Genomic DNA, 57,671 nt, shown 5'->3' with positions numbered 1-57,671 from the left:
ATCAACCCCGGCAACGCAGTTCAGGTCAGGATTGTCTACGACATGCCGGCCGGCGCCGCCCCGGCGACCGTCGAACTGCACGACTCGATGTTCTCGGGCGGCGAGAAGGTTTCGCTGAAGTAGCGCCGTGACGTTCCGCGGAACGCGGTGGCCCTGCGGGTCGTTGCGTTCCGCGGAACGTTCCTTTGTCCTTCGTCGATGGCCCTTCGGGTAGTTGCATTCGACCTGCGGGGGCTTGTCGTGAAAGTCACTTCTGCCGATCCGCCGACCACCATCTCTCCGAGCGATGCGCAGTCGGTGACCTGACAGATGCGTAGCTCCGAGAGCGCGTCGTCGGCTTGCTGGCCAGATCGCTGCGCTCACCTCACGATTTCTGGAAATCCTCGCCGAGTTCGACGGCGGCACAGGTGGAATCACTGTTCCGGGCGATGCGGCGCGTCGATCGGCGCTCGCAGGAAGATTCGTCCGGTCTGTTCGAGTCGTCTGGTCGCCGGCGCTGGAACGACGATGGCACACCGGCGGAGCGGGTCAGAGAACCCCGGCATCGCCACCGACGCGACGGTACCGGTCGGCGGAAATCGGCTCGATCTTCAGTACACGACCGAAGTGCTCAACCGGTGTGGGAGTGGAAGGCCCGCCAAGAACCGGAATCGAAGGCAGGCGAGATAGACCCCACCACGAGATGACGGCCGGTGTCGACACTCGACACCGGCCGTCATGTCGCCGACGCATCGGCGAATGGATCAGCTGTGGTACGGCTCGGCGCTGACGAGGGTCACCTTGACCACCGCGCCGCTCGGCACGGAGTATTCGCGGGTCTCGCCGACCTTGGCGTCGATCAGTGCCGCGCCGAGGGGCGAGCTCGGCGAGTAGGTCTCGATCGACCCACCCTTGGCGCTCTCCTCGCGGGTCGCGATCAGGAAGGTCTCGGTGTCGCTCTCGTCGCCGTCGTAATAGACCTTGACAACCGATCCCGGCAGCGCGACACCCGACTGCGTCGGTGCTTCGCCGACCTTCGCATTGTTCAGCAACTCCTGGAGCTGACGGATGCGCGCCTCCTGCTGGCCCTGCTCTTCGCGGGCCGCGTGGTAGCCGCCGTTCTCCTTGAGGTCGCCTTCTTCACGACGCTCGTTGATCTCCGCAGCAATGACCGGTCGATTGGCGATCAGTGAATCCAGTTCGCCCTTGAGGCGGTCATGCGACTCCTGGGTCAGCCACGTCACCTGTGTGTCGGTCATCGGTCACTCCTTTGTGTTGTCCGCGCCCGGGCGGTTTCTCCAACCGGACATATGGACTGCTCAAAATGCAGCAACACGACCCCTCGCGGAGCCGTGTATCAGTTGAGGATACCAGTCACTGAGAGCTAAAGCACATCAGAACCGTCTGAGCGCGCCTGTCGGAGTGCTTCTGCGTAGCTGGGCTCAACCCTCTTGAGCCACCCGACGACCAGGTACGTCACCGGCATGATCACTATCTCCACCAACGTCTTCCAGACGAATCCGACGACCGTGTAATTGATGAAATCGCCCCAGCTGGAAATCCCCAGAGCGGTCGCCGCAATCGAACAGAAAACGAGGGTGTCGGCGAACTCGCCGACCACCGTCGAGCCGATCAGGCGCGCCCACAGGTGACGTTCGCCCGCGCGTTCCTTCATCTTCACGAGCACGAACGAGTTCAGGAACTCACCGGCGAGATAGCCGGCCAGTCCGGCGAGCAGGAACTGGGGGACCACGCCCGCGACCGTCCGGAATGCTTCCTGGCCTTCGTAGAAGTCCGCGGCCGGCAGCTCGATGGTCAGCCAAAAGCAGATCGAGGCGATCAACAACACGGCGAAACCGGCGAGGATCGCCCGACGCATCGCGCGGAACCCGTAGACCTCGCTGATCACGTCGCCGAGTACGTACGCCAGAGGAAACAGGTAGAACGCGCCGTCGGTGACCAGGCCGTTCATCTGGATGGGTCCGAGCGAGACGTTCAGCCAGTCGTCGAACAGGACGACACCCTTGGTGCCCGTGATGTTGCTGACGAGCATCACGCCGACGAACAGCGCCATCAGGTACGCGTAGTACGGGGTCGCCACGGTCGCGAAGACCGCGCGCTCGCGCGTCGACGTGGTCACGGTTCAGAGGGGGCGGTCAGATACGCGGGCACATCGGTGGTGCAACCGAAGACCTCGCCGATAACGGGAGGCTTGGACGTGCTCACCTCGGTGTGCACCCCCACCTGGGTCTGCGTGCCCGGCGGGATGAGGATCTCCCGCCGACCCGTCTCGTCGCCGTCTGCCGAGCGTCCGCGCACCACGCAGGCGGCCGGCTGCCCCGGATCGCGCCGTGTGATGGTGATCTGCACCGCAACCGTGGAGGGATTCAGGATCTGATATCCGGACGCCTCGCCGGAGACCTCCGGGTTGGCGAATTTCGAATAGCCCAGAGCGGCGAGCGCGAGACCCACGACCACCACCAGCGCAGACAGCGCGATGAACCACCGGCGCCTACTGGTCGGCGACTGCTGCGTCGGGTAGGTCGCCCGAGGGCCACTGCGCGGCGTGTTCTCCCCGGCGCCGGTGCCCCCGTCTGAACTGTTCACGCGTCAATACCTACCATGGGAGCAGTACCTATCCGAAGGTGAGGAAGCGTGACCGAATCTCACACAGGTGGACCGCATGCAGGTCTCCGTCTGATGGCGGTGCATGCTCACCCGGATGACGAGTCCAGCAAGGGCGCCGCGACGACCGCGAAGTATGCGGCCGAGGGCCACGACGTGCTCGTGGTCACGCTCACCGGTGGTGAGCGTGGCGACATCCTGAACCCGGCCATGGACCGCCCGGGCGTGAAAGAGCGGATGAGTGAGGTCCGCAAAGAGGAGATGGCGAACGCGGCCGCGGCGCTCGGGGTCGAGCAGATGTGGCTCGGTTTCGTCGACTCCGGTCTTCCCGAGGGCGATCCGCTGCCTCCCGTGCCCGAGGGGTCATTCGCCGCCATCCCCATCGAGGAGGCCATCGAAGCGCTCGTCCGCGTGGTCCGGGAGTTCCGGCCGCACGTGATGGTCACTTACGACGAGCGGGGCGGTTATCCGCATCCGGATCACATCCGGGATCACGAGGTGTCGCTCGCCGCGTTCGAGCGAGCCGGCGACCCGGAGGCGTACCCCGGAACCGGCGAACCGTGGACCGTGTCGAAGATCTATTACACGCATGGGTTCATCCGGGATCGAATGGTTCTGTTCTCCGACGAGTTCGAACGGCACGGTCAGGAGAGTCCGTTCACGGAATGGCTCAGCAAGTGGGAGCCCGGTCGTGGAGACCTGATGGGTCGGGTGACGACCCAGGTCGAATGCGGCAAGTACTTCCCACAGCGTGACGACGCGCTGCGGGCACATGCGACCCAGATCGATCCGAACGGGGTCTTCTTCGCGGTGCCGCTCGAGTGGCAGCAGCGGCTGTGGCCGACCGAGGAGTTCGAGCTCGCGCAGACACGAGTCAAGACCTCGATCCCGGAAACCGATCTGTTCGCGGGAATCGAGGAGCCATGAGCCCGCTGAACCCGATGCACGTGGCCAGCTACCAGATCCTGGCGGCTCAGCAGCCCGAGGGGCCCGAGTTCGGCAAGGCCTCGCCCCTCGGCCTGCTCATCATCGTCGTCCTGCTCGTGGCCACGGCGCTCCTGATCAGGTCGATGAACTCGCAGTTGAAGAAGCTGCCGAAGACCTTTGACGCCGACCATCCGGAACCGGATCAGGCATTCGACGACGGCACCGATTCGGTTGTCGACGGTGAGGGAAGTCCGGCCACCGCCGATGCCGACACCACAGACCCCGACACCACAGACCCCGACACCAGAGACAGGGTGCAGCCCGATGAACGGAAGTCAGCCGGGACCTGAATCGACCGAGGTGGGTCGTGACGGGGACCTGCAGCGCAATGCCCTGGGACGATCCACGAGCCCGTATCTCCGCCAACACGCCGACAACCCGGTGCACTGGCAGGAGTGGGGGAGCGAGGCCTTGGCCGAGGCCGCCCGCCGCGACGTGCCGATCCTGCTCTCCGTCGGCTACGCCGCCTGTCACTGGTGCCATGTCATGGCACACGAATCATTCGAAGACGCCGCCACCGCTGCGGTGATGAACCGTGATTTCGTGTGCATCAAGGTCGATCGGGAAGAACGTCCCGACATCGACACGATCTACATGAACGCGACCGTGGCGATGACCGGGCAGGGCGGGTGGCCGATGACGTGCTTCCTCACCCCCTCCGGCGACCCGTTCTATTGCGGTACCTATTTCCCGTCGTCCCCCCGTGGCGGGATGCCGTCCTTCGTCCAGATCATGGGTGCAGTCGTCGAGGCGTGGACACAGCGACGCGACGAGATCGATGCCATGGGCAGTCGGGTCCGTGATCATCTGCGGGCCAACGCCGAGGCCCTGCCGCTCGCCGACGTCGGTGTCGATGATCGATTGCTCGCCCACGCGGTCACCACGATCCTCGACGACGAGGACGTCGAGTCCGGCGGATTCGGAGGGGCCCCGAAATTCCCGCCGTCAGCGTTGCTGGAGGGGCTGATCCGCGCGACCGAGCGGACCGCCGATCCGCGGCCGATGGACGCGGCGATCCGGACCACGTCCGCGATGGCACGAGGCGGCATCTACGACCAACTGGCCGGCGGGTTCGCTCGCTACTCGGTCGACAACGACTGGGTGGTACCGCATTTCGAGAAGATGCTCTACGACAACGCGCAATTGTTGCGTGCCTACGCGCATCTGGCACGTCGTACAGGTGACCCGCTTGCGATGCGGGTTGTCGAGGAGACCATCGAGTTCCTCGAGCGGGACCTGCGTGTGACGGACGGGTTCGCATCGTCGCTCGACGCCGATGCCGACGGCGTGGAGGGTTCGACGTATGTGTGGTCGCCCGCTGAGTTGGTCGAAGCCCTCGGCGAGAGCGATGGACGTTGGGCGGCAGAGGTTCTCGAGGTGACCTCGGACGGCACCTTCGAACACGGTCGGTCGACGCTGCAACTGCCGCACGACCCCGACGACCCGGTCCGGTTCGCGGAGATCCGGCGGCGACTTCTGGCGGTTCGCAGCGGGCGGGTGCAGCCCGCGCGCGACGACAAGGTGGTCACCGGTTGGAACGCCATGGCCGTCACGGCTTTGGTCGAGGCGGGCGCCGGTCTCGGGCGTCCGGACTGGATCGATCTTGGTGCCTGGTGCGCTCGCGCGATGCTCGATCGTCATGTCGTCGGCGGGCAGTTGCGGCGTTCGTCGCTGGGTGGCGTCGTCGGCCAGCCTGCGGCGGCGCTCGACGATCACGCCGCCCTCGTCACCTCTCTGCTGACCCTTCATCAGGTTACCGGCGAAACGCATTGGCGCGAAGACGGACTGGCTGTTCTCGATGCGACCATCGAGCAGTTCGCAGATCCGGATGCGCCAGGGACCTGGTTCGACGCCGTCGGCGACGGACTGATCACGCGACCCCGTGATCCGGTCGACGGGGCCACCCCGGCCGGCGCGTCACTGATGGCCGAGGCGCTGCTGGCGGCGTCGGCCCTGGCGGATTTCGGGCCGGCCACGCGCTATGCGGAATTGCTCGATCAGACGTTGGCGCGCGCGGTGGTTCTGCTGGCGAAGGTGCCTCGGTCGGCGGGCCACTGGCTGGCGGTGGCGCAGGCCCGTGTCTCCGGACCGCTGCAGATCGCGATCGCTCAAGGCCCGGACAGCATGGGCGATCTCGCCGCGCACGCTCGTCTGGTTGCGCCCGGCGGAACGATCGTCGTTGCCGGGGAACGAGATTCGATGCCCCTGTTGGACGGGCGGGGGACGGTGGACGGAGCCGATGCCGCCTATGTCTGCCGTGGCACGGTCTGCGGGCTACCGGTGACGGAGGGCCGAGCGCTCGAGGGAGCTTTGGCGACAGGCTGATCCCGGACAGCCATCTCCCTGAGGACAGGTGGATGGCCTGCCCGATCGGCGACAAGCTGCGCCCGGTCGGCGGGAACTGTCGCGTCTTTCGGGTAGAACGGCGGTATGCGCATTTCCACCCTGACCGGGACCACGTTGGCTTCGGCCGCTGCCGCAGTCGTCGGCAGCGTGGTCACCAAGCCTGCCGTCGAATCGTGGTATCCGACCTTGCGTAAGCCGCGCTTTGTGCCGCCGAACTGGGTCTTCCCCGTCGCCTGGACAGCGTTGTACGCCGACCTCGCGGTCACCTCAGCCGCCACGATCGATGGGTTGAGAGATGTCGGAGACGACGCAGCGCGTCGCGCGTACATCGGCGCGCTCGGAGCGAATCTCGCGCTCAACGCGGGGTGGACCTGGGTGTATTTCGGGCAGCACCGATTGGGCGGTGCATCGATTCTTGCCGCGGTACTCACCGCGAGCAGCGCCGACCTGGCTCTCCGCAGCGCGCGCGTCGACCGGCGTGCGGGCGTGGCGCTCGCGTCGTATCCCGCCTGGTGCGCGTTCGCGACCGCGCTGTCGACGAGCACCTGGTGGCTGAATCGGGACGGGTGAGCCGTTCCGACGGTCAGAGCGCCAGGTGAGTGGCGGCGGCTCCTTCCGGTCCGACCAGTGCGCACAGCCGTCGATCACTCCCCAGCTGCATGAGCAGCGCCGCACCTGCGGGCCGCAGGTCGATCGCGGCGCCCTGGCCGATCGGCCAGTCCAGAAAACGGCAGACAAACGACCGGGAGAAGTGTCCGTGGGACACGATGATCACATCGGACCGTGTCAGGCGCTCCTCGACGAGGTCGACCGCGCGGTCGACTCGGGTGGTCATGTCGTCGACGGATTCACCGTGCGGTCCGCCGTGAGTCCAGATCGTCCAGTCGGGATCGCCGTCGGCGTGGATCTCTGCGCGGGTGCGGCCTTCGTAATCCCCGTAATCCCATTCGGCGAAGCGGTCATCGACCTCGTCCACGGCGAGGCCGGCGAGTTCGGCGGTGCGCTGGGCACGCAGCCTCGGCGAGGCGAAGACGTATGGTGTCGCGAGGCCGAGGCGGTCGGCGATGCCGACAAGTGCGCGAGCGTCCTCCGCTCCCCGCGCGGTGAGGTCGATGTCGGTGCGGCCGGTGTGCCGGTCGCTCAACGACCATTCGGTCTGCCCGTGCCGGATGAGCAGTACTCGGCGGTTCGTCGGGATGCCTGCGGCGAGTCGATCGTCGGTCACCCTGCCGAGCCTACGACCTCCGCGAGCTGATCGACCGCCCAGTCGATCTCCGCCTCGGTGATCACGAGGGGCGGAGCGAGCCGAAGCGTCGAGCCGTGGGTGTCCTTCGCCAGGATTCCGCGACCGGCCAGGCGCACACAGATGTCCTTTCCGCTGCCGAGCGACGGTTCCACGTCGATCCCGGCCCACAGGCCCAGACCACGGACCGCGACCACGCCGTGCCCGATGAGATCGCGCAACCGGGTGTGTAGGCGGTCGCCGAGTTCGGCGGCACGGGCCTGCCATGTGCCCTCGGCCAGCATGTCGACCACGGTGTGCCCGACCGCGGCGGCCAGTGGATTACCGCCGAACGTGGATCCGTGTTCGCCGGGGTGCAACACCCCGAGGACCTCCCGGTCGGCCACCACGGCCGAGACGGGCAGGATGCCCCCGCCCAGCGCCTTGCCCAGGGTGTAGATGTCGGGCTCCACGTCCCAGTGCTGCACGGCGAGGGTCGTTCCCGTCCGGCCGAGCCCGGACTGGATCTCATCGGCGATCATCAGGACGTCGTGCTCGGTGCAGAGCGAACGGACGCGACGTAGGTAGTCGTCCGGTGGCACGATGATCCCGGCTTCGCCCTGGATCGGCTCGAGGAGAACGGCGACCGTGTTCTCGTCGACAGCGGATGCGATGGCTGTCGCGTCCCCATACGGCACGCGCACGAATCCGGGAGTGTACGGGCCGAAGCCGTCTCGTGCGACGGGGTCGTCGCTGAAACTCACGATGGTGACGGTGCGGCCATGAAAGTTGCCGTCGGCGACCACGATCTTCGCCTGACCCGCAGGCACACCCTTGACGTCGTAACCCCATTTGCGGGCCACCTTGATCGCCGATTCGACTGCCTCGGCGCCGGTGTTCATCGGCAGCACCATGTCTTTGTCACACAGCGCTGAGAGCGCGGCGCAGAACGGTTCGAGTCGGTCGGATCGAAAAGCGCGGCTGGTCAACGTGATCCGGTCGAGTTGGGCGGTCGCCGCGGCGACGATCCGGGGATTGCGGTGGCCGAAGTTGACGGCCGAGTACGCGCCGAGGCAGTCGAGAAAACGTCGCCCGTCGACGTCGGTGATCCAGCAGCCCTCGGCAGTCGCGGCGGTGACCGGTAGTGGCGAATAGTTTTGTGCGACATGAGGTTCAGCCGGAGGTGAGGCGGCGGGAACGGTCGCAGGAGACGACATGACGACCTCCTTGTCGGTGCCCCTCAATTCTAGGGTGCAGCACTTGATGCCACCGCCGCCTTTGAGGAGTTCGGAGAGATCGATCTCGACGGGTTGGTACCCGGCGGTGCGGAGTGACCGGGCGAGGCGCGGGGCCGCATCGGTCATCACGACGTGCCGACCGTCGGAGACGAGATTCAGGCCCAGGACTGCGGCGTCGGAATCTGTGGCGACGATGGCTTCGGGGTACAGCTCGGCGAGCAGCGTTTGCGACGCAGGGGAGAACGCAGGTGGGTAGTACGCGATGTTCTCGTCGTCGAGCACACCGAGCGCGGTGTCGAGGTGATAGAAGCGCGGATCGATCAGTTCGAGGGTCACCACAGGCATTCCGGTGATCGACGCGATCTCGGCGTGGGTGTCACGGTGGCTGCGAAATCCGGTACCGGCGAGGATGCGCTCTCCGACGACCAGGAAGTCACCTTCGCCTTCCTGGATGCCGACAGTCCGATGGACCGGACCGAGCCCGTTGGCCTCGAGCCAGGCCGCATAGAGGTCGCCCTCCGGGCCGCGTTCGGGAAATGCGAAGCGAGCCGCGACCGTGTGTCCGCTGATGCTGAGACCGCCGTTGGCTGCGTAGACCATGTCTGGAAGGTCAGGGTGCGGATCGACCACTCGGACGGTGTGGCCGAGGGTTTGGTAGGCCGCACGCAGACGGCGCCATTGAGCGATCGCGAGGTCGGAGTCCACCGGCGTCGAGGGGTCCATCCAGGGATTGATCGTGTAGGCGACCGTGAAGTGGACCGGCGGGGTCATGGCATAGGTCCGCAACCGCGACGTGCGCACCGGGAGGGCGAGAGCAGGGCTCGTCAGCGTCATGAATCGACGCTATCCTCGGTCCTGTGTGCAATCAATCGACGTGTGTTGCGCATGCCCGCAACAAAGCGGTCAGATGTACTCAACAGATGGAGATGCATTGCGTCAGCTCGATGATCTGGATGAGAAGGTGCTCGCCTGCTTGACCAAGGACGCCCGGGCCACGTTCGCGCAGATCGGTGACCAGGTGGGCCTATCGGCTCCGGCGGTGAAGCGGCGGGTCGACCGATTGGTCGAGGACGGCGTGATCAAGGGATTCACGGCGATCGTCGATCCGCACGCGATGCAGTGGACCACCGAGGCCTATGTCCAGGTCTCCTGCCGGGGCAACATCTCGCCCGATTCGCTGAAGGCGGCGTGGGAACCGATTCCGGAAGTCGTCAGCGCCGCGACCATCACCGGTCAGGCGGACGCCATCCTCCGGGTCCGCGCTCGCGACGTGCGCCACCTGGAACAGGCGCTGGAACGGATTCGAAGCGCAGGTCCGGTCGACCACTCGGAGTCCATCATCGTGCTGAGTCAGCTCATCGACCGGGGGCACCCGTGAGCGACGCCGGATCAACGCGATTGGACGCGGTGCGGGGTCGTGCTAGCCTGGTCGCCGTGATGACCACCGCACGCGCCTATTGGCGCTTTATCGAGGCTCCGGGTGGGGCCGCGATAAGGCGCTGATCGTCGCGCGCACCACACCCGGAGCCCGAGCAGCAACCACGAGGTTGCTGCTTTCGTCATTTCAAGGGCCTCCGGTGATCTGTGAGCAACCAGGGGCACCCGACATCGACCGGGCCAGACCCCGAAAGGCATGACGTGACCACCATTCCCGACTTGACTGCCGAATCGACCTCCGATCGCCGGGTCAAGTCCTTCCGTTCCATCCCGTCGCCCGACACGATTCGCAGTGAACTGCCGCTGACCGCCCGTCGCGCGGTGGCGGTGCGCAACGATCGCGACGAGATCGCCGACATCCTCGCCGGTAGAGACGACCGCCTGCTCGTCGTCGTGGGTCCGTGTTCGGTACACGACCCCGTGGCGGCGCTGGACTACGCACGACGGCTGGCACCGCTGGCCAAGGACTACGCCGATCGTCTGAAGATCGTGATGCGCGTCTACTTCGAGAAGCCGCGCACCACAGTCGGGTGGAAGGGCCTCATCAACGATCCCGGGATGGACGGGACCTTCGACGTGGAGCGCGGGTTGCGGACCGCTCGTTCGCTGCTGCTCGACATCATCGACCTCGGATTGCCTGTCGGGTGCGAGTTCCTGGAACCGACCAGCCCGCAATACATCGCCGACACCGTCGCCTGGGGTGCCATCGGGGCGCGCACCACGGAGTCGCAGGTCCACCGCCAGCTCGCATCGGGACTGTCGATGCCCATCGGTTTCAAGAACGGTACCGACGGAAACGTCCAGGTCGCGATCGACGGTGTGAAAGCGGCGGCGGCGCAACATGTGTTCTTCGGCGTCGACGACTTCGGCCACGGATCCGTGGTGGAGACCGCAGGTAACGACGATTGTCACGTGATCCTGCGTGGCGGCACCGCCGGACCGAACCATGACGGGGAGTCGGTCGCGGAAGCGGTCGACGCGCTCGCGAAAGCTGCTCTGCCGCAACGAGTGATGATCGATTGCTCGCACGCGAACTCCGGCAAGGACCACGTTCGGCAGGCCGAGGTCGCCAATGAACTCGCCGCGACGATCGGGTCGGTACGTCGTGCGGGCCAGAAGGTGGCGATCAGCGGCGTCATGCTCGAGAGTTTCCTCGAGCCGGGCGCACAGTCGCCGGACGCCCGTCCGCTGACCTACGGCCAGTCGGTCACCGACAAATGCATGGGCTGGGAGGCCAGCGCGGCAGTGCTGGCAACGCTGGCCCAGAGTTGACGCGCGGCGGCGGGGGCGGACATGCCGCTGTCGCCCCCGGCCGCCGCGACCGACATCTCGGGTCAGTTGTGCTTGTGCCGCAACCGTTCCGCGTGGCCGACGATGATGTCGACGAGGATGAATCCGGCAAGGCTGATACCGAGGAGCGGGATGAGCCAACCGACTGCGACGGCGATCGCCGCCACCGCCACAAGCGTCGGGACCGGTAGTCGCCGCCAGGCCCCTCGTTGCGGCGGCCGTCCGACCGAGATCGTGCGGCCGGTACGACGGGGGCGACGCTGCCACCACATCTGGTAGCCGCGGACGATCACGGCGAGCAGGCCGATCGCCAACACGAGCAGTGCCACCTGGTTGACGAGGCCGAACAACAGTCCCATGTGCAGCGAGATGCCCCATGTGCTCAGTTTCGCGGCGACCGGCCAGTCGGCGAACCAGGAGACGTCGACGACCTGTCCGGTCGCTCCGTCGACGGAGACCGTGTTCGGTGAGAACTGCCATGGCTGTCGTGTCTCGGCGACCGTGAACGCGGTTGTCTCGTCGGTCGGTAAAGTGACCTCGACGTGATCGGTCACCCCGACGCGACGCGCATCGGACAGAACCGAGTCCACTTGCGCCACAGTGTCATCGGTCGCGTTGCTCCCGACGGGATCGTGCCCGCCCGCGTGGCCCTCGTGCCCGCTGTGTGCGGAGGGCGACATGTCGGATCGGTCGAGGGACGTGGAGACACTCGGAGTGGTCCAGCTCAGCGCCGAACGCAACTCGCCGATGTTCTCGCCGGCGAATCGTGACCAGGTCAGGCCGGTCGCCGAGAGGAACAGCACGCCGACGACGATCCAGACGCCCACGGCACCATGCCAGTTCAGCGTGCGGGCCCGCCCGGTCGTGGAACGGTCGACGGTGATCAGCCGGGCCTTGCGGTCGCGCCTCGTGCGGCGGTGGCGGGCGACCCACAGTGTGAGACCCGCCAATGCGATCACCCACAGCCATGACGCAGCGAGCTCGCTGTACACACGGCCCGGTTCGCCCAGATGCAGGTGACGATGCAGCTGGCTGAACCAGGTTCGCAGTGGGAGCGCCGCGGAGCTGCCGTAGCTCACCAGCTCCCCGACCGGCCGCGTGGTGACGGGATCGACGAAGACCGCCAGCCGCTCGGACTCGCCCAATGACGGGTCGTCGAACAGCACGCGCGTGGTGTCGCCGGGTGCCGCCGCCGGGCGCACCGCGGAGAGGGTGAGATCCGGTCGCTCGGCCATGGCGGCGCGGATCTGATCGGCGACGGGGCGAGTCGGACCCGTGCTGTCGGTGTGTAGTTGCCCGCGATAGACGACTTTCTCGAGACTCGGTGCCAGCGCGTACAACCCGCCGCTGACGACCGCGACGATCAGAAATGGTGCCACCAGAATGCCTGCGTAGAAGTGCAATCGCCGCACCAGCGGTTCCCAGGCGGTGCGGCGACTGCCCGGCCGGTCGCGAGGAGGGCCGGACGGTGTCGACGAATCCGGGAGGTCTACCGGTGTCGACGAGGGGAGGGGACGTGGGGGTGGTGGTTCCTGGGTGAGGGACACAGCGGTCCGCCTTTCACAGCTGAATGCGGCGCGCGGCGTCGTCATGCCGCGCGCATACGCAAGGAGCCGACCGGCGCGTGCTTTTGTCGCGGGCAGGTCAGCGAGGATGAGGAATGGTCAGATCGCGGCTGCGGGCGGGCCGCGGGTGCCGACCGGCCGGACATGCCGGCGGCCGGGGCGCAGACGGTCGTCGTCCGCGGGCAGCACGCTCCAGGCAGTCGAGTCGTCCACCGGCGATGAGATGAGGGTGAGAACTGTCCGGATCACCACCGACAGAGTCGCGCTCAGGGCGGACTCCAGGCCGAGAGCCGATGCGGCCGCCACGACGGTCGCGGCCACGTGGAACGTCGCCATCGACGGGGTGAACAGGGTGGCGTGGTGATGCGACAGGGCGACGAGTGAGAGGTGTCCCACGACCTGTCCGGCGACGAGCATGCCGACCAGACCGGGCCGCCCGGCCTTCGACGTAGCTGTGACCGCCGCCGTCCAGCCCAGTCCGGCGCAGACCGCGACGAGGAGGGTGAGCGCCGTGGTGTCCGGCAACCCGCCGCCGGCCGCCGAGTGCGCGAGGATCGCGGTGACCCCCGACGACGCACCGACGACGCAACCTCGAACGTTCTCGAGGGTGTGGGCCTGCGGGTCCATGGCTCGCATCCTATGACGGTGTTGCAACGCCGATCGAGTCGGCTGCTAGGTTCGGTGTTGCGTCGGTCTCGCGTCCGGTTCGTCCGGATCGAGCGCAAGAGGGAATCTGGTGAGAATCCAGAGCTGCCCCGCAGCGGTGACCGGAAACGACAGCGACCAGGAGCACTGGGTCAGCGATGACCTGGGAAGCGGCCGTCACTAGGTGGCACGAACAGTGCCGTGTCCGGGAGTCCGAAGACCTGCCGACGTGACCGCAGCGGTGTGCCGCGGTCGACATCGACTCCGTGGGACATGGTCGGTGCCGCCGGTCGGTCGGCGTCGTCGTGTGCCCTCGGTATGTGACGAGGTGCGATGACCAGGCAGTGGCTGCGCGTGAGCGTGCTGAGTGCGCTCTGCGTATCGGGGCTTCTGGCCGTCTCCGTGCTCGGACTCATCTTCGGCACAGCCGACATCCCGTGGCGTGATGCCTTCGGATACCTGTGGGCCGACCTGGTCGGTGGCGTCGTCACCGCGGCCGACGCCGCCGATTACCGGATCGTGGTCGATTCGCGACTCCCTCGTGTTCTCTCCGGTGCACTGGTCGGGGCAGGCTTGAGCACTGTCGGCCTCGTGGTTCAGGCGATGGTCCGCAACGCGCTGGCCGATCCGTATGTGCTGGGCATCTCGTCGGGAGCATCGGTGGGCGCAACCGCGGTGCTGCTGTTCGGAGTCTTCGCCGGGGCCGGTGTCTACGCGCTCCCGAGCGCCGCATTCGTGGGCGCGTTGGCCGCCACTGCGATCGTCTTCGCGATCGCGAGATCGCCCGGCGGTCTCACGCCGTTGCGGCTGGTGCTCACCGGAACTGCTCTGGGGTACGGGTTTTCGGCTTTGACCACGGTGCTGGTCTTCCTCGCGCCTGCGGGCGATGCCGCTCGCAGTGTGATGTTCTGGTTACTGGGGAGTCTCGCAGCGACGAGCTGGCGCACCGCGGGGCTCATGGCGGCCGTGGTGCTGATGGGCCTCGTGGTCGTCGCCGGACTCGCCCGCCAGCTCAACGCGCTGGCAATGGGCGATGAGGTGTCGGCATCACTCGGCCTGCGCGCCTCGCGATTCCGCATGCTGCTGTTCGTCGTGGCAGCGCTCATGACCGGCGTCATGGTCTCGGTGTGCGGGGCCATCGGGTTCGTCGGACTGGTGGTGCCACACGTGGCACGGCTTCTGGTGGGCGCCGACCATCGCCGCCTGGTGGTGGTCACACCGCTCATCGGCGCCGTGTTTCTCGTCACCGCCGATCTGCTGGCCCGAACCGTCATACCGCCGCAAGAGCTCCCGCTCGGTGCGATCACGGCCGCGGTCGGTGTGCCCGTCTTTCTGCTCCTGATGCGCCGCCGCGGCACGGAGGCGGGGTGATGCGGGCGGTGGACTACGACGAGGTCGGCGTCGCAATCGGACATGCGACGATCTTGCGCGACGTGACGGTCCACGCGCCGCGGGGCAGTTTCCTGGGCATCGTCGGCCCCAACGGCAGCGGGAAGTCGACGATGCTGCGTTGCCTATACCGCGCTCTCGACCCGACCCGGGGGCGTGTGCGGGTGGGAGACCGTGACGTCACGTCGATCAGCATGCGGGACAACGCTCGTCAGGTTGCCGCCCTCACTCAACGGATCGCCCTCGACTTCGACTTCACGGCGGCGGAGGTGGTCGCGACCGGTCGTCTGCCGCATCGTTCCCTGACGAGCTCCACCGGCCATCGCGACCGGGAGCTCTGCGCGCAGGCGATGAGCGACGCCGGCGTGGCACATCTGGTCGACCGAGCATTCACCTCGCTCTCCGGTGGTGAGGCACAACGGGTTCTGATCGCCCGTGCGTTCGCGCAGGAGCCGGCAGTCCTGGTTCTCGACGAGCCGACGAACCATCTCGATGTCCGGCACCAGTACGCAGTGCTGCGTGCGGCGCGCGATCGCGAGGTCACTGTGGTCGCGGCGTTGCACGACCTGAACATCGCCGCACAGTTCTGCGACCGGCTTGTGGTGCTCGCGCACGGTCAGGTGGTTGCGACCGGAACACCACGCGAGGTCCTCACACCCGCAGCCATCCGCCGGTTCTTCGGCATCGGCGCCCATGTCTTCGATCATCCACGCCTGAACGTTCCCCAGGTCATCTTCGACGAGAAAGAAGCAGAATGACGACGAGATCGGTGATCATGGGCCTCTCGGCACTGCTGGTGTTGTCCGGCTGTGGTGCGCAGGTTGAGGGTGCGGCGCCGAGCACGGGCGGCGGAGAGGTCAGCGTGGAGAACTGCGGTGCACCGCTGACCGTACCCGGACGTCCCGACCGGGTCGTCACGAACGACACCGGCATCACCGAGATCATGTTTGCGCTCGGTCTGTCCGACCGGATGGCCGGATACACCACGTATGCAGGGAAGGAGCGGGACATCGAATCTTCTCCGTGGCGTGCCGATTTCGAGCGGACCACCTCGCTGGGGGACGGATTCACCCGCGAGGTCATCCAGTCTGCGGATCCCGACTTCGTCTTCGCAGGGTGGAATTATGGGTTCAAGGAATCGACCGGGGTCACACCGGAATGGATTCGCGGTCTGGGTGCAACGCCGTACCAGCTGACCGAGGCCTGCCGACAGCCGGGAAGCGCCGAGCGCGGCATCATGCCGCCCCTCGATGCGTTGTACGCCGACCTGACGAACATCGGCGACATCTTCGGTGTCCGCGACCGGGCGGATGCGCTGGTCACCGACTATCGCGTCACGGTGACCAAGGCCAACGCGACCGCGCCGGCTGCCAACCGGCGGTCTCGTGTGTTCCTTTTCGACAGTGCCGATCCCAACCCGTTCACGGCGGGGAGATACGCCGCGCCGGAACAGATCATCTCGGAGGCCGGCGGTACCAACATCTTCGGCGACCTCGCGGATTCGTGGGCATCGACGTCATGGGAAGCGGCCGCCCAACGTGACCCGCAGGTGATCCTGATCGTGGACTACGGCGCGGGGCCCGAGAACACTGTCGAGGCCAAGATCCGGCAACTGCGAGCCCATCCGCTGATGTCGCAGACCGACGCCGTACGCCATGGGCGGTTCCTCGCGCTGCCGTATGCGGCGTTGGTGGAAGGCCCCCGCAATCCTGCCGCGATCACGACGGTCGCCCGTTACCTCCGGTCGGTGGGATTCTGATGGCCACGACGCGGGTTCTGCTGACAGCAGAACCCGCGGTCGGGTCGCGTCTGCGCGACCTACCATCGGCCCATGGACACCCGACTGCAGCCTGCCGAACCCTTGTGGCGTGAGGTGACCGGACGGGTTCTCCGTCGTCATCGCCACGACCGCGGCGAACGTCTGGTGGAGACCGCGCAACGCGCGGGGGTCTCGAGTCAATACCTCTCCGAGATCGAACGTGGCCGCAAGGACGCCTCGTCCGAGCTGCTGGCCGCAGTGGCGGGAGCCCTCGGACTGACGCTTCTCGACCTCACGCGCGAGGCGTCGATCGAGCTGTCCCGGACGACCGCGACGCCCGTGTTGCGGGCCGTCACGGTCCGGTCACCGGCGATGGCGCCGGTGCGGACCTTCCGCGGGCCGGTTGCGTTGGCGGCCTGAGTCACCCGGCTCCGTTACCGGTGAGTCGCGGTCTACCCGCGGGTGTCGATTATCCGGTCGGCCAGTCCGTACGACACGATCTCCTCGGCTCGCAGCACACGGTCCCGATCGGTGTCGCGTCGGAGCGTCTCGACCTCCTGACCGGTATGGCGGCTCATCGCCTTCTCGATCTCCTCGCGGACACGCAGGATCTCCTCGGCCGCCAGGATCAGATCGGGAATGGTGCCGCGCCCTTGACCCGACGGTTGATGGAGCAACACCCGGGCGTGCGGGAGAACCGATCGTCGTCCGGGGCTCCCTGCGGCGAGGAGCAGCGCCGTCGACGAGAGTGCCTGCCCGACACATGTGGTGGCGATCGGGGCGTGGCAGTACTGCATGGTGTCGTACAGGGCGAAGGTCGCCATCACCGAACCGCCGGTCGAGTTGATGTACAGGTCGATCGGCGCGTCGGGGTTGTCGGAATCGAGGTGGAGTATCTGCGCGATCAACGCGTTCGCCACGCCGTCGTCGATCTCGGTGCCGAGATAGATGATCCGCTCGTCGAGGAGGTGGCTGTAGACGTCCATCACCCGCTCGCCGTTCGGCGTCCGGCTGATCACGTTGGGGATCGTGTATGTGCTCATCGCGCGACCCCGAAGCCGGTGACTGCCGGCGTGAGCGGACGGATCTGCGTCAGGTCGTCGACGATGTGGTCGACGAACCCGTACTCGACCGACTCCTCGGCGGTGAAGACGTGGTCGCGCAGTGAATCCGCGAAGATCTTCTCCACCGGGCGGCCGGTCTGCTCGGCGATGATCGTCAGAACCGTGTCGCGGACATGGCGTAGGTCGTCGGCCTGTAGTTCGATGTCCGGAGCGTATCCGCCGATGCCCGCGGAACCCTGATGCAGCAGGACCTTGGCATGTCGGAGCGCATACCGCTTGCCGCGCGTGCCGCAACAGAGCAGGAACTGTCCTGCGCTGTAGGCCATCCCCAGGTTCACTGTGCTCACATCGTTGGGGATCAGGCGCATCGTGTCCATGATGGCGAGCATGGCCGGGACGGAACCGCCTGGCGAGTTGATCCACAATGCGATGTCGGACACCGGGTCCTCGGATGCCAGCATGACGAGCTGGGCGCACATCTGACTGCCGATCTCGTCGTCGAGAGCGGAGTCGAGCATCAGGACACGTTGCGTCAGAAGACTTTCTGCGGTCCTTCGGCGAAGGGGGAGGAATCGTTGTTCATCACTCATGTCTCGATCCTGCGCCGGCGCCTCCGGATTGGGCGCGACGCGCTGCCACGCGCAGAACGACGCTGCCACGAGCAGTGTGTGCCCCTGGCCGTCAGATCACGTCGATGGTGGGCCGGGCGTCCGGAATCGTGATCAGGGCGCGGCGATGCAGCCGAGCCGACGACTCCGCGATCGAGTCGGCGACCCGGTATTCGGCCTCCCACCGGTCCGCCCGCAGGCGGTTGAGGACATAGCCGCGTTGCGCGTTCCCGAAACGTACGTGCGGCGACGCGGCCTTGATCGCGCGGTCGGTGGCATCGCTGTCTTCGCCGTCGCCGCCGGACGAGATCGACGTACCGGCCAATTCGACTCCGACGGTGGGTGACTCGCGACGGTAGGTCGAGCGGAGGTCGGATACCGCGTTGCGGTGGATGTCGCCGACGATCGACACGAGATTGGTCACGCCCCGGCGTCGCGCGCCATCGAGCACCCGGGCACGGTTGGCCTCGTAGCCACTCCAGCCGTCCATGCTGACCTCGCGGACGCCGTTCTCCCGGTGGGCGAGGTCGGCCATGGTGGTCTGATGTACCAGCACATTCCATCGATGCCCGCTGCGGGCGAATCCGTCGAGCAGCCATCGTTCCTGCGCTGCGCCGATGATCGTCCGGCGGGGATCGGCGGTCACGCTGTTCTGTCCGGTGTCGTCGTCGCCGTTCGCCTGATCACTGCGGAAGGTCCGCGTGTCGAGGACGTTGAACTCCACGAGATCGCCGAAGGCGAAACGGCGGTAGGCGCGGATGCCGGACCCGTGCGGCTGTTGAGCGTTGCGCACCGGGGTGTTCTCCCACCAGGCCTTGAGGCCGCACGCACGGCGGAGCAGGAACTCCGAGATGGGCTGTCCGTCCTCGGGAATCGTTGCCGCCCAGTTGTTGTCCACCTCGTGGTCGTCGAAGACGGTGATGAACGGGCTGGTGCGATGGATTTCACGCAGGTGCGGGTCGGTCTTGTAGAGCGCATAGCGGTCGCGGTAGTCGTCGAGGGCGGTCGCCTCGCGATGGGCGGATTCTGGCATCGCGCTGGTCCGACGGCGCCCGCCGTTGCCGGGTATCGGCTTTTCGTAGATGTAGTCGCCGAGGTGGAAGACCACGTCGGGGCGTGGGACGCCATGTCGGCATAGGCCGCGTAGTGGCCGTCGGCCCATGACTGGCAGGACGCGAATGCGAATGTCAGACCGTCTGCCCGCCCGTCCGGCGCGGTGCATGTACGACCTACGTCGGAGATGTCACCCGCGGCCCGGAACCGGTAGAAGTACTCCCGCGCCGGCGCGAGCCCGCGGACGTCGACGTGGACGCTGTGCCCGTTGTCGGAGGTCGCCAGGGCCCACCCGGCTCGAAGCACGCGGCGCATCTTCTCGTCGGCGGCGATCTGCCATTCGACGGGCACCGGGGCCGCGCCCATGCCGCCGCCGCGTGCCAGCGGATTGCGGGCCAGGCGGGTCCACAGCACCACCCCGTCCGGGAGTGGATCACCGGAGGCGACGCCGAGGGTGAACAGATCCTCGCCGCTTCGCGGTGCGCCCGACCACGCCGGTGCGTCACCGAGGAGGCCGGGGATGACGGCAAGTCCTCCGGCGACACCGGTCCAGGTGAGGAATCGGCGACGTGTCATGCCGACGCGCAGGGTCTTGCCGGAGCCGATCGAGACGACTGGTGAGTCGGTGCTGGGCATGGCCCAAGCCGACCAAGGCTGCCTGACCACATGCCGTCGAACGGTTTGATGTCGGGTGATGCTCGGGTGAAGACGGGGTCGTCGCGGTGAGCGCGCCCGACCCGCGCGGCGGGGTCAGGCGGTGAGCACGAGCCACACGGCGACGTAGTGCATCAGTGCGGCCACCGCGGTGCATGCGTGGAAGACCTCGTGGTGGCCGAACGTCGCCGGCCACGGATTCGGCCATCGGGCCGCGTACAGGATGCCGCCGACGGTGTAGAACACGCCGCCCACGGCGAGCAGCACGATGACCATCCAGCCGACGTGACTGATCAGGGCTGGGGCGACGGCGACGATCACCCAGCCGAGGAGGATGTAGAGCGCCACGCCCAGCCAGCGTGGCGCCGCAGGCCACACGAGTTTGAGGGCGACGCCGGCGATCGCGCCCACCCAGACGACGCCGAGTACCCACCACCGGACCTCCGCGGGCAGGGCCAGCGCGCAGAAAGGGGTATACGTCCCGGCGATGAACACGAAGATCATCGAATGGTCGGCGCGTTTCATCCGGACCTGCGCGCGCGGTGTCTTCCACGGGATGCGGTGGTAACTCGCGCTCACGGTGAACACACCGACGACCGTGATCGCATAGATCGCACACGCGATCGCCGCGCCCGGCCCACGCAGCACCCCCGCCCCGATCACCACCGCGAGTCCGGCGCATACGGCCACCCACGCGGAGTATTGATGGATGACACCACGCAGGCGGGGTTTGATGGCCGCGATGGGGTCGTCCGTCAGGGAGCTCACGCAACCTACGGTACGGTAACTTTCGAGCCGTTAGGATCAGGCAGCGATGAAACTACTTCCCGATCGGCTCCGGCGACCGATGCTGAGCGTCTACGAGCGCCGGCTGGTCCAACTCATGGACACCTCGCGGCTACCGCGTCACGTCGCCATCATCTGCGACGGCAATCGGCGATGGGCTCGCGATGCCGGTTTCGAAGATGTGAGCCACGGCCACCGTGTGGGAGCGCAGCGGATCGCGGAGATGCTGTCCTGGTGTGCCGAGCTGGGGATCTCGACGGTGACGATCTATCTGCTCTCCACCGAGAATCTGCAGCGCGCCTCCGACGAACTCGACGCCTTGATGGAGATCGTGCCCGACATCGTCGAGGAGATCTCCGGACCGGAGGGGGATTGGCGTGTCCGCATCGTCGGCTCGCTGGCGCAACTCCCGGATGAGGTGGCTGCGCGGCTGCAGTCGGCGTCGGACCGGACACACGAGCGCGACGGGATGAACGTCAATGTCGCGGTCGGCTACGGGGGACGGCAGGAGATCGTCGATGCGGTGCAGTCGCTGTTGCGCGAGAGCCTCGCAGCGGGCGATGATCCGGAACAGATGGTCGGTGCGGTCACCGTGGAGGCCATCGATCGCAATCTCTACACGCGCGGACAGCCGGATCCGGATCTGGTGATCCGGACCTCCGGCGAACAGCGTCTGTCCGGGTTCTTGCTGTGGCAGAGCGCGTACTCCGAGATCTGGTTCACCGATGCATACTGGCCGGAGTTCCGGCGCGTGGACTTCTTGCGCGCTTTGCGTGACTATTCGGCACGCAGCCGCCGCTTCGGCAAGTGATCCGATGTGACCAGATGGTCGGTGATCAAGGTGATGAGCGCATCGACATCGGTCGCGAAAGTGGATGCCGCCGGAGTGCCGAAGCCGACGACGATGCCACCGGTGCGGGATCTGCCGGGGTCCTCGCCCGGCGCGGCCGGGTGACGGAACATCGACAGTGACGCCAGTGCGAATCCCCGTCGCGCGGCGGCGTCGACGATGATCGGTTCGATCTCGGCGGGGACGGGGATCACCGCGTGCAGCCCGGCGGCGATCCCGGGTAGTTCGAGCCCGGCGTCGGCGAGGCGCTGTGTCAGGCGATCGCGACGTCGCCGATAGTGCTGCCTGCTGCGCCGGATATGGCGGTCGTAGGCGCCCGAATCGATCAGGTCGGCGAGGATGAGTTGGTCCACCACGCTGGCGTCGGGTTCGCGAATGCCTTTGGACCACACCACCGTCTCGACCAGGTGCGGCGGCAGGACCAGCCAGGCGACGCGCACGGCAGGGGAGAGGCTCTTGCTGACCGAGCCGGTATAGATCACCACGTCGGGGCCGAGCGACTGGAGGGCGCCGATCGGCTCCCGGTCGTATCGGAGTTCGCCGTCGTAGTCGTCCTCCACGATCAGCCTCCCACCGGCCCGTGCCCAGTCGACCACGTCGGATCGCCGGGGCGGCGACAGCGGGACACCGGTCGGGAACTGATGGCTCGGCGTGAGAAGCACCGCCGAGGCATGCTGGGGCAGACCACCGACCATTGCGCCGCCGGCGTCGATCGAGATCGGCGTCGTCGCCGTGCCGCCGCGCTCGATGACCTGCCGATGGAACGGGAGACCGTGCTCCTCCACCGCGACGACGTCGCCGAAGACAGTGCGGGACAGCAACTCCAGGGCATGCATGACCGACGTGGTCAGTACGACCTGATCCGGGTCGACACGTACACCACGGGCCCGCGCCAGGTAGGCGGCCAAGGATCGGCGCAGCGGCGCGCTGCCCTGTGGGTGACCGGGACCGAAAGCGTTGTCGGGGCTGCGGTGATGGCCCGACGGGTGGAGGCGATCCAATCCGCGCGCGGAAACAGGGCCGAGCTCGGTTGCCCGAGTCCGAAGTCGTGTTGTGGGGCGGGCAGGTGGACGGCAGGCGCGGTGGCGGCGTGCAACGATCCCGGCCGATGGGTGGTGTCGGAGACCCGGGTGCCCGACCCCTGCCGGGCCACCAACCGGCCTTCGGCGATCAGCTCCTGGTAGACGGCGGCAACGGTCCCGCGTGCCAATCCGACGTCGGCGGCCAGTGAGCGGTAGGGCGGGAGCCGGGTGCCCGCGGGGAGACGTCCGTCGTCGATGGCCGAACGCAGGGCGGTGGCGAGGGAACGTCGCCTGCGCGCCCCACGACCGCGCGGGCTCGCCGTGGGATCGGGTTGCAGCTCGAGGAACAGGTCGGTGCCGAGCCGCTGCGCGACCTGCGTCCAGGGGTCCGAATTGGCCTGCATATCCACGACACAATTGAACCAGTTTTGTGATGCAATCTTCTCCTACCCTGGACAGCGGCACCCACGAGAGTTCGACGGATGGAGAGGGCAGAGCACATGAGAGTGGTCGTATTGGGCGCAACGGGCGAGATCGGCAGGGCGCTGAGCGAACGGCTCCGGGAACGCGGTGTCGAGGTGATCGCGGCACAACGGTCCAGCGGTGTCGACGCCTACGCCGGCACCGGACTGGCGGAGAGCTTCACCGGCGCCGACGCGGTGGTCGACTGCATGAACATCGTCACCACCAAGGCGCAGAAGGCGATCGACTTCTTCGGTACGGTTGCCGCCAACGTCGCCGCGGCTGCCGTCGAGGCGGGCGTCGGCCGCGTCATCTGTCTGTCGATCATCAACGCCGCGGACCCCACCGTCAATGCGAAGTTCGGCTATTACCAGGGCAAGGCCGCTCAAGAGAAGGTCTATCGCGACGCGTTGGGCCCGGAACGGTTGACGGTGGTGCGGTCGGCACAATTCTACGAACTGGCCCGCCAGATGATGGACACCCTGCACCTCGGCCCGGTGGCTGCGGTGCCGCACATGCGTTGCCGCCCGCTGCCGTCGGCGGACGCCGCAGCTGCGCTGGCCGACGTGGTCACCGCGCCCGTGTCCGGCGACGTCGAGGTCGCGGGTCCGGCGGTCTGCGACCTCGCTGAGGTCGGCAAGGCCATCGCGCACCGGACCGGATCCCCGAGATGGGTGTTCGGCATCAACTTCGGTGGAGCGGCGGTCCGCAACGGTGCGTTGGTGCCCGACGATCCGACCGTGGTGGTGCACACCACCGTGGACCAATGGCTGGACAAGGAGTACCCGGCATGACGACCCTGCCAGACAATGTGCCCGACACCCGTCGGATGTGGTTGCCGGGCAACAATCCCGGTGCCTACAAGGCGCTCGTGGCTCTTCAACGAGCCTCATCGGAAGGGCTGGAGACGACTCTCGCCGAACTCATCAGGATTCGAGCATCGCAGCTCAACGGGTGCGCCTACTGCCTGCACATGCACCTCTCCGACGCGCTCTCGGCGGGGATGGAACCGATCACGCTCGGGATGGTGTCGGCGTGGGCCGAGGCGCCGCACCTGTTCTCGGCGCGCGAGCGGGCGGCGCTGGCACTGACCGAGGCGGTGACCCGGCTCGGTGAGCAGGGTGTCCCGGATGCGGTGTTCGACGGCGCGCAGGCCGTTTTCGACGACTTCGAGCTCGGCCAGGTGGTGGCCTCGATCGTGATGATCAACGCCTGGAACAGGATCGCGGTGGCGGGGAGGTATCCGGCGGGTCTCGACGAGCGTCAGATGAGGTGAGACTACAACTTGCGCAAACGAACCCGATTGATCGAGTGATCGGCGTCCTTGCGGAGCACGAGGGTTGCCCGGGGTCTGGTGGGCAGGATGTTCTCGATCAGATTGGGTCGGTTGATCGATGTCCAGAGGTCCCGGGCGGCGATCGTGGCCTGCTCGTCGGTCAGCGACGAGTAGTAGTGGAAGTGTGATTCGGGGTCGGCGAACGACGTGGTTCGCATCTGCAGGAATCGCGAGACGTACCACTGCTCGATGTCGGCTGTCTTCGCGTCCACGTAGATCGAGAAGTCGAAGAGGTCCGAGACCATCAGCGTCGGGCCGGTCTGCAATACGTTGAGGCCCTCGAGGATGAGGATGTCCGGTTGGCGGACATAGTGTTTCACGTCCGGGACGATGTCGTAGGCGATGTGGGAGTAGACCGGGGCGGTCACCTCGCGGGCGCCCGACTTGACCTCGGTGACAAACCTGAGCAGTGAGCGACGGTCGTAGGACTCGGGGAAACCTTTGCGGTGCATGATCCCTCGGCGTTCCAGTTCCGCGGTCGGCAGCAGGAACCCGTCCGTGGTCACCAGATCGACCTTGGGATGCGACTCCCAGCGTGCGAGGAGCGCCGCGAGGACGCGCGCCGTGGTCGACTTGCCGACCGCCACGCTGCCGGCGATCCCGATGACGAACGGCACCTGGCGGTTGGTCTGGCGTTCACCGAGGAAGGTCGACGTCGCCGCGAAGAGTCGCTGCCGTGCCGCGATCTGCAGATGGATCAGGCGCGACAGCGGCAGGTAGACATCGGCGACCTCGTCGAGGTCGACCTGTTCGCCGAGTCCCACGAGCTGCTGGAGTTCGTTGTCGTTGAGGACCAGCGGCATCGATTCGCGCAGTTCACGCCACTGTCGACGGTCGAGCTCCAGATACAGACTGGGATCGCGCCCGGTCGTGTCGCGTGCCATGGTCCTACAGCTTAGGGCGCACGTATTCACGCCGATCGGTAGCCTCCGTTCATGACCTCGACAACCGCCTCGCAACCCTCTGGCCCGCCGTCACCGGTCACCGAGTATCTGCGGTTGGGCCTGGCCTTCGACCGGCTCGAGGACGGCTTCGTCGATGCTTTCACCGGTGACCCGGCGCTGCGTGCCGACGTGGTGAACGGTCCGGCCCCGGAGCCGTCGGCACTCGCGGACCGGGCCCGCGGCCTACGCCGTGAGCTGCCGGGAGATCTGCCATCTTCTCGGGCGGACTTCATCGGCGCACACCTGTCCGCACTCGAATGCTCGGCGCGGAAGTTCGCCGGCGAGGAGATCGGTTTCGTCGACGAGGTCCGTGCGTACTTCGATGTCGACATCACCATGGGTGATCCGCAGACCTACCGCGAAGCCCATGCGGCGATGGCGGCCGAACTCGACGTGCCCGGCGCATCGGGAGTCACCCTCGCCGACGCGTATGCGGCACACCGTCGGTCCGACGAGATCCCGGCCGACCGGGTCGACGATTGCGTCCGCGCCTTCAGCGGCGCCCTGCGGGAGCGTGTGCGGTCGACGTTCCCGCTGCCCGACAGCGAGATCGTCGAGTTCGACGTGGTGACCGACAAACCGTGGTCGGGCTTCAACTACTACCTCGGCGACTACCGCTCGCGTGTGGCGATCAATGTCGATCTCACGCAGTACATGTCGTCCCTTCCGCATCTGATCGCGCACGAGGCCTACCCCGGACATCACACCGAGCACTGCCGCAAGGAGGAGATCCTGGTCGGCGGCGGACAGGACGAGCAGACGATCTTCCTGGTGAACACTCCGCAGTGCCTGATGGCCGAGGGTCTCGCCGACCACGCACTGGTTGCCGCGATCGGACCGGACTGGGGACTCTGGGCCCAGGAGATCTACGCGGACCTCGGCTTGCGCTTCGACGGTGAACGTGCCCAGCGGATGTCACGCGCGTCGAGCGGACTGCTCGGTGTGCGCCAGGACGCGGCTCTGCTCCTGCACGACCGCCGTGCGGATGAGGATGCGGTCGCCGATTTCCTCCAGCGATGGCTCCTCGCGCCGCCCGAGCGGGCCCGTCAGATGCTGCGCTTTCTCACCTCGCCGCTGTGGCGGGCCTACATCTCCACCTATGTGGAGGGGTACCGGCTGCTGGACGCGTGGCTCGACGCGGTGCCCGCCCACCAGCGGCCGGCCCGCTTCGGACGACTGCTCGACGAACCGCTCACACCGTCGCAGCTGAGAGCCGAACTCGGGATCTGAGCGCCGGGCCCATAGACTTGACCACCATGAGCCTGAATTCGATGTCCCTGGCCGAACTCGACCCGGACGTTGCCGCTGCGATGAACGGCGAGCTGAGCCGCCAGCGCGACACGCTCGAGATGATCGCTTCGGAGAACTTCGTCCCGCGCGCGGTACTGCAGGCGCAGGGAAGCGTGCTCACCAACAAGTACGCGGAGGGCTACCCCGGCCGCCGCTACTATGGCGGGTGCGAATACGTCGACGTCGTCGAGGACATCGCGCGCGACCGCGCCAAGGAACTGTTCGGTGCCGACTTCGCGAACGTGCAGCCGCATTCGGGCGCGCAGGCGAACGCCGCGGTGCTGATGGCGCTGATGAACCCGGGTGAGAAGCTGCTGGGACTCGACCTCGCACACGGTGGTCATCTGACCCACGGGATGCGGTTGAACTTCTCCGGCAAGCTCTATGAGAACCATTTCTACGGCGTCAGCAAAGAGGACTTCCGGATCGACATGGACGAGGTGCGCAAGATCGCGCAGGACGTCCGACCCACGGTGATCTGCGCCGGATGGTCCGCGTACCCGCGGACCCTCGACTTCGAGGCGTTCCGGTCGATCGCCGACGAGGTGGGCGCCTACCTGTGGACCGACATGGCCCACTTCGCCGGGCTGGTCGCCGCAGGCCTGCACCCGTCGCCGGTGCCGCACTCCGACGTCGTGTCGTCGACCATCCACAAGACCCTGGGCGGCCCGCGGTCGGGCCTGATCCTGGCAAAGCAGGACTGGGCCAAGAAGCTGAACTCGGCCGTGTTCCCGGGCCAGCAGGGCGGACCGCTCATGCACGCGATCGCGGGCAAGGCCGTTGCACTGAAGATCGCGGGTACCGAGGAGTTCGCCGAGCGTCAGCGCCGCACGCTCTCGGGTGCGAAGATCCTGGCCGAACGACTCACCGGGTCCGACGTGGAGAAGGCGGGCGTCTCGGTGCTGACCGGGGGCACCGACGTCCACCTCGTGCTGGTGGACCTCCGAAACAGCCAACTCGACGGCCAGCAGGCGGAGGACCTGTTGCATCAGATCGGGATCACCGTCAACCGCAATGCGGTGCCTTTCGATCCGCGACCGCCGATGGTCACCTCGGGGCTGCGGATCGGTACGCCCGCGCTCGCGACCCGCGGCTTCGGTGACGAGCAGTTCACCGAGGTCGCCGACATCATCGGCACCGCGCTCGCGGCCGGCCAGGACGCCGATGTCTCGGCATTGCGTGGCCGCGTCTCACGTCTCGCCCTCGACTTCCCGCTCTACGACGGGCTCGAGGAGTGGGGACTGATGAGTCGCGTCTGACCGGGCTCTGCCCGACGCTCGGCGACAGACGGGATTGGCCTCCCGCACCGTGTGTGCATATCCTGTCTGACGATGAACGCATTGACCGAGGACGAGCTGATCATCGCGCTGGAAAAGGCGCTGCCCGAGATCGCCGAAGAACACCAGGCGGCGGCAAACCCATGGAATCCGCATGACTGGGTGCCGTGGGAATCGGGACGCAACTTCGCTTTCCTCGGGGGTGAGGACTGGGACTCGTCGCAGGCGTCATTGTCGGAGGAGGCGCGGGCGGCGGTACTGGCGCTGCTGCTCACCAAGGACAACCTGCCGTCGTACCACCGCGTGATCGCAATCCACTTCCCGGCGTTCTCCGACTGGCGCCAGTTGGTCGGTGTCTGGACGGCCGAGGACAACCGCCACGCCATCGTGCTGCGCGACTACCTGGTGGTGACCCGCGCGATCGATCCGGTCGACGCCGAGGAGCGTCGCCGCGTCCACGTCACCGCGGGCTACCGTCAGCACACCGAAGACGTGCAGGGTCTGGGCCCGCTCGACGTGCTCGCCCTGATGGCAGTGCACGAGAACCAGTGCGTCGCATTCATCGAGAAGTTGTCGGCCGCGACCACCGACGACGTCTTCAAGCAGATCCTCGCAAAGATCGCCGGAGACGACGCCCTGCAGGCCAAGACGTTCGCCGCATTTCTGAACGCCGGACTCGTCGCAGACCAGGAAGGCACCGTCCGAGCGCTGGATCGGGCGCTGACCGACGTGGCGCCGATCGGGTCCGACGTGGTCGACTTCGACGCCGAGCGCGCCCTGATCGCGGGTTACGAGGACGACAGCACCCGCGCGGCGATTGCCGCGACGCTGGTCGACCAGCTCAAGCTGGCCAACCTCCACGAGTTGAGTGACGACGCCGAGGCCGCGCGCCAGCGCATTCTCGCGAAGGCCGGCCTCGCGGGCTGACGAGCCCGTTCGCAGGTCTCACCGGCCGCCCCTGGGTGGCTCCGGGCAATCCGCGGTTAACGCACAATTCACGCCGACACGCCCCTTTCGGACGCGCCGAAAGGGGCGTGTCGGCGTACGTTGACGAGTGACGGGCCGCGGGGAAGCGGTTCGTCCGGGAGGTTCGATTCGTGGTGTGCACCAGCAACGCGAGGGGGCCGGCCCCGGTCCTCGTCCACCTCGGCTGACCAGCCGAGACGGGTAAGAACCAGCCGGTCGTCGCAACTGGTTTGTGCGGGCGCCGCACAAACGTAGGAGTCCTACGTGACCACTCGCACCTACGTCCTCGACACCTCCGTGCTGCTGTCCGATCCCTGGGCGGTCATTCGCTTCGCCGAACACCATGTGGTCCTGCCGCTGGTCGTCATCGGAGAGCTCGAGGGCAAACGCCACCATCACGAGCTCGGTTGGTTCGCGCGGGAATCGTTGCGGATGCTCGACGACCTCCGTCTCGAGCACGGCCGCCTCGACGTCCCGTTGCCGATCGGGGACGAGGGCGGCACCCTACAGGTGGAGCTCAACCACACCGATCCGGCCGTGCTGCCCGCCGGTTTCCGCACCGAGACCAACGATTCCCGAATCTTGGCCTGCGCGTTGAATCTTCGCGCGGAGGGCAAGGATGTCACCCTGGTGTCGAAAGACACTCCGCTGCGCGTCAAAGCGGGCGCCGTCGGTCTGGCGGCCGACGAATACCATGCCCAGGACGTCGTGGTCTCCGGCTGGTCGGGGATGACCGAGCTCGATGTGGACACCGCGGCGGTCGACACCCTGTACTCGGAGGGCGTCGTCGACCTCGACGAAGCGCGAGAACTTCCGTGCCACACGGGAATTCGAATCCTCGGCAACGGGTCGAGCGCGCTCGGCCGGGTCAACGCGGACAAACGGGTGCAATTGGTGCGTGGCGATCGGGAGGCCTTCGGTCTGCACGGTCGGTCCGCCGAACAGCGCGTCGCACTCGACCTTCTGCTCGACGACAGCGTCGGCATCATCTCGCTGGGCGGAAAGGCGGGCACCGGCAAATCTGCACTGGCGCTGTGCGCGGGCCTCGAAGCGGTGCTGGAGCGGCGCACACAGCGCAAGGTCGTGGTGTTCCGGCCGCTCTACGCAGTCGGTGGCCAGCAACTCGGCTACCTTCCGGGCAGCGAGTCCGAGAAGATGGGCCCGTGGGCGCAGGCGGTCTTCGACACGCTGGAGGGACTGGCGTCTCCCGAAGTGATCGAGGAGGTGCTGAGCCGCGGCATGCTCGAGGTCCTGCCCCTCACCCACATCCGGGGGCGTTCGTTGCACGATTCATTTGTGATCGTCGACGAGGCGCAGTCGCTGGAGCGCAATGTCCTACTGACCGTGCTGTCCCGGTTGGGTGCGGGCAGCCGTGTGGTGCTCACCCACGACGTCGCGCAGCGCGACAATCTGAGGGTCGGTCGGCATGACGGCGTCGCGGCGGTCATCGAGAAGCTGAAGGGCCACCCCTTGTTCGCACACGTGACGCTGACACGTAGCGAACGTTCGCCCATCGCGGCGCTGGTGACCGACATGCTGGAGGAGTTCGCACCCGGGGTGTGACGGACGAGGACGACTGACAAGAACGCTGCCACGCCGGTGAAGACCGGAGTGGCAGCGTTCTCATTGGTGAGCGCTAGGAAGACCCGAGCGGGATACCCGCGGCGATGAGCTCGGCCAGCGTGGACCACAGGGTGATGAGGCTTTCGAACATGTGTAACCCTTTCTCGCAAGGGGGACGTAGGTCCCCGACCTGCGACGAACTCTAGTGGGAATGGCCAGGACTCGCTCGGTGGGCTCGTGTCCGCCGGCGCCGTCCGGTGATTCGATCTGTATCAGTCTGTGACCATCACGTGACTCACGCCTACTTGCGCACTGGCACACTGATGTGGTGCTGAAGTTACTGATGAGGCGAATGAGGTTATTGGGACTACTGGCGATCGCGGTTTTGGCTGCCGTCGCCGGTGGCGCCGGCACGGCCCTGGCCGCGCCGGGCACCACGACCCCGACGACCCCGTCAACGCCACCGAAGTCGTCCGCACCGGTCTCTCCGGTGATCCCTGAAACTGGTATCCCGTTGCTCGACACCCTGCTGAACAACCTCGCCGGCAACCTCGGTGGCAGCAGCGCCGAGGCCGAGACGCGTCAGATGATCGTGGTCACCGCTCCGAAGGCGAATGACACAACGGCTACGCTGACCGGCTTCGAGCGGGGCGCAGACCAGTCCTGGAAACCCACTCTCGGTCCGACCAAGGCATTTCTGGGCTCCCTCGGCATGGGTGAGCCGAAAGACAACGTTCATCGCACTCCCGAGGGCACATTCGCGCTTGATCAGGCCTTCGGGCGACAGCCCAACCCCGGCACCAAGATGCCGTACAAGAAGGTGGACCGGCAGGACTGGTGGGATTCGAACATGAAGTCGCCCACCTACAACACGATGGTGCGGCAGGCCAAGAGTCCCGGTGGCGACAGTGAGAACCTCTACGATGCCGGACCCGTTTACGATTACGCGGTCAACATCGCACACAATCCGCAGCGCACGCCGGGTAAGGCTTCGGCGATGTTCCTCCATGTCACCAACAACCAGCCGACCATGGGCTGCGTGGCGATCGACAAGGAGATCATGCGCAAGGTCCTGGTGTGGCTCGATCTCGCGAAGCATCCCAAGATCGCCATCGGGGTGAATCAGGGTGGGCCCGCGTCGAATTCGACCGTCCCCAACTCGACCAGCCCGAATTCGACGACTCCGAACTCGACTGCACCGAACTCTACTGCGCCGAAATCGGATTCCCCGGCGCTGCCGGGTGGCGATACGCTGACACAGCTGCTCGGTCAGCTGGCGGCCCTGGTGCCATCCCTGCTCGGGACCACCACCGGCAGTTGACTCTTCGTTCCTGAAGCGGGGGCCGGTGGTGTTCTCACTCCGGCCCTCGCTTCAGTTCGAAGCGCGCTGCGCGGACATCGGCGACGTCGTCGCCTCGAGCCGTCACCATGTCGATCTGGCGACGTGCCTGCTCCTCGACGGGCGTGGCCGGATCGAGGACCGAGAGATATTTCTCATGCGCGGCAAGCGAATTCACGGCGATATCGATCTGATCGGTGACATCGATCGCGTGGGTCGCGCGTGGGCCGTTCTCGAAGAGGCGCCGCGGGCGCGTCATGGGATCGAGGGCGTCGTAGGTCTCGATGACGGCAGCCGCGAATTCCATGTGATCAGCCTGGTTGGGTTGTCCCGGCGCCCATTCCGGACCACCGTACAGTGACAAGATCAGGTCGGGCGCGACCCTCGTGATGGTCTCCCGGATGCGGGTTCGCAGTTCTGGCGTGTTGCGGATCGAGCTGTCGGGAAATCCCCAGAACTCCACTTCGTCGACACCGACGATCGACGCGGAGGTCCGCTGCTCCAGCTCACGCGCCGGCCCCGCCTCCGCAGGGTCCATGCCCGCGATGCCGGCTTCTCCGCTGGACGCGAGCGCATATACGATGTGTCGGCCCTCCGATGTCCATCGGGCGACCGCGGCCGCCATCCCGTACTCGGGGTCGTCAGGATGGGCGACCAGAACAAGCGCGGTCTGCCAGTCGTCCGGGAACGGGCGGAGCTGAGTCGTCATGATGACGAAGCTACGCCCCGCCGTTCGGACTTCGCAGCGCGTCGACGTATGCGATCCATCCGCTGAGCGATCGACGGAATTCCGCGCCGACAGACGTTGAGGGCCGCCCGATCAGGGCGGTGGCTCAGCGCTCGCGGTCGAGGTTTGCCATCTTGAGCACGTCGAGACGCTTGTCGAGCTCGGCCTCGGAGAGCTTTTCGCCGATCAGGCCGCGATCGATCACCGTCTGGCGGATCGTCTTGCCCTCCTTGAGGGCCTGCTTGGCGACCGCGGCGGCCTCCTCGTAGCCGATCGCGCTGTTCAACGGGGTCACGATGGACGGCGAACTCTCGGCGAGGGTGCGCAGCCGTTCCTCGTCGGCGTCGAGGCCGACGATGCAGCGGTCCGCGAACAGACGCGACACGTTGGCCAGCAGCTTCAGTGACTCGAGCACGTTGCGTGCCATCATCGGGATGTAGACGTTCAGCTCGAACGCGCCGTTGCCGCCACCCCAGGTGACGGCGGCGTCGTTGCCGATGACCTGCGCCGCGACCTGTGTGACGGCCTCGGGCAGAACCGGATTGACCTTTCCGGGCATGATCGACGATCCGGGCTGCAGGTCGGGAAGGTGGATCTCGCCGAGGCCGGTCAGCGGGCCCGATCCCATCCAGCGGATGTCGTTGGCGATCTTCGTGAGAGAGACCGCGATGGTCTTCAGCTGGCCGGACAGTTCGACGAGTCCGTCGCGTGCGGCCTGCGCCTCGAAGTTGTCCTTCGCCAGCGAGAGCGCATCGACATCGGTCAGCGAACGGAGCTCCGCGACGACCTTGGTACCGAAACCGTCGGGCGCGTTCAGTCCGGTGCCGACTGCGGTACCGCCGATCGGCAGCTCACCGACGCGGGGCAGGGTCGCGGTGACGCGCTCGATGCCTGCTTCGATCTGACGTGCGTAGCCGTTGAACTCCTGACCCAGGGTCACCGGGACGGCGTCCATGAGGTGGGTGCGCCCGCTCTTGACCACGTCGCGCCACTGGGTCGCCTTGTCCAGCAACGCGAGCCGCAGATGGTCGAGTGCCGGGACGAGGTCTGTGACGGCGGCCTCGGTGGCGGCCACGTGCGTCGCGGTGGGGAAGGTGTCATTCGACGACTGCGACATGTTGACGTGGTCGTTGGGGTGGATCTCGACGCCGGCTGCCTTCGCAATCGAGGCGATGACCTCGTTGGCGTTCATGTTCGAACTGGTGCCCGACCCGGTCTGGAAGACGTCGATGGGGAACTGATCGTCATGACGACCGTCGGCGATCTCCTTGGCGGCGGCGACGATGGCGTCGGCCTTCTCCGCGTCGAGCAGACCGAGGTCCTTGTTGACCTGGGCGCACGCGGCCTTGAGCAGGCCCATCGCCCGGATCTGAGTGCGTTCGAGTGGACGATGACTGATCGGGAAGTTCTCCACGGCCCGCTGGGTCTGTGCGCGCCAGAGCGCGTCGATCGGGACCTGGACCTCGCCCATGGTGTCGTGCTCGATGCGGTACTGCTGTTCGGTCATGTGAAGACAACCATCCTCGTGTGTTCTCGGGAAACGGTGTGCGGCAGAGGCTCTCGCAAGTCCTGAGGATCTCGCTCAGAGATCGAGTCGGGCGTACTCGCGCAGCTTGGACGGCTGGTGGACCGACTCGATACGGCGGATGGTGCCCGACTTGGAACGCATCACCAGCGAACGCGTGGTGGCGCCGTTGGGCCGGTAGGTGACGCCGCGGAGCATGTCCCCGTTGGTCACCCCCGTCGCGCAGAAGAAGGAGTTCTCGCCGCGGACCAGGACGTCGTTGGTGAGCACGCGGTCCAGATCGTGGCCTGCGTCGATGGCCTTCTGCCGTTCCTCGTCGTTGCGCGGCCAGAGTTTGCCCTGGATCTCTCCGCCCATGCACTTCATCGCGACGGCGGTGATGATGCCCTCGGGGGTGCCGCCGACGCCCATCAGCATGTCGACGGTGGAGTAGTCGTCGGCCGCGGCCACGGCACCGGCGACGTCGCCGTCGGAGATGAGCCGGATCTTGGCGCCTGCCTGGCGGATCTCACCGATCAGGTCGGCGTGACGCGGACGGTCGAGGACGATGACGGTGAGGTCTGCGACGTCGATGCCCTTGGCCTTGGCGACCGAGTTGATGTTCCAGCTGACGGACTCGTCGATGTTGATGGCGCCCTTGGCCTCCGGGCCGACCGCGATCTTGTCCATGTAGAAGACCGCGGACGGGTCGTACATGGTGCCGCGCTCACTGACCGCGATGACGGCGATGGAGTTGGGGCGGCCCTCGGCCATCAACGTCGTGCCGTCGATGGGGTCGACCGCCACGTCGCAGGCCGGTCCGTCGCCGTCACCCACCTCTTCGCCGTTGAACAGCATCGGCGCCTCGTCCTTCTCGCCCTCGCCGATCACCACGACCCCACGCATCGACACGGTCGACAGGAGTTCACGCATCGCGTCGACGGCGGCGCCGTCGCCCTTCTTCTTCTCGCCGCGACCGACCCAGCGTCCGGCGGCGAGCGCCGCCGCCTCCGTGACTCGGACCAACTCCATGGCCAGGTTGCGATCGGGGGCCTGTGGGGACGGGGACATGTCTGACTCCTCGGCGTGGCAGCGATGACAATGCGGCAGGTGGCTCTCATCCTTGCATGTCATACCGAGCGTTTGGTCAGCCGGGTCAGAGGGGTTCGAGTAGTCGGCGCAGAAACTGCCGGGTCCGGTCCTGGGCCGGCGCATCGATCACTTGCTCGGCGGTTCCCCTTTCACGCACCTCGCCGTCGTCGACGAATATCACCTGATCGGCGACCTGACGGGCGAACCGGATCTCATGGGTGACCACCACCATCGTCCACCCCTGAGCCGCGAGATCCTGGAGGACCTTGAGGACGTCGCCGACGAGTTCGGGGTCGAGTGCTGACGTCGGTTCGTCGAAGAGCATGACCTTGGGTTGCAGCGCAAGAGCACGGACGATGCCGACGCGTTGTTGCTGTCCACCCGAGAGCTGATCGGGGTGGTCGTCGCGCTTGCCGGTGAGACCGACATCGGCGAGGAGCCGTTCGGCATCGGCGACCGCCTCGGCGCGCGGACGCTTCTGCACGATGACCGGCCCCTCGATGACATTCTCCAGCACGGTCTTGTGCGGGAAGAGGTTGTGATTCTGGAAGACCATCGCGCTCTGGCGGCGATACCGGGCGATGTCGGCCTTGCCGTATGTGCCGGCGAAGTCGATGGTGGCGTCCGCAACCCGGATGACGCCGGAATCCGGCAGGTCGAGCGCATTGAGAGACCGGAGGATGGTGGTCTTGCCGGAGCCCGACGGGCCGAGGATCACCGTCACACTCCCGGCCGGAACGGTGAAGTCGACACCTTTGAGCACCTCGTTGTCGCCGAACGATTTCCGGAGGCCATCGACGTCGATCACCGTGTCGCCGGCGCTCGGCGTGGGGACGATCGGGTTGTCGGTCATGTCGTCACGAACCTTCCCAGACGATTCTCGAGCCGGCCCTGCAAACCGGACAGTACGACGCAGACGATCCAGTAGAAGACCGCCGCCGTGGTGTAGAGAGCGAAGAACTCGAAGGTCGGCGCGGCGGCGATCTGGGCGACCCGGAGCAATTCGGTCACCAGGATGGTCGAGGCCAGCGAGGTGTCCTTCACCAGCGAGATCAACGTGTTCGACAGACCGGGCACGGCATTGCGCGCGGCCTGGGGTAACACGATGCGACGCAGAGTGGTCACATAATCCATCCCGATGGTCTGCGCGGCCTCGGTCTGCCCCTTCGGTACCGACAGGATCGCGCTGCGGATGATCTCGGCCGCGTAACCACCCACGTTGAGCGAGAACGCGACCACCGCGGCGGGGAAGGGAGGCACGCTCACCCCGAGTTCGGGCAGGGCATAGAAGATGATGAACAACTGCACGAGCAGCGGCGTTCCGCGGATCACCGAGATGTAGGCGCGCGCGACCCATGAGATCGCGCGTTTGGTGGAGAGCCGTGCAAGGGCGACCGCAAGCGCAATCACCAGGCCGATCACGAAGCTGATCGCGGCGAGGGGATGGTCATGGTGATGGTGGCCCTCGCCATCGGCCACAAGTTGTCGGCGATCAGCTGCCACGTGCTGCGGGAGGCGGCCTCGTCGCCCGAGGCGGCGGGCCGGGCGCCACTCGCGTCTGCCTTCAAGTACTTCTGCGAGATCTGTGTGAGAGTGCCGTCGGCCTTGAGCTCATCGAGCGCCTTGTCGATCTCGCCGACGATCCGGCTGTCCTTGCGCGCGGCGAACGCCTGCTCGCTGGTGTCGCCGGTCTTCGCGGAGATCTTGACGCTGGTGTCCCCGGTTTCCGCCAGGTACGCGTACACGGCGATGCTGTCGTTCACGGTCGCCTGGATGCGGTCCTGGTTCAGCAACTTGATCGCCTGCGTGAATCCCTCGACGGTCTCGACCCGGGCTCCCGCGTCGCGAGCGACCTGGGCCCAGTTGCTGGTCGAGGACTGCGCGGTGACCTTGCCGTTCAGATCGGCGAGCGAGCGGATCGAGGAGTCGTCGGCGCGGGTCACGATGACGCCTTCGCCGATCGAATACGGTTCGGACAGGTCGTATTTCGCTTGTCTCTCCGGCGTGATGGTGACCTGGTTGGCCACCACGTCGAAACGATCTGCGCCCAACGCGGCGAAGATCGAATCCCACGGCGTCTCCACGAACTCGGCGCGCACCCCCAGTTTCTCGGCGACCGCGTTGGCGACGTCGACGTCGTAACCGGCGAGCCGACCGGTCGTCGGGTCGTGGTAGCTGAACGGCGCATACGTGCCCTCCGTGCCCACCCGCAGGACTCCGGAGTCGCGGATGCCCTCGATACCCGTCGACCGTTCGCTGCCGCATCCGGACAACCCGACGACGAGAAGCATCACGATGCACAGTGCGGGTACCGAGCGTCTGAGGCGTCCCATGGCACCACTCAACAGGCTGGGACGCACGATGAACAGGCCCTGGCGTCCGCGGGTCGGATGGGCGCCGTCGGTGCACGCGGCGGACCTTGGGATACTCATGGCATGGCCGCCAAACCCCGCATCCTGCACAGCAGCAAGGACATGATCTGGTCGTTGATCCCACTGCTGATCATCTGCGCGATCGTCGCGATCGCATCGGGCAATTGCTCGGTCGGGCTGTCGGGTCAGGCTTCCGACGACAAGACGCCGGGTTTCGACGTGTCGGCCGCCCTGAAGGCCGACGCCCGTGATCTGCCGTTCCCGATCCGCGAGCCGGCAACGCCGCAGGGTTGGAAGCCGAATTCGGGATCGACGCAGGCGGTCGGGGGTACCCGCGTCAGCAATGTGGGCTGGATCTCTGACGTCGGCGCGTACGTCCAACTCAGCCAGACCGATGCCTCCGAGGAGGATCTGGTCGTCCATCTCGGCGGCGGCGAGGCACTGGGAACCGGTACCCGACAGATCGGTGGGAAGGAATGGGTCACGTACTCGACACCGGACGACAAGAAATTCTGGATCACCGACCTCGGTGATGTGCGGATCGCCGTCCTGTCCCGCGGCCCCGATGAGGACATGACCGAGATCGCCACGGCCGTGCTGGCGCAGCAACCGCTACCGAATGGCGCCTGAGCCGCCGGTCGGCGTGCTTCAGTCGTCGTCGTCGGCGTCGCTCTCGGCCAGGGCGGACTCGATCCGGTCGCGGGCGCCCGCCAGATGTTCTTCGCAGCGTGCGGCGAGTGCCTCGCCACGTTCCCAGAGGGCGAGTGAGGCATCGAGGTCCAGGCCGCCGTGTTCGAGAGTGGCCACCACATCGACGAGTTCGTCGCGCGCCTCTTCGTATCCGAGTTCCTCGACCGGGGTCCGATCCCCGTCGTCGAGTTGTGGATCCGCCTGATCCGCGTCCCCGTTCACGTTTCGTCTCCTTCGGTCACGCGTGCCGTCGCGGCACCGTCGGCCACCCGAATGCGCAAGCGCGCCCCGCCGGGCATGTCCGCGGCAGTTCCCACCACGTGGGCCGGGTCGACATCTGTGCGTTGCACCACGGCGTATCCGCGGGCGAGTGTCTGTGCGGGGCCCAGTGTGCCCAACCGGGCAGACAGATGGTCGCGGCGACGGTCCTCTGTGTCGACATGACGCCGGATGTCGCGGCGCATGTCGCGGCGCATCCGGTCGATCTGCTCGGCATGGGCATCGATCACGGTGAAGGGTCGCGCCAGCACCGGACGGGCTCGTAGCCCGTCGACGACGTGAGTCTCCCGTCGTACCCAGTTTCGCAACGCATGGGCGCTGCGCTGCCGCATCTGCGCGACACCGGCCAGCTCCGCTGCGACATCTGGCACGACGCGTTTCGCGGCGTCCGTCGGGGTGGCCGCCCGCAGATCGGCGACCAGATCCAGCAACGGGGCGTCGGGTTCGTGACCGATCGCACTGATCACCGGAGTGCGGCACACCGACACCGCGCGCAGCAGTGCCTCGTCGGAGAAGGGGAGCAGGTCCTCCACACTGCCACCCCCACGGGCGATGATGATGACCTCGACCGCCGGATCTGCATCGAGGTCGGCCAGATGCCGGAGGATCCGTGGCACGGCGGTCGGTCCCTGAACCGGGGCATCGCGCACATCGAATCGCACCGCGGGCCACCGGCCGGCGGCCACCGCCACCACATCGCGCTGGGCGGCGCTGGATCGTCCACTGATGAGCCCGACCGCGGTGGGCAGGAAGGGCAGCGGGCGCTTCAGGCGGCTGTCGAAGAGGCCTTCGGCGGCCAGCAACTGCCGGAGTCGTTCGATTCGAAGAAGCAGTTCTCCGACCCCGACGGGCCGGATGTCGGTGACCCGGAGTGACACCGTGCCGCGGCCGGTGAAATACGTCGGTCTGCCGAGTACCACCACGTGACTGCCCTCGGTGAGCGGGACCTCAGTCCGGAAGAGCAGGTCCGGGCTGCAGGTCACCGAGATCGAGATGTCGGCGGCGGGGTCACGCAGGGTCAGGAAAGCCACCCGCGTGCCGGGCCGGCGATTGATCTGGGTCACCTGGCCCTCCACCCAGATCTGCCCCAACCGGTGGATCCAGTCGGCGATCTTGGTGTTGACGGTCCGTACCGGCCATGGGTGCTCGGCTGAGTTCGCCGACTGCGCCCCCGATGTCGCGCGGTCTGATGTCACGTGGTCGGTTGACGCTTGCTGTTCTGCGAGGCGATGCGATTGTCGATCATCGTGACGAACGGCGCCCGCGCTCTGGTCGCCTTCTCATAGGCCGCGAGCTGTTCGAGTTCGTCGAGACCGACGCTGCGCAGCTTGGCGCGCAGCTGGGCGAGCGTGAGGCTGTCGTATTCGATGTACTCGACGATGTCCGGAACCGGGCCGTCGAACGTCGTTGCCGCCTTGTTCGTGGTCGACTCACCGTCCGCGTTCACGACTCCCTCGGGAGGAGCGCTGTAGAGGGCGAATCGACCACCTGCCTGCTCGGTGCCGCCCTTGCGGGCAGCCTCTTTCGGGGCGGTCTTCTTGTTCGTTGCCGTCTTGCTCGCCGCGGTCTTCTTCGGGGCGGTCTCTTTCGGGGCGGCCTTCTTCGTGGCGGGCGCCTTCGCCGGCGCCGTGTTCACCGAGGGATTCGGGTCCGACGATGGGGCTCCGGAGGGTCCACCGGCATCGGATCCTGTGTTTTCGGACACAGGATTCTCCGGGGCGGGCGTGGCCGGCGGGGCGGTGCTGTCCCCGTTCTCGATGGGTGTCCGGCCCACCTCGGCGTCGACGGTGTCGTCATCGTCATCGAACCGAGCCCATTCGGGCTGGTCGGCCGGTTTCTCGAACAGCGTCTCGAGCGCGAGGTCACCCTTGATGGCGAGCTCGGCGATGTTCTGCTGTACCCGCATACCCGCCTGCAGGGTCTGGCTGACCGCGGTCATGGGCAGTGTGACCACCAGGGCGGGCAGTTTTCGGGACTCCTCGATCGCGGTGACGACGAGACCGGCGGCGATGCGGGCCGGATACGGTGCGCGAACCATGACCACACTCTGCCATCCGATGGGGTACTGATCCACCCCAGGACTCGCGGGGTGATCGTGCGTCGGGCGCAGACCCCCGGCGAAAGCCCGTAGGCTGGGAGACATGGTTGATCGCAAGCGTGTCCTCTTGGCCGAACCCCGTGGCTACTGCGCCGGGGTGGATCGTGCCGTCGAGACCGTGGAGCGCACTCTCGACAAGCATGGTGCCCCTGTGTATGTCCGTAAGGAGATCGTGCACAACCGCCATGTCGTCGAGACGCTGACCGACCGCGGTGCGATTTTCGTCGGCGAGACCGACGAGGTCCCCGAGGGTGCGATCGTCGTCTTCTCGGCGCACGGTGTGTCGCCCGAGGTCCATCGGACCGCGGCGGAACGCAGTCTGAAGACGATCGACGCGACCTGCCCTCTGGTCACCAAGGTGCACCAGGAGGCCAAGCGGTTCGCCCGGGACGACTACGACATCCTCCTCATCGGCCACGAAGGCCATGAGGAGGTTGAGGGGACCGCGGGCGAGGCGCCCGAGCACATCCAGCTCGTCGACGGTCCGGATCATGTCGACGACGTCGAGGTACGCGACGAGTCGAAGGTGATCTGGCTGTCACAGACGACGCTGTCCGTGGACGAGACGATGGAGACCGTGAAGCGGCTTCGCGAGAAGTTCCCGCTGCTCGAGGACCCGCCCAGTGACGACATCTGCTACGCGACGCAGAATCGGCAGGTGGCGGTGAAGGCGATGGCGCCGCAATGCGACCTCGTGATCGTCGTCGGTTCCCAGAACTCGTCGAACTCACAGCGGCTGGTCGAGGTGGCCCTGCAGAACGGCGCGGCGGCGTCGTATCTCGTCGACTACGCGCGTGACATCGACGAGGCCTGGCTGACCGGCGTCACGACGGTGGGCGTGACATCCGGGGCGTCGGTGCCCGAGGTCCTCGTCCGCGGAGTCCTCGATCTGCTGGCCGAGCATGGTTATGACTCGGTCGACACCGTCAACACCGCGAACGAGACGTTGACCTTCGCGCTGCCGCGAGAACTGCGGCCCGCGCGTACCTCGAAGTGAGCCGCACTGCGCGCGTGTTCGGTTAATACTCGTCCGGGTCGAGGTGCCGCACACGACGATGCGGCATCGCCACCAACAGCACCACCGCGATCACCGCGGCACACACGCCGGCACCGATGAGTGCGACGTTCCGGGCGGTGTGGTCGACAACGGGCTCCGCGCCCGGCGCAGCGATCGGCCGGGCATCGGTGGGATTCGGCAGTCCACGCGGGATCTCGCTGGTCAGGGCAGCCACAGGATCGATGACCCCATGGCCGATGGCGGTGTCGTGGCCGGTACCGGGGGAGTGGGCGGTACGGGTGATGCGCTCCATGACCTCGGCCGGACGAAGGTGGGGAAACCGGGCACGCACCAGGGCGACGGCGCCCGCCACGTAGGGGGTCGCGAAGCTCGTGCCCGCGATCGGGATCGGCCCGTCCTGTCCTTGCTGAGCATCGACGAGTTCGCTCGATCCGCGAACGCTGGTCAGGCTCACGATGCCCGTGCCCGGAGCCGCCACCCGTACCCACGGGCCGTGCAGGCTGAATCCGCTCGGCGTGCCGGTATCGGAGTCCACCGACCCGACGGCCAGGACATACGGCGAGAACCAGGCCGGACTCGCGATGGTGGACACCGATCCCCACCCCTCGAGGTCGGCTGCCGCCGGCGGTGGGTTCTGGTCCGGGCATCCGGAGTTCTGCGAGACGTTGCCAGCGGCGACGACCACCACGACGTTGCGGTCGTAGGCGTACTTGACCGCTGCGCCGAGCGACCTGTCGTCGAGTCTCGATCCAGTGGGGGCGCAGGCGACCTCGGAGATGTTGATGACGGTGGCACCGAGGTCGGTGGCGCGCACCACCGCGGCGGCGAGGGTGCGGACCGACCCGTACGCGGCCCCGACGGTGGGGTCGGAGTCGGCTGGTCCGCGGTCGCGGGCCGAGTACGCGCCGCTCGACTGCCGGATCGAGATCAATGAGGCCTCCGGCGCGACACCGGCGAACGCGTCGTCGCGGCTCGGTGCCGCGGCGATGATGCCCGCGACCAGCGTGCCGTGCGCGTCGCAGTCGGCCAGACCGTCTCCCGACGACACGTAGTCGCCGCCCGGCTGCACCCGACCCAGACGAGGATGCGGCGTCACACCGGTGTCGATGACGGCGACCTTCTGTCCCCTGCCGCGGCTGAAGCGCCACGCCTCCGGGAGGTTCATCATCGATTGTGCGGCAGTGGGATCGGACGTGTCGTGACGCCCGGTCGCCAGCGGCTCGGCGCACAATGTGCGCTGCTCGGTGGCCTCCGGTGGCGCGGCGGGTGTGGACCGCTCCAACGCTGTGGGGTCGATCGTGGGGGGCGTCAGCGCGGCGACGGGCGCATTCCCGAACGCGCCGATCAGCGCGAGCGACGCAACCAGTGCCGCACCTGTGTGGAGCAGCCGGCGCACCTCAGATCTCCCGGACGGTCCGGTACAGGTCGAGTATCCACAGCAGGAGGGGCACGATGACCACCACGAGCGTGTACTCGATGATCTCGGCGGTACGTCGCATCACCGGAGAGAACTCGTGGTTCGGCGCGATCACGCCGAGGACGATCGCGGCGGCCGCCATTGCCATGGCCACGGCGAACGCGATGATCGGCCAATGGTCCGACCCGAATGCGAGGCCTGTGACGAGCGCGATGAGGGCAAGTGAGCCACTGCCGACAAGGCAGGCGGCCTGCGCCAGATCGCTGTGGGACCTGCCGCGCAGGCAGAGCACGAGCGCGATGATCCCGGCGTAGGCCGCGGACTTCGGTTCGAGCCCCGAAAGCGGTGCCGCCGCGAGGATCACGCACACGGCGGTCACGAATGCGGTGCCGCCGATGATGCCGGTCAGATACTCAGTGGCGACGACGGACCGACGTTCGAGCGCGTCGGCTCTCGGCAGGACCGTCGCGCCGATGGCGCCGATGCCCTCGATCGCGGGGCGGGGTTCGATGTCCTCGGCGTCCATCGACGTTCCCGCGGTGGGTATCGGCGGAAGTGGGAGCCTCGCGAGGACGATGGTCGCGCGTGGGGCGAGTGCGACGACCAGGATGCCGACCGCAGCCAGCGCCGCGGCCACGTCCGACACCGGCGCCCTGAGCAACAGTGCTGCGCCACAACCGAAACCGGCGAGCAGAGTGGCCGTGGTGACTGCGCTGTGTATCGCCGGACCGACAGTGGTGAGCCGGTACGACACGACTGCGGCGACGAGGGCCACGGCGCACCCCAGGGTCAGATGTGCCGCCCCGAAACGTCCCGGGGTGAGGAGCATGCCGGTGACGAAGGCGAGCGGCATCGCAGTCGAGACGAGTACGGCGGCGCTCGTACGGTCACCGTGATGCCGCGCGACGATCGTCCCGGCGGTGATCAGACCGATGGCTGCGAGGCCGCCGAGCCCGGCGATCCACAACGCCTCGTCGGTCCGTCGGGACGCGCCCAGTGCGACAGCGGCCGCGACGGCGGCGACGACCGCGACCGCGTGACCGGCGACCCGGGCGGACCGCGGTGACCAACTCGCGAAATGAGATTCATTCAAACGAGCGACGGCGTCCACGACGTCGTCGAACAGTGCGGGCGAGTCGCCGGCGTGAATGGACCGGAGCACCAGCAGGTCGCCGTCACGGATACCCGATTCCGACAGCGACCGGTCCGGTGCGATCTGTTCCTGCCCGATCAGACCGAGCGTCCATCGGTTCGGGCGGTCGTACCGACGCCCGTCCTCGCTCTCCGGGACGTCGTCGGGTCCTGTCGAGTTGCGTGTCCTGACCTGGGTCACCAGGTCAGGGATCAGCGCTGCGACGGGCAACCGTGCAGGTAGACCGACATCCAACTGGGTGTTCCCGCCGAGGACCGAGACCCTGACCAATTCGGGCTCGATCCCGGCGTCGGCGCGGGCGCGTGCCCCTGGGTCGTCGCACGCCGCGGCCTGCGGGAGCGTCGCGCTCACACGTGAATCCACAGTTGACATCGATGGGTTCCCCCCGCCCGGTTCGCGGTTAACATAGCGAACTGCGTCAATTGTGTAGCAGCGCGCGCCCGGTGGGTCACGACATCGGGATTGCGGGGTCGGTCGGGGGGAGATCGAATGGTGGCGACTACGGACGGGTTTGTCCGGCGGCCGCGGATCACGCCACCCCGGTCGCCGGGTGGAGAACTGGCCATCCAGCCTCCACCCGACGTGCCGCGGGTGGTCCCGGGCCCCGTGGTCACCCGGATGCTCCCCGTGGTGATGGTGGTCGCGGTGGTCGGCATGATCTCGATGATGCTGGTGACCGGCGGCCGGACGATCGTGTCCAACCCACTGGCCGTGATGTTCCCGCTGATGATGCTGATGTCGATGGTCGGCATGTTCGCGGGCGGGCGTGGCGGCGGCAAACGGGCCGCCGAGCTGAACGAAGAACGTAGGGACTACTTCCGTTACCTCGGGCAGACGCGTACTCAGGTACGTGAGACCGTCGAAGCCCAACGCGCCGCCCTCACCTGGAGTCATCCCGATCCGGCCGCTCTGCTGGACATCGTGGGTGGTCGACGGATGTGGGAGCGACGACCGTCCGACAGCGATTTCGCCCATGTCCGTGTGGGACTCGGTTCGCAGCGTCTCGCCACGCGGTTGATGCCTCCCGAGACGGGACCTCTCGAGGACCTCGAACCGGTCTCGATGGTGGCGCTGCGCCGCTTCATCCGGACACATTCGGTGGTGCACCGGTTGCCGACGGCGATCTCGTTGCGTGGCTTTCCGGCGGTCAGCATCGAGGGGGCGCGGCAGGAGACCCGGGATCTGGTGCGCGCCATGGTGCTCGAGTTGTGCGTCTTCCACAGCCCAGACCAGCTGTGGATCGCGATCATCACCGGCGATCCCGTCGGCGAGGCCTGGGACTGGGCGAAATGGCTTCCCCACGTGGGGCATCCGACGCTGCGTGACGGTCTCGGGGCCGGCCGGATGATCTATCCCGCGCTCGCCGATCTCGAGAACTCGATGGCCGCTGAACTGATCGAGCGTGGTCGGTTCAGCCGGTCGGCACCGCCCGCGCCGGGGCGGGCACACCTCGTCGTGGTGCTCGACGACGGACATGTCGCCGGTGACGAACGGCTGGTCGACGATGCAGGCATGGAAGCCGTTACGATCATCGATCTGATGGCGCGACCGGACGGACTGGCCGCACGCCGCGGCCTGCAACTCGTCGCAGGCAACGGAAAGCTCGCCGCGCGCAGCATGTTCGGCACGGAAGAGTTCGCCGAGATGGACTCACTCACGATTCCCGAGGCCGAAACGCTGGCGAGACGGATGGCACGGTTCCACCTTGCCGCGGCCACGCCCTTGCCGCACCTGGAATTCGAAGTGGCCCCGAGTGATCCCGGCCTGACCGCGATGCTCGGTATCGCCGATGCGGCACGGTTCGACCCCGAGCGGTACTGGCGGGGACGTACTGGTCGCGACCGCCTCCGGGTACCGATCGGGTACCGACAGAACGGCACGCCCGTGGATCTCGACATCAAGGAGAGCGCGCACGGCGGGATGGGCCCGCATGGGCTGTGTATCGGCGCCACCGGATCGGGCAAGTCCGAGTTCCTTCGCACTCTGGTGCTCGCGCTGCTCGCCACCCACTCACCGGCCGAACTGAACCTCGTGCTGGTGGACTTCAAGGGTGGGGCGACATTCCTGGGACTGGAGTCGGCACCGCATGTCGCGGCGGTCATCACCAATCTCGAGAACGAACTCCCGATGGTGGACCGGATGAAGGATGCGTTGTCCGGCGAGATGAATCGTCGTCAGCAACTGCTGCGGTCGGCCGGGAACTTCGCGAATGTCAGCGACTACGAACGAGCCCGTGCCACCGGTGTTCGACTGGAGCCGTTGCCTGCGCTGTTCGTCGTGGTCGACGAGTTCTCCGAATTGCTCGCGCAGAAACCGGATTTCGCCGAGCTGTTCGTCGCCATCGGTCGGCTCGGTCGTTCGCTGCAGATCCATCTGTTGCTCGCGTCCCAGCGGCTAGAAGAGGGCAAGCTTCGCGGCCTCGACAGTCATCTGTCGTACCGGATCGGATTGAAGACATTCTCCGCCAACGAATCCCGTTCGGTTCTCGGTGTCCCGGACGCCTATCATCTACCCAACGCGCCGGGTTCGGCATACCTGAAATGCGACTCGGCCGAGCCGGTCCGCTTCACCACGTCGTACGTGTCCGGTCCGTATCGCTCGCCGGCCGCGAGCGACCACGCGGCGGATGCCGTTCCGGAGCACCCGGAATCGCGCCTGCGGATGAAGATGTTCACCGCGCTGCCGGTGCCTCTCGAGCCGGGCGAGGCGAGTTCCTCGATCCCGGACAGCGGACCGCGACCGGACGGGGAGCCGCTGGTGGACTCCGGTCTCTCGATGGACGACGATCCGACCGTGACGTCGCTGCCGACCCTGTTGGACACGCTGGTCACGCGGATGATCGGGTATGGCCCCGCCGCACACGAGGTCTGGCTGCCGCCACTCGACGAGTCGCCGACGATCGACGGACTGATCGGCCGACGGGACTGGTCGACCGCGGGGGACGTGGGCGATCTGCGTGTCGCGGTGGGCCTCGTCGACCGTCCCTACGATCAGCGACGCGACATCCACAGACTCGATCTCGCGGGTGCGGCAGGCAATGTCGCGATCGTCGGCGGTCCGCAGTCCGGCAAGTCGACCGCGGTGCGGACCATCGTCATGTCGGCCGCGGCCTCCCACACTCCCGAGCAGGTGCAGTTCTACTGCCTGGACTTCGGCGGCGGCAGCCTCGCCGGCCTCACCGGTCTCCCGCACGTCGGTTCGGTTGCGTCGCGGGGCGACATGGATGCGGTGCGGCGGACGGTCGCCGAGGTGGGTGCGATCGTGCGCAGCCGCGAACTGCTGTTCGCGCGGCTCGGGGTCGAATCGATGAGGGACTATCGGGAGCGTCGTCGGGAATGGTTCGCCGGTGTGCGCGCGGACCCCGGCGACCCTCTTGCCGCTGACCGTCATGGCGACGTGTTCTTGGTACTCGACGGCATCGGCGTGCTCCGCGGTGAACTCGACTTCCTCGAGGAACAGATCACCATGATCGCCGCACAAGGACTTTCCTACGGTGTGCACGTCATCGTGACCGCGTCGCGGTGGGCCGAGGTGCGCCCTGCGGTGAAGGATCTGATGGGTAGCCGGATCGAGTTGAAGCTCGGCGATCCGATGGATTCCGAGGTGGGACGTCGTGCCGCCGCGCTGGTCCCGCAGGGTCGGCCCGGTCGCGGGCTGACACCTGACGAACACCACTTGCTGATCGCGTTGCCCCGGCTGGACGGCGTCGGTGCGACCGAATCCCTCTCGGCCGGTTCACAGCTCGCGATCGATCGGCTCGCCGAAGGTTACCGGGGCCGGGCGGCGATGGCGGTGCGCAAGCTGGGTGCGGAAATCGCTCAGCGTGACGTCGACGAGCTGGTCTCGGTGATGGGCATCGCGTTGAGCACACACCAGGTCGCGGTGGGAGTCGGGGAATCGGAACTCGCACCGGTGGTGCTCGATTTCGGTGTGCAACCGCATCTCATGGTCTTCTCTGATGTCGAACACGGTAAGACGACACTGCTGCGCAACATCGTGCGTGGTCTGGTCCGCGACTCGACACCCGAACAGCTCAAGATCGTGTTGATCGACTATCGCCGTACGATGCTCGGCATCATCGAGGGTGACCACGTCGGTGGCTATGCCAGCTCGGCCGATCGGGCGATCCCGATGATGCAGCAGCTCGCGCAGATCCTCACCGATCGCCTGCCGCCCGAGGACGTGACGCCCCAGCAGCTGCGCGAGCGCTCCTACTACACGGGCGCCGACGTGTATCTGGTGATCGACGACTACGACCTGGTGGCAACCGCGTCCGGTAACCCGCTGCTGCCGCTGGTGGACCTCGCAGCCCAAGCCCGGGACATCGGTTTGCACATCATCCTGGCCCGCCGCTCGGGCGGTCTCGGCCGGGTGATGTTCGATCCGTTGATCGCTCGGTTGAAGGATCTCTCTTGTGACATGTTGCTGATGAGCGGCGACCGCGACGAGGGATACATCACCGGCCGCGTCCGGATGCAACAGTTGATCCCCGGCCGTGGCGAGTTGGTCTCGCGCACGCGGCCCCAGGAGATGATCCAGGTCGGTTATGTCCATCCAGAGGAGTGATCAGGTGTCGACCCCCGCACCGCGCCCGACGGTCGTCGACCTCGCATTCGGCCACGTGGCCATCGGTGACGGTCGGGCGGCGGACGTGGCCGGTCTGCTGGACGCGATAGACGAGCCGACGGTGTCGGTCGCAGGTGTCCGATGCCAGGGTCACCAGGCGTGGCAGACCGTGTTGCGGGATCTGCGCCTGCCCGACGCCGGGCCAGGCGGCCCGTTGCCGCTGGTGCTCGGATACCCGAGCACCTGGGGTCGCGTGCGTTCGTCGGTTCTCGCCCGCGCCACCGCCGACATCGGCGTACCGGTGACACTCGTGCCCCGGGCAGTACTCATCGCGCGGAGTCATACAGACGGTTCCATGCAGCGGTGCGCGGTCGTCGAGACCACGCACTTTCCGACCGTTCCGGGAGACCCGGCCCGGCCGACCCAGCCGCGATGGGATGTCGCCCGACTACGTCGCATGTCATCGGGGTGGGAGATCGAGGCCACCGACGTCCTCGAACCGGAGTCAGATGACATCGCCGCACGGACCGAGACCATCGTGGACGACTCGGTGGAGTCGGTGTTCGTCGACGGTGCCGACCCCGCGGAGGTGACCCGTGCCGTCGACGTGGTCGCGGCCCATGCGCTGGCCGGCCGTGTGGTGGCGGTGGATCGGGAGCTGATCCGGCGTTACGGGTGGCGGACCGGTGGTCCAGAGGGCGCGGACCAACGGTTCGGGGTGAGCGGGACGCAGGTGCAGGAACCGCCCCGCGCGGTACGCAGTCGCACCGGCAGGTGGATGACTGCCGCCGGTGTCGCGGCGGTCGCGGTGGCGCTGGTGGCCGGGGTCGTCGGCTTTCTCCAGCGTGACGGCGACGGGCCGCCGGTGGAACAGACGGTGGCACTCGGACGTACCGGCGTCGAGGTGCCCGCCGACTGGCGGAGGAGTGAACTCGCACGATCGGGCGGCGGGGGAACCGATCGGCCCTCGCGCACGGTGTTCGCCGACGTCGAGGACGGTCGGCGGATTCTGGTGGTCCAGAGTGAGGTGAGGGCCGACTCGACCCTGGCGTCGGTGGCGACCAGTCTCGGCAACCGCATCCGGCAGCGGGGCGACGACGTGGTGACCGAGTTCTCCGCCAGTACGCGCTTCATGGGCCGTGAGGTGATCAGCTACCGGGAGGCGCCGGCGTCCGGTAGCGCCATCCGCTGGTACGTGCTCGTCGAGCACGGGCTGCAGGTGTCGGTCGGTTGCCAGGCTGGGACGGCCGGGGAGTCGGTGGACACCGAGTGCGCGCATGCGGTGTCGTCGGTGGTCATCAACGAACAGCGATGACCCCCTGCGTTTTGACCCTGATCAGGGGCTTCGCGTAGTCTGGATCGCTGGTGCGTGACATCTTCTCGCCGGGTGACCGGAAGGAGATAGCCGAGGCCCGGGTCCCCACTGGTCGCCGGGAGTCTCCTCTGTCATCGCATCCGACCAGCACCCATCGACAGAGTTGAGGACAACTGTGCCCACCTACACCCCGAAGGCCGGTGACATCACGCATGCGTGGCATGTCATCGACGCCACCGACGTGGTGCTCGGCCGGCTGGCCGTGCAGACCGCGAATCTGCTCCGCGGCAAGCACAAGCCGACTTATGCGCCGCACGCTGATGGCGGTGACTTCGTCATCATCATCAACGCCGAGAAGGTTGCGCTGACCAGCAACAAGGCCGAGCGCAAGCTGAACTACCGCCACTCCGGGCATCCGGGTGGGCTCAAGGTCCAGACAACTGCCGAGTTGCTGGAGAGCCACCCCGAGCGCGTGGTCGAGAAGGCCGTCAAGGGCATGCTGCCGCACACCAAGCTCGGCCGCGCCATGGCGTCCAAGCTGAAGGTCTACGCAGGCCCGAATCATCCCCACGAGGCCCAGCGGCCCGTGCCCTTCGAGATCAAGCAGGTGGCCCAGTGACGAACGAGAACATCAACGATCCGGCCGTCGAGGAGATCGTGGAGAGCACCGACGAGATCCAGGCCGCAGCCGCCGGTGACGACGCTGCCGCTGTCGAGACCGTCGAGGTCGCTTCGGACGACTACGACACCGACGTCGTGGCCGATCCGGCCGCCGACTCCCGCGAGCCGGTTGTCATCGATCGCCCGATCCAGACTGTCGGCCGCCGCAAGGAGGCCATCGTCCGGGTGCGTCTCGTCCCGGGCTCCGGCCAGTTCCAGCTCAACGGTCGTACCTTGGAGGAGTACTTCCCCAACAAGGTGCACCAGCAGCTGATCAAGGCTCCGCTCGTCACCGTCGAGCGCACCGAGTCGTTCGACATCTTCGCCAAGCTCGTCGGCGGTGGCCCCTCGGGCCAGGCCGGTGCGCTGCGCCTGGGCATCGCCCGTGCGCTGATCGAGGTCACCCCCGAGGACCGTCCCGCGCTCAAGAAGGCCGGCTTCCTCACCCGTGACCCGCGTGCGGTGGAGCGCAAGAAGTACGGCCTGAAGAAGGCCCGCAAGGCGTCGCAGTACTCCAAGCGCTGATCTTGGCACGCCTTTTCGGAACCGACGGCGTCCGGGGCCTGGCCAACGACGAGCTCACTCCAGAGCTCGCGTTGCGCCTCGCCTCGGCCGCCGCGGTCGTTTTCGAGGCCGGCGCGGACACCCGCGATGTCCGGCCGCGGGCCGTCGTCGGACGCGATCCCCGTGCCTCCGGTGAGATGCTGGAGGCCGCGGTGTGCGCGGGCCTTGCCGCCAGCGGTGTCGACGCAATTCGTGTCGGTGTGGTGCCAACCCCTGCCGTCGCGTTCCTGACCGCCGACTACTGCGCCGACTTCGGCGTGATGATCTCGGCGTCGCACAATCCCATGCCCGACAACGGGATCAAGTTCTTCTCGGGCGGCGGGCACAAACTCGACGACGCGGTCGAGGACCAGATCGAGGCCGCGATGGCCGACGGTCTCGATCCCGCCGCCCTTGTCCGTCCCATCGGCGCGGCCGTGGGCCGGGTGGTGGACGCGACCGACGCGGGCGATCGCTACCGCGCTCATCTCGCCGCCGCGATCGGCCATCGTCTCGAGGGACTCACGGTGGTCGTCGATTGCGCCCACGGCGCCGCATCAGAGCTCGCACCCCAGGCGTACGCCGACGCGGGTGCGGAGGTGATCGCGATCCACGCGGAGCCCGACGGCCTCAACATCAACGAGGACTGCGGTTCCACCCACATGGACAAGCTCCGGGCCGCGGTGCTCGAGCACGGCGCCGATCTGGGCCTGGCCCATGACGGTGACGCCGACCGCTGCCTTGCGGTCGACTCGGTCGGGCAGGTGGTCGACGGAGATGCCATCATGGCCATCCTCGCCACCGCGTTGAGCGCACGGAACCGATTGCGTGACAACGTTCTCGTGACCACGGTGATGAGCAACCTCGGCCTGCACATCGCGATGCGGGAGGCGGGGATCACCTTGCACACCACCGCAGTCGGCGACCGGTACGTCCTCGAGGAGTTGCGCCGCGGCGGCTACTCGCTCGGCGGGGAGCAGTCGGGCCACATCGTGGTACCCGGATCGGGCACCACCGGCGACGGCATCCTGACGGGGCTGCTGCTGATGGAGCAGATGGCTGCGACAGGAGAGCGCATCGCCGATCTGGCAGGCATCATGACGGTCCTGCCGCAGGAACTCATCAACGTCCGGGTCGCGGACAAACATGCGGTCGCCCAGTCACAGGCGGTCAAGCAGGCGGTCACCGACGCCGAGGTCGAACTCGGCGACAACGGCCGAGTCCTGTTGCGTCCGTCGGGAACCGAGCAACTCGTCCGCGTGATGGTCGAGGCCGGTTCCGCCGACACCGCGCGGGCGGTGGCGCGCCGGATCGCCGACGTGGTCGAGGCCGCCGGCTCGTGAGCTCGCCGAGCGCGGTCCTGTTCGACTTCTCGGGGACCCTGTTCCGGTTCGAGGCGCGCGACGACTGGTTCGACGGCCTGCATGACGAACACGGCGATGAGTTGCATCTCGACGCCCAGGCGGAGTTGATCCGGCGGATGACGCAGCCGGTCGGACTGCCGGCGATGATCGCGGGCGACGACCGGATTGCCTGGGAACGCCGGGATCTCGATCCCCAGCAGCATCGCCGCGCATATCTGGCGATGCTGCGGGCATCGGGGCTGACCGTTCCAGGGCACGCCGAGCAGCTCTATGGGCGGGTGATCGACCCCCACTCCTGGCAGATCTTCCCGGACACCGAGAGGGTCCTGACCGGACTGCGTGCCGCCGGAATCCCGGTCGGAGTCGTGAGCAACATCGCCTTCGATCTGCGAGCGGTCCTCGCGCTGGCCGGTGTCGCCCATCTCGTCGACGAGTACGCCCTGTCGTATGAGGTCGGTGCGATCAAGCCTGACCCGCGGATCTTCCGCGCGGCTCTCGACCCACTCGGCGTCGCACCCTCCGACGCGCTGATGGTCGGTGACAGCGACGAAGCCGATGGGGGTTCCCGTCACCTCGGCGCTGCGTTCGAGTTGGTCCGGGACGCGCCCGCCGCCGAACGGCCGACGGCCCTCCTCGACGCCCTCGCGCGCCACGGCGTCGTTCTCCCGAACTGACTTCGTCGGCCGGGAACCGGTCCGTGGCCCGGCGCGTCTAAACTTCGACGCCATACCGTGGTCGGACGGTCGAACGGAATTCGACGCGGTGGCGTGCTGGGAGAGGGGGGACCGATGTCGGATGCGCAGATGACCGTCGACGTCGAGGAGATCTCGAAGGTGATCGCGTTCTATCGTCGCGCCGCCGATGTCGTCGGCTGTGCCGCCGACGACATCAGAACGCATGAACTCGGTCGCTGGGCGGTCGGCGACGAGTACCGCGAGATGGGTGAGCGGTACCGGGAGATGGGCCGCACCATCACCGAGCGGCTGACCGCGCAGGCCCATGCGGCAGATCATCTCGCCGACGCCCTGGGACGGGGTGTCGCGCTCATCGGGACCGCCGACGCCGACAACGCAACCGAGGTCGCCCGCACCGTGGACGGGCTCCACGCCCACGGACCGGATGCCCGATGACGAGCGATTCGCTTGCGGCGCTGCGTGACCAGGCGGTGGCCGGCATCGAGGATCTCGTCAAGGTACTGGCCCTCGGCGCAGTGCTGGGAGCGCGGGTGCCCGATGCCGATGACGTACACCGGCCATTCCGGATGGTCGGCGCGTTCGACGTACCGGGTCTGGCCGCCGACAGTCATCGCCTCGACGCGGCCCACCGCGCCGTCGCCGACCAACTGCATCGACTGCCTGAGCAACAGGTGCGACTCGGCCACGGGTGGGTGAGCGAGGCGGGGACGCGCGCGATGGCCGCGGTCATCGACCACCAACGACGGGCCGAGTCGGATCTGCACCTGTTGCGGACCCTGGCGGAGGCCACGGGCGCTGCTGCGTCGGGCATCGACCAGCTGTTGCGGACGTGGTATCTCACCGTGGCCCAACTGACGTCGCCGCTGGTGGCAGGTGTGCCGGTGGTCGCCGTCCCGACCGCGATAGTGGCGGGCGGACTCCCGGTTGCCGTCGTGATCGAAGACATCGTGTCGAGGGCGACCCTGTACTTCGCCACCGCCAGTGCCACCGTCGACGGAATCGACGAGATCCTGCAACAACTCGATCGCGTCACCGAGACGATGGACGTCGAGACGTACCCGCAGACGACACCCGGCAGTGCCGAGTCGCGCCAACGGGAACCGCGGACGACGCCACACAGGCGAGCGGACACCGACAGGGAGAGCTCGACAGACGACGCCGTGCCGGCGCCTGCCGACGACCGTCCCGATGTCCCACTGCATTTGACACCGGACACCATGGACGGACCGACCGCTCAGGCGCCAGAGGCGGTCGCTCCGGCCGCCGAGGATGCCGGACTCGCCCCGCGAACCCGTGCGCCCGATTCCGGCGCCGCCGCCACGCCCGGTCCCCAGGCTCACGAATCGCCTGCTCCGTCAGCGGGAGATCTGGCGCTGGCGGGGGACGAATGAGACCGGGCCGACGATGAACCTCGCAGATCAGATCGAGGCCGTCGCGCGGCGAGCGACCGCGCAGGTCGTGGCCGCCTCTCACGCGTACGCGGCGACGCAGCGACGTATCGCCGCGGATCTTGCCGGCTTCCGGTCCGCAGACGCCGGCCCGGAAGGCCGATGGCGCGATGAGGCGGACACGGACGCGGGTATCGGCGGTGTCGCGATGCCCCGATTCCGGCGACCTGCCGACGCGGCCGAGGCCAGTCCCCATCGGTCCGCCCCGGACGAATAGGCTGTGGGAGTGCCGGCAGCGAAATCAGGGCAGACCAGATCTCAGCGGACGACGCGGGACGCGAAGTCGTCCGGATCCGCGGACAAGCTGATGGCGCCGTTGTCGCGCCGCGGACCTCACCGGGTCCTGCGCGGTGACCTGGGGATCGTCGGTATGCGCGGGCAGGTGTTCGCGCCGGAGTCGGGTCGGCGACTTCCGGTGATCGCCGTCGGGCACACCTGGATGGCGGACAGTCACCGATATCGGGACCTCCTCTACCACTTCGCATCCTGGGGTTTCGTGACTGTCGCGCCGGACGAGAACACCGGCTTCTTCGCGTCCGACGTCGGCCTGGCGGCCGACCTGCGGTCGGCGCTCGCAGTGGTCTCGCGGGTGCCACTCGGGTCCGGCGCGGTGACGGCCGACCCGGATCGCATCGGACTCGTGGGCCACGGATTCGGCGCCTCGGCTGCCGTCATCGCCGCGGCGGACCAGCCGGTGCTGGGGCAGCAGGCGCTCGGGGTCGCCGGCGTCGCCGCGCTGTTCCCTGCACCGACGACCTCGATGCTGTTGCCGGCCGCCGGACTGGTGACCGCGCCCGGGTTGATCGTGGCGGGGGCTGGTGAACTGCACACCGTGGAGTCCAACGCTCTGCCACTGGCACAGGCCTACGCCGGCGATGTGGCGTTGCGCACTGTGCCGAAGGCGAACGCGCGAGATCTGCTGGAACGTCGAACGGTCAAGGCCCTGGTGGGGCTGAACGGGTCCGACCGCGCCGTCCACGGCCTCGTCCGCGCAGCGTGCACCGGTTTTCTGCTGCATACCGTCGCCGGCGACGCGGCGTATCAGGGTTTCTCCGACCCGGCTTCCTCCCTGGGCAAACTGGGAGTGATCGACCTCGACGACCCGCCCGCGCAGCCGGTGGATCCGGTGTCACACCTTCTGGGGGTCAAGCCACGCAAGCGGCGCACCCGTAAGCGCTGACTTCACAGGTACGCTGACTGTCTATGTGTGGAATCGTCGGATACGTCGGGCGGCGCGATGCGCTGGACATCGTGGTCGAGGCACTTCGGCGGATGGAATACCGCGGATATGACTCGGCCGGAGTGGCCATTCTCGACGGGCACGGCAACACCGTGGTCGAGAAGAAGGCCGGTCGGCTCGAGAACCTGGACAAGCAGATCGCAACGGTCGGACCGGACAACCTTGCCGGTAGCACCGGCATGGGGCACACGCGCTGGGCGACCCATGGGCAGCCCACCGACCGCAATGCGCACCCGCATCTGAGCACCGACGGCAAGATCGCGGTGGTCCACAACGGCATCATCGAGAACTATGCGGCGCTGCGGACCGAGCTCGAGGACTCCGGGATCGAGTTCCTCTCCGACACCGACACCGAGACCGCTGTGCACCTGCTGGAGAGCTACTACACCGACGGTCCCACCGCCGGGGATTTCGTCTCCAGCGCCTATGCCGCATTGCGCCGCCTCGAGGGTGCCTTCACGCTCGTCTTCACGCACTCGGACCATCCGGACACCATCGTCGCCGCACGCCGGTCGACGCCGTTGGTGGTGGGGGTCGGTGACGGGGAGATGTTCGTGAGCTCGGACGTCACCGCGTTCATCGAGCACACCCGCGATGCGGTCGAACTCGGACAGGACGAGGTCGTCGTGATCACCGCCGACGACTACCGGATCTCCGACTTCGACGGGGACCCGCGCGCCGGCAAGCCCTTCCACATCGACTGGGACCTCGCCGCGGCAGAGAAGGGTGGCTACGACTTCTTCATGCTGAAGGAGATCGCCGAGCAGCCTGCCGCGCTCGCCGACACCCTCCTGGGGCACCTCGAGGGCGGACGCATCGTCCTCGACGAACAGCGACTCACCGACGACGACCTCCGCGACGTCGACAAGGTGTTCGTCGTCGCCTGCGGTACCGCGTATCACGCGGGTTTGCTGGCCAAGTACGCCATCGAGCACTGGACCCGGCTCCCCGTGGAGGTCGAGCTGGCCAGCGAGTTCCGCTACCGCGACCCGGTGCTGGACCGCTCGACGCTGGTCGTCGCGATCTCACAGTCCGGGGAGACCGCCGACACCCTCGAAGCGGTCCGGCACGCCAAGGATCAGAAGGCCCGGGTCCTGGCCATCTGCAACACCAACGGCGCGCAGATCCCGCGTGAGTCCGACGCCGTTCTCTACACCCACGCGGGACCGGAGATCGGTGTCGCCTCGACGAAGTGTTTCCTGGCGCAGATCGTGGCCGCCTACCTCGTCGGGCTGGCACTCGCGCAGGCGCGCGGAACCAAGTACGCCGACGAGGTGGCGCGCGAGTTCGCGGCGCTGGAACTGATGTCGAAGGCCGTCGACGAAGTCCTCACCACCATGGAGCCGGTCCAGGAGCTGGCACGGTCGCTCGCACATCACAACACCGTGCTCTTCATCGGCCGACACGTCGGCTACCCGGTGGCCCTCGAGGGAGCCCTCAAGCTCAAAGAGCTCGCGTACATGCACGCGGAGGGCTTCGCCGCGGGCGAACTCAAGCACGGTCCGATCGCCCTGATCGAAGACGGCCTTCCGGTGATCATCGTGATGCCCTCGGCGGACGGCCGAGCCCTCCTGCATTCCAAGATGGTCAGCAACATCCGGGAGATCCAGGCGCGGGGCGCACGCACGATCGTGATCGCCGAGGAAGACGACCTGTCCGCCGCGAGCGTCGCCGATCACCTGATCCCGATCCCGAAGACGCCGACGCTGCTGCAGCCGCTGGTGTCGACGGTGCCGCTGCAGGTCTTTGCCGCCACCGTCGCGCAGGCACGCGGCTATGACGTGGACAAGCCGC

At 67.3% G+C, this 57,671-nt stretch carries 52 protein-coding genes, 3 pseudogenes and 1 riboswitch (2 of these 56 running past the window's edge); of the genes and pseudogenes, 32 read left to right on the top strand and 23 right to left on the bottom strand.

Annotated elements, in window-relative coordinates; genetic code table 11:
- Positions 1-123 carry the 3' portion of a DUF4352 domain-containing protein gene (locus tag GTV32_RS08255; RefSeq protein WP_161059731.1) on the top strand. Its footprint begins 657 nt before the window's first position, so 123 of the gene's 780 nt are visible here — the last part of the coding sequence; its start codon lies off the left edge, out of view; the stop codon is at positions 121-123.
- 620 nt (positions 124-743) lie between these two features.
- On the opposite strand, the gene greA is transcribed toward GTV32_RS08255, so the two are convergent.
- From greA to GTV32_RS08240, 3 genes are all read right to left on the bottom strand, one after another.
- On the bottom strand, positions 744-1,238 hold the full coding sequence (gene greA / locus GTV32_RS08250) for a transcription elongation factor GreA (RefSeq protein WP_161059730.1): 495 nt from the start codon (positions 1,236-1,238) through the stop codon (positions 744-746).
- Positions 1,239-1,363: 125 nt separating this feature from the next.
- Positions 1,364-2,119 carry a queuosine precursor transporter gene (locus GTV32_RS08245; RefSeq protein ID WP_343287253.1) on the bottom strand — a complete coding sequence of 252 codons (756 nt, stop codon included), beginning with the start codon at positions 2,117-2,119 and terminating at the stop codon, positions 1,364-1,366.
- On the bottom strand, positions 2,116-2,586 hold the full coding sequence (locus GTV32_RS08240) for a DUF4307 domain-containing protein (protein WP_161059729.1): 471 nt from the start codon (positions 2,584-2,586) through the stop codon (positions 2,116-2,118). Before GTV32_RS08240 ends, GTV32_RS08245 begins: the two co-directional genes overlap by 4 nt.
- A 48-nt stretch (positions 2,587-2,634) precedes the next feature.
- On the opposite strand from GTV32_RS08240, the gene mca reads away from it, so the two are divergent.
- The 4 genes from mca (at position 2,635) to GTV32_RS08220 (ending at position 6,507) form a co-directional block, all read left to right on the top strand.
- A complete protein-coding gene (gene mca, locus GTV32_RS08235; RefSeq protein WP_161059728.1) occupies positions 2,635-3,531 on the top strand; it encodes a mycothiol conjugate amidase Mca in 897 nt (298 codons plus the stop codon).
- The gene (locus GTV32_RS08230; protein ID WP_237421497.1) at positions 3,528-3,881 is read left to right on the top strand and encodes a hypothetical protein; all 354 of its coding nucleotides are present in this window, start codon (positions 3,528-3,530) and stop codon (positions 3,879-3,881) included. The genes mca and GTV32_RS08230 overlap by 4 nt, the downstream gene beginning before the upstream one ends.
- Complete coding sequence (locus tag GTV32_RS08225) at positions 3,856-5,916, top strand: thioredoxin domain-containing protein (protein WP_161059727.1); 2,061 nt, start codon at positions 3,856-3,858, stop codon at positions 5,914-5,916. Before GTV32_RS08230 ends, GTV32_RS08225 begins: the two co-directional genes overlap by 26 nt.
- Positions 5,917-6,021: 105 nt before the next feature.
- Positions 6,022-6,507, top strand: a complete 486-nt coding sequence (locus GTV32_RS08220; protein ID WP_161059726.1) for a TspO/MBR family protein — start codon at positions 6,022-6,024, stop codon at positions 6,505-6,507.
- Positions 6,508-6,520: 13 nt separating this feature from the next.
- Here the strand turns inward: GTV32_RS08220 and GTV32_RS08215 are convergent, their stop codons facing one another.
- Positions 6,521-7,162 (bottom strand): histidine phosphatase family protein, encoded by a 642-nt coding sequence (locus GTV32_RS08215; protein ID WP_343287252.1) that lies wholly within the window; start codon positions 7,160-7,162, stop codon positions 6,521-6,523.
- Positions 7,159-9,231 carry an ornithine--oxo-acid transaminase gene (rocD, locus tag GTV32_RS08210; protein ID WP_161059725.1) on the bottom strand — a complete coding sequence of 691 codons (2,073 nt, stop codon included), beginning with the start codon at positions 9,229-9,231 and terminating at the stop codon, positions 7,159-7,161. The genes GTV32_RS08215 and rocD overlap by 4 nt, the downstream gene beginning before the upstream one ends.
- Positions 9,232-9,328: 97 nt before the next feature.
- On the opposite strand from rocD, the gene GTV32_RS08205 reads away from it, so the two are divergent.
- The gene (locus GTV32_RS08205; RefSeq protein WP_161062404.1) at positions 9,329-9,775 is read left to right on the top strand and encodes an Lrp/AsnC family transcriptional regulator; all 447 of its coding nucleotides are present in this window, start codon (positions 9,329-9,331) and stop codon (positions 9,773-9,775) included.
- Between the two features lie 260 nt (positions 9,776-10,035).
- A complete protein-coding gene (locus tag GTV32_RS08200) occupies positions 10,036-11,106 on the top strand; it encodes a 3-deoxy-7-phosphoheptulonate synthase (RefSeq protein ID WP_161059724.1) in 1,071 nt (356 codons plus the stop codon).
- Positions 11,107-11,168: 62 nt separating this feature from the next.
- Here the strand turns inward: GTV32_RS08200 and GTV32_RS08195 are convergent, their stop codons facing one another.
- On the bottom strand, positions 11,169-12,536 hold the full coding sequence (locus GTV32_RS08195) for a PepSY domain-containing protein (RefSeq protein WP_343287441.1): 1,368 nt from the start codon (positions 12,534-12,536) through the stop codon (positions 11,169-11,171).
- Positions 12,537-12,788: 252 nt separating this feature from the next.
- The gene (locus tag GTV32_RS08190; RefSeq protein ID WP_161059722.1) at positions 12,789-13,316 is read right to left on the bottom strand and encodes a hypothetical protein; all 528 of its coding nucleotides are present in this window, start codon (positions 13,314-13,316) and stop codon (positions 12,789-12,791) included.
- A 46-nt stretch (positions 13,317-13,362) separates the two neighbouring features.
- Positions 13,363-13,578, top strand: a riboswitch (cobalamin riboswitch).
- 89 nt (positions 13,579-13,667) lie between these two features.
- Here GTV32_RS08190 and GTV32_RS08185 point away from each other — a divergent pair.
- The 4 genes from GTV32_RS08185 (at position 13,668) to GTV32_RS08170 (ending at position 16,902) form a co-directional block, all read left to right on the top strand.
- Entirely contained in the window at positions 13,668-14,705 is a 1,038-nt protein-coding gene (locus GTV32_RS08185) for an iron ABC transporter permease (protein WP_161059721.1), read from the top strand.
- Positions 14,705-15,481: an ABC transporter ATP-binding protein gene (locus tag GTV32_RS08180; protein ID WP_161059720.1), complete on the top strand. Its 777-nt coding sequence runs from the start codon at positions 14,705-14,707 to the stop codon at positions 15,479-15,481. Before GTV32_RS08185 ends, GTV32_RS08180 begins: the two co-directional genes overlap by 1 nt.
- Positions 15,478-16,482, top strand: a complete 1,005-nt coding sequence (locus tag GTV32_RS08175; RefSeq protein ID WP_161059719.1) for an ABC transporter substrate-binding protein — start codon at positions 15,478-15,480, stop codon at positions 16,480-16,482. Before GTV32_RS08180 ends, GTV32_RS08175 begins: the two co-directional genes overlap by 4 nt.
- 72 nt (positions 16,483-16,554) lie before the next feature.
- Complete coding sequence (locus GTV32_RS08170) at positions 16,555-16,902, top strand: helix-turn-helix transcriptional regulator (RefSeq protein WP_161059718.1); 348 nt, start codon at positions 16,555-16,557, stop codon at positions 16,900-16,902.
- Positions 16,903-16,934: 32 nt separating this feature from the next.
- On the opposite strand, the gene GTV32_RS08165 is transcribed toward GTV32_RS08170, so the two are convergent.
- The 4 genes and pseudogenes from GTV32_RS08165 to GTV32_RS08150 form a co-directional block, all read right to left on the bottom strand.
- Entirely contained in the window at positions 16,935-17,525 is a 591-nt protein-coding gene (locus tag GTV32_RS08165) for an ATP-dependent Clp protease proteolytic subunit (protein WP_161059717.1), read from the bottom strand.
- A complete protein-coding gene (locus GTV32_RS08160; RefSeq protein ID WP_161059716.1) occupies positions 17,522-18,136 on the bottom strand; it encodes an ATP-dependent Clp protease proteolytic subunit in 615 nt (204 codons plus the stop codon). The genes GTV32_RS08165 and GTV32_RS08160 overlap by 4 nt, the downstream gene beginning before the upstream one ends.
- Before the next feature lie 91 nt (positions 18,137-18,227).
- Positions 18,228-19,843, bottom strand: a pseudogene (locus GTV32_RS08155) (alkaline phosphatase D family protein).
- Positions 19,844-19,957: 114 nt separating this feature from the next.
- Positions 19,958-20,629 (bottom strand): hemolysin III family protein, encoded by a 672-nt coding sequence (locus tag GTV32_RS08150; RefSeq protein WP_161059715.1) that lies wholly within the window; start codon positions 20,627-20,629, stop codon positions 19,958-19,960.
- Positions 20,630-20,675: 46 nt separating this feature from the next.
- On the opposite strand from GTV32_RS08150, the gene GTV32_RS08145 reads away from it, so the two are divergent.
- Positions 20,676-21,458 carry an isoprenyl transferase gene (locus GTV32_RS08145; RefSeq protein ID WP_161059714.1) on the top strand — a complete coding sequence of 261 codons (783 nt, stop codon included), beginning with the start codon at positions 20,676-20,678 and terminating at the stop codon, positions 21,456-21,458.
- Here GTV32_RS08145 and GTV32_RS08140 read toward each other — a convergent pair.
- A pseudogene (locus GTV32_RS08140) lies at positions 21,425-22,923 on the bottom strand (PLP-dependent aminotransferase family protein). The gene GTV32_RS08145 and the pseudogene GTV32_RS08140 sit on opposite strands and share 34 nt — an antisense overlap.
- A 96-nt stretch (positions 22,924-23,019) precedes the next feature.
- On the opposite strand from GTV32_RS08140, the gene GTV32_RS08135 reads away from it, so the two are divergent.
- Entirely contained in the window at positions 23,020-23,775 is a 756-nt protein-coding gene (locus tag GTV32_RS08135; protein ID WP_161059713.1) for an NAD(P)H-binding protein, read from the top strand.
- Positions 23,772-24,257 carry a carboxymuconolactone decarboxylase family protein gene (locus tag GTV32_RS08130; protein WP_237421496.1) on the top strand — a complete coding sequence of 162 codons (486 nt, stop codon included), beginning with the start codon at positions 23,772-23,774 and terminating at the stop codon, positions 24,255-24,257. The genes GTV32_RS08135 and GTV32_RS08130 overlap by 4 nt, the downstream gene beginning before the upstream one ends.
- Positions 24,258-24,259: 2 nt before the next feature.
- On the opposite strand, the gene coaA is transcribed toward GTV32_RS08130, so the two are convergent.
- The gene (gene coaA / locus GTV32_RS08125) at positions 24,260-25,201 is read right to left on the bottom strand and encodes a type I pantothenate kinase (RefSeq protein ID WP_161059712.1); all 942 of its coding nucleotides are present in this window, start codon (positions 25,199-25,201) and stop codon (positions 24,260-24,262) included.
- A gap of 51 nt (positions 25,202-25,252) precedes the next feature.
- Between coaA and GTV32_RS08120 the strand changes: the two genes are divergently transcribed.
- From GTV32_RS08120 to GTV32_RS08100, 5 genes are all read left to right on the top strand, one after another.
- A complete protein-coding gene (locus GTV32_RS08120; protein ID WP_161059711.1) occupies positions 25,253-26,491 on the top strand; it encodes a DUF885 domain-containing protein in 1,239 nt (412 codons plus the stop codon).
- A 41-nt stretch (positions 26,492-26,532) separates the two neighbouring features.
- Positions 26,533-27,810, top strand: coding sequence for a serine hydroxymethyltransferase (gene glyA / locus GTV32_RS08115; RefSeq protein ID WP_161062402.1), 1,278 nt, complete (start codon positions 26,533-26,535; stop codon positions 27,808-27,810).
- A gap of 72 nt (positions 27,811-27,882) precedes the next feature.
- Entirely contained in the window at positions 27,883-28,755 is an 873-nt protein-coding gene (locus GTV32_RS08110) for an acyl-ACP desaturase (RefSeq protein ID WP_161059710.1), read from the top strand.
- A 303-nt stretch (positions 28,756-29,058) separates the two neighbouring features.
- Positions 29,059-30,357 (top strand): PhoH family protein, encoded by a 1,299-nt coding sequence (locus GTV32_RS08105; protein ID WP_161059709.1) that lies wholly within the window; start codon positions 29,059-29,061, stop codon positions 30,355-30,357.
- 352 nt (positions 30,358-30,709) lie between these two features.
- Positions 30,710-31,678: a L,D-transpeptidase family protein gene (locus GTV32_RS08100; RefSeq protein WP_161059708.1), complete on the top strand. Its 969-nt coding sequence runs from the start codon at positions 30,710-30,712 to the stop codon at positions 31,676-31,678.
- 34 nt (positions 31,679-31,712) lie between these two features.
- On the opposite strand, the gene GTV32_RS08095 is transcribed toward GTV32_RS08100, so the two are convergent.
- The 5 genes and pseudogenes from GTV32_RS08095 to GTV32_RS08075 form a co-directional block, all read right to left on the bottom strand.
- Positions 31,713-32,405, bottom strand: a complete 693-nt coding sequence (locus tag GTV32_RS08095; RefSeq protein ID WP_161059707.1) for a PIG-L deacetylase family protein — start codon at positions 32,403-32,405, stop codon at positions 31,713-31,715.
- A 124-nt stretch (positions 32,406-32,529) separates the two neighbouring features.
- A complete protein-coding gene (locus GTV32_RS08090) occupies positions 32,530-33,930 on the bottom strand; it encodes a class II fumarate hydratase (RefSeq protein WP_161059706.1) in 1,401 nt (466 codons plus the stop codon).
- 75 nt (positions 33,931-34,005) lie between these two features.
- Positions 34,006-34,998, bottom strand: a complete 993-nt coding sequence (gene glpX / locus GTV32_RS08085; protein WP_161059705.1) for a class II fructose-bisphosphatase — start codon at positions 34,996-34,998, stop codon at positions 34,006-34,008.
- A gap of 85 nt (positions 34,999-35,083) precedes the next feature.
- Positions 35,084-35,872 carry an amino acid ABC transporter ATP-binding protein gene (locus GTV32_RS08080; protein ID WP_161059704.1) on the bottom strand — a complete coding sequence of 263 codons (789 nt, stop codon included), beginning with the start codon at positions 35,870-35,872 and terminating at the stop codon, positions 35,084-35,086.
- A pseudogene (locus tag GTV32_RS08075) lies at positions 35,869-37,352 on the bottom strand (ABC transporter permease subunit). The gene GTV32_RS08080 and the pseudogene GTV32_RS08075 overlap by 4 nt, the downstream one beginning before the upstream one ends.
- A 102-nt stretch (positions 37,353-37,454) precedes the next feature.
- Between GTV32_RS08075 and GTV32_RS08070 the strand changes: the two are divergent.
- Positions 37,455-38,021: a DUF4245 domain-containing protein gene (locus tag GTV32_RS08070; protein WP_161059703.1), complete on the top strand. Its 567-nt coding sequence runs from the start codon at positions 37,455-37,457 to the stop codon at positions 38,019-38,021.
- A gap of 18 nt (positions 38,022-38,039) precedes the next feature.
- On the opposite strand, the gene GTV32_RS08065 is transcribed toward GTV32_RS08070, so the two are convergent.
- From GTV32_RS08065 to GTV32_RS08055, 3 genes are read right to left on the bottom strand one after another with little or no spacing between them, the layout of a single operon-like run.
- Complete coding sequence (locus GTV32_RS08065) at positions 38,040-38,303, bottom strand: exodeoxyribonuclease VII small subunit (protein ID WP_161059702.1); 264 nt, start codon at positions 38,301-38,303, stop codon at positions 38,040-38,042.
- Positions 38,300-39,556, bottom strand: coding sequence for an exodeoxyribonuclease VII large subunit (xseA, locus tag GTV32_RS08060; RefSeq protein WP_161059701.1), 1,257 nt, complete (start codon positions 39,554-39,556; stop codon positions 38,300-38,302). The genes GTV32_RS08065 and xseA overlap by 4 nt, the downstream gene beginning before the upstream one ends.
- A complete protein-coding gene (locus tag GTV32_RS08055) occupies positions 39,553-40,398 on the bottom strand; it encodes a lipid droplet-associated protein (RefSeq protein ID WP_161059700.1) in 846 nt (281 codons plus the stop codon). The genes xseA and GTV32_RS08055 overlap by 4 nt, the downstream gene beginning before the upstream one ends.
- A gap of 103 nt (positions 40,399-40,501) precedes the next feature.
- Here GTV32_RS08055 and GTV32_RS08050 point away from each other — a divergent pair, with 103 nt between their 5' ends.
- Positions 40,502-41,455 carry a 4-hydroxy-3-methylbut-2-enyl diphosphate reductase gene (locus GTV32_RS08050; protein ID WP_161059699.1) on the top strand — a complete coding sequence of 318 codons (954 nt, stop codon included), beginning with the start codon at positions 40,502-40,504 and terminating at the stop codon, positions 41,453-41,455.
- Between the two features lie 22 nt (positions 41,456-41,477).
- Here the strand turns inward: GTV32_RS08050 and mycP are convergent, their stop codons facing one another.
- The gene (gene mycP / locus GTV32_RS08045; RefSeq protein WP_202422297.1) at positions 41,478-42,863 is read right to left on the bottom strand and encodes a type VII secretion-associated serine protease mycosin; all 1,386 of its coding nucleotides are present in this window, start codon (positions 42,861-42,863) and stop codon (positions 41,478-41,480) included.
- Between the two features lie 10 nt (positions 42,864-42,873).
- Positions 42,874-44,418: a type VII secretion integral membrane protein EccD gene (eccD, locus tag GTV32_RS08040; protein WP_161059697.1), complete on the bottom strand. Its 1,545-nt coding sequence runs from the start codon at positions 44,416-44,418 to the stop codon at positions 42,874-42,876.
- Between the two features lie 117 nt (positions 44,419-44,535).
- Here eccD and eccCa point away from each other — a divergent pair, with 117 nt between their 5' ends.
- From eccCa to glmS, 11 genes are all read left to right on the top strand, one after another.
- On the top strand, positions 44,536-48,612 hold the full coding sequence (gene eccCa / locus GTV32_RS08035; protein ID WP_161059696.1) for a type VII secretion protein EccCa: 4,077 nt from the start codon (positions 44,536-44,538) through the stop codon (positions 48,610-48,612).
- A gap of 4 nt (positions 48,613-48,616) precedes the next feature.
- Positions 48,617-49,927, top strand: a complete 1,311-nt coding sequence (locus GTV32_RS08030; protein WP_343287251.1) for a type VII secretion-associated protein — start codon at positions 48,617-48,619, stop codon at positions 49,925-49,927.
- Positions 49,928-50,102: 175 nt separating this feature from the next.
- Positions 50,103-50,546, top strand: coding sequence for a 50S ribosomal protein L13 (rplM, locus tag GTV32_RS08025; RefSeq protein ID WP_161059694.1), 444 nt, complete (start codon positions 50,103-50,105; stop codon positions 50,544-50,546).
- Positions 50,543-51,112, top strand: coding sequence for a 30S ribosomal protein S9 (gene rpsI / locus GTV32_RS08020; RefSeq protein WP_161059693.1), 570 nt, complete (start codon positions 50,543-50,545; stop codon positions 51,110-51,112). The genes rplM and rpsI overlap by 4 nt, the downstream gene beginning before the upstream one ends.
- A gap of 2 nt (positions 51,113-51,114) precedes the next feature.
- Positions 51,115-52,473, top strand: coding sequence for a phosphoglucosamine mutase (gene glmM / locus GTV32_RS08015; RefSeq protein ID WP_161059692.1), 1,359 nt, complete (start codon positions 51,115-51,117; stop codon positions 52,471-52,473).
- Complete coding sequence (locus GTV32_RS08010; RefSeq protein WP_161059691.1) at positions 52,470-53,168, top strand: HAD-IA family hydrolase; 699 nt, start codon at positions 52,470-52,472, stop codon at positions 53,166-53,168. The genes glmM and GTV32_RS08010 overlap by 4 nt, the downstream gene beginning before the upstream one ends.
- Positions 53,169-53,282: 114 nt before the next feature.
- Entirely contained in the window at positions 53,283-53,624 is a 342-nt protein-coding gene (locus GTV32_RS08005) for a hypothetical protein (RefSeq protein WP_161059690.1), read from the top strand.
- A complete protein-coding gene (locus GTV32_RS08000) occupies positions 53,621-54,580 on the top strand; it encodes a hypothetical protein (RefSeq protein WP_161059689.1) in 960 nt (319 codons plus the stop codon). The genes GTV32_RS08005 and GTV32_RS08000 overlap by 4 nt, the downstream gene beginning before the upstream one ends.
- A 13-nt stretch (positions 54,581-54,593) precedes the next feature.
- On the top strand, positions 54,594-54,854 hold the full coding sequence (locus GTV32_RS07995; RefSeq protein ID WP_161059688.1) for a hypothetical protein: 261 nt from the start codon (positions 54,594-54,596) through the stop codon (positions 54,852-54,854).
- A gap of 90 nt (positions 54,855-54,944) precedes the next feature.
- The gene (locus tag GTV32_RS07990) at positions 54,945-55,817 is read left to right on the top strand and encodes an alpha/beta hydrolase (RefSeq protein ID WP_161062401.1); all 873 of its coding nucleotides are present in this window, start codon (positions 54,945-54,947) and stop codon (positions 55,815-55,817) included.
- A 23-nt stretch (positions 55,818-55,840) separates the two neighbouring features.
- On the top strand, positions 55,841-57,671 hold the 5' portion of the coding sequence (gene glmS / locus GTV32_RS07985; protein WP_161059687.1) for a glutamine--fructose-6-phosphate transaminase (isomerizing). 32 nt of this gene lie beyond the right edge of the window; only the first 1,831 of its 1,863 coding nucleotides appear in the window; the start codon lies at positions 55,841-55,843; its stop codon lies off the right edge, out of view.

It is taken from the genome of Gordonia sp. SID5947 (genome assembly GCF_009862785.1).
Taxonomy (GTDB): domain Bacteria; phylum Actinomycetota; class Actinomycetes; order Mycobacteriales; family Mycobacteriaceae; genus Gordonia.
The sequence above is the reverse complement of the archived record's forward strand: the minus strand, read 5'-3'. Positions and strand labels throughout refer to the sequence as shown.

What these genes read in the sequence shown, in the direction of transcription:
- coaA (WP_161059712.1), bottom strand. Translation starts at nt 25,201, where the DNA reads ATGGCACGCGACACGACCGGGCGCGATCCCAGTCTGTATCTGGAGCTC.
- GTV32_RS08050 (WP_161059699.1), top strand. Translation starts at nt 40,502, where the DNA reads ATGGTTGATCGCAAGCGTGTCCTCTTGGCCGAACCCCGTGGCTACTGC.
- GTV32_RS08145 (WP_161059714.1), top strand. Translation starts at nt 20,676, where the DNA reads ATGAAACTACTTCCCGATCGGCTCCGGCGACCGATGCTGAGCGTCTAC.
- rocD (WP_161059725.1), bottom strand. Translation starts at nt 9,231, where the DNA reads ATGACGCTGACGAGCCCTGCTCTCGCCCTCCCGGTGCGCACGTCGCGG.
- GTV32_RS08180 (WP_161059720.1), top strand. Translation starts at nt 14,705, where the DNA reads ATGCGGGCGGTGGACTACGACGAGGTCGGCGTCGCAATCGGACATGCG.
- GTV32_RS08220 (WP_161059726.1), top strand. Translation starts at nt 6,022, where the DNA reads ATGCGCATTTCCACCCTGACCGGGACCACGTTGGCTTCGGCCGCTGCC.
- greA (WP_161059730.1), bottom strand. Translation starts at nt 1,238, where the DNA reads ATGACCGACACACAGGTGACGTGGCTGACCCAGGAGTCGCATGACCGC.
- GTV32_RS08170 (WP_161059718.1), top strand. Translation starts at nt 16,555, where the DNA reads ATGGACACCCGACTGCAGCCTGCCGAACCCTTGTGGCGTGAGGTGACC.
- GTV32_RS08070 (WP_161059703.1), top strand. Translation starts at nt 37,455, where the DNA reads ATGGCCGCCAAACCCCGCATCCTGCACAGCAGCAAGGACATGATCTGG.
- GTV32_RS08110 (WP_161059710.1), top strand. Translation starts at nt 27,883, where the DNA reads ATGAACGCATTGACCGAGGACGAGCTGATCATCGCGCTGGAAAAGGCG.
- glpX (WP_161059705.1), bottom strand. Translation starts at nt 34,998, where the DNA reads ATGTCCCCGTCCCCACAGGCCCCCGATCGCAACCTGGCCATGGAGTTG.
- GTV32_RS08095 (WP_161059707.1), bottom strand. Translation starts at nt 32,405, where the DNA reads ATGACGACTCAGCTCCGCCCGTTCCCGGACGACTGGCAGACCGCGCTT.
- eccCa (WP_161059696.1), top strand. Translation starts at nt 44,536, where the DNA reads ATGGTGGCGACTACGGACGGGTTTGTCCGGCGGCCGCGGATCACGCCA.
- GTV32_RS08055 (WP_161059700.1), bottom strand. Translation starts at nt 40,398, where the DNA reads ATGGTTCGCGCACCGTATCCGGCCCGCATCGCCGCCGGTCTCGTCGTC.
- eccD (WP_161059697.1), bottom strand. Translation starts at nt 44,418, where the DNA reads ATGTCAACTGTGGATTCACGTGTGAGCGCGACGCTCCCGCAGGCCGCG.
- GTV32_RS07990 (WP_161062401.1), top strand. Translation starts at nt 54,945, where the DNA reads ATGGCGCCGTTGTCGCGCCGCGGACCTCACCGGGTCCTGCGCGGTGAC.
- GTV32_RS08000 (WP_161059689.1), top strand. Translation starts at nt 53,621, where the DNA reads ATGACGAGCGATTCGCTTGCGGCGCTGCGTGACCAGGCGGTGGCCGGC.
- GTV32_RS08230 (WP_237421497.1), top strand. Translation starts at nt 3,528, where the DNA reads ATGAGCCCGCTGAACCCGATGCACGTGGCCAGCTACCAGATCCTGGCG.
- GTV32_RS08090 (WP_161059706.1), bottom strand. Translation starts at nt 33,930, where the DNA reads ATGACCGAACAGCAGTACCGCATCGAGCACGACACCATGGGCGAGGTC.
- glyA (WP_161062402.1), top strand. Translation starts at nt 26,533, where the DNA reads ATGTCCCTGGCCGAACTCGACCCGGACGTTGCCGCTGCGATGAACGGC.
- GTV32_RS08005 (WP_161059690.1), top strand. Translation starts at nt 53,283, where the DNA reads ATGTCGGATGCGCAGATGACCGTCGACGTCGAGGAGATCTCGAAGGTG.
- GTV32_RS08160 (WP_161059716.1), bottom strand. Translation starts at nt 18,136, where the DNA reads ATGAGTGATGAACAACGATTCCTCCCCCTTCGCCGAAGGACCGCAGAA.
- GTV32_RS08175 (WP_161059719.1), top strand. Translation starts at nt 15,478, where the DNA reads ATGACGACGAGATCGGTGATCATGGGCCTCTCGGCACTGCTGGTGTTG.
- GTV32_RS08225 (WP_161059727.1), top strand. Translation starts at nt 3,856, where the DNA reads ATGAACGGAAGTCAGCCGGGACCTGAATCGACCGAGGTGGGTCGTGAC.
- GTV32_RS08190 (WP_161059722.1), bottom strand. Translation starts at nt 13,316, where the DNA reads ATGGACCCGCAGGCCCACACCCTCGAGAACGTTCGAGGTTGCGTCGTC.
- GTV32_RS08185 (WP_161059721.1), top strand. Translation starts at nt 13,668, where the DNA reads ATGACCAGGCAGTGGCTGCGCGTGAGCGTGCTGAGTGCGCTCTGCGTA.
- GTV32_RS08130 (WP_237421496.1), top strand. Translation starts at nt 23,772, where the DNA reads ATGACGACCCTGCCAGACAATGTGCCCGACACCCGTCGGATGTGGTTG.
- GTV32_RS08120 (WP_161059711.1), top strand. Translation starts at nt 25,253, where the DNA reads ATGACCTCGACAACCGCCTCGCAACCCTCTGGCCCGCCGTCACCGGTC.
- GTV32_RS07995 (WP_161059688.1), top strand. Translation starts at nt 54,594, where the DNA reads ATGAACCTCGCAGATCAGATCGAGGCCGTCGCGCGGCGAGCGACCGCG.
- GTV32_RS08100 (WP_161059708.1), top strand. Translation starts at nt 30,710, where the DNA reads ATGAGGTTATTGGGACTACTGGCGATCGCGGTTTTGGCTGCCGTCGCC.
- GTV32_RS08165 (WP_161059717.1), bottom strand. Translation starts at nt 17,525, where the DNA reads ATGAGCACATACACGATCCCCAACGTGATCAGCCGGACGCCGAACGGC.
- GTV32_RS08135 (WP_161059713.1), top strand. Translation starts at nt 23,020, where the DNA reads ATGAGAGTGGTCGTATTGGGCGCAACGGGCGAGATCGGCAGGGCGCTG.
- GTV32_RS08080 (WP_161059704.1), bottom strand. Translation starts at nt 35,872, where the DNA reads ATGACCGACAACCCGATCGTCCCCACGCCGAGCGCCGGCGACACGGTG.